The sequence below is a fragment of the Mogibacterium kristiansenii genome, from assembly GCF_029224645.1.
Lineage (GTDB): Bacteria > Bacillota > Clostridia > Peptostreptococcales > Anaerovoracaceae > Mogibacterium_A > Mogibacterium_A kristiansenii.
The window spans coordinates 1-57,671 of the sequence record NZ_JAQXUZ010000004.1; the positions used below are offsets into that span (position 1 = coordinate 1).

Below are 57,671 nucleotides of genomic sequence, written 5' to 3' on the forward strand. Positions count from 1 at the left end.
CAGTGATTGAACTTGGCGTCCGCTATTCTGTTATTGCGTTCGCTTTTACATTGATTATCATTGTTGGTGTTACATTCGAGAAACTATTCCAAGCTGTAGGAAACATGAAAACAACCATGATCAGCTTGATGTGTGGGTGTATAACAAACATTGTCTTAGACCCCGTTTTGATTTTTGGCTATGGTCCATTCCCTGAAATGGGAATCGAAGGCGCCGCACTGGCAACCGGCATCGGGCAGGCCTTGACGCTTGCGCTCTCATCTCTTTTGATTTCGGCGCTCAATGCTATTTTGGCGGCATATTCCGAAGTGTACATTCTGATTTTGGGAATCTACTACAAATTGCAGACATTCATCTATCTTCCGGCCAATGGCATTGTTCAGGGGATGCGCCCATTAATCGGCTATAACTACGGTGCGGGGGAGAACAAAAGAGTCAGCCAGATCTATAAAATCGTCTTGTGCATGAGCGGTATCATTATGGTGATTGGGACAGTGATATGTCTGCTAATCCCCGGCCAGCTTATTGGGCTGTTTACCCACTCAGAAGCGACAATCCAGACCGGGGAAACAGCCCTGCGTATCATCGGTGCCGGTTTTATCGTCTCGGCGGTTTCCGTTACATCTTCCGGCGCACTGGAGGGACTTGGAAAAGGCACGCCTTCATTACTGATTTCACTTTGCCGGTATGTTGTGGTTATCATCCCAACTGCGTTTTTACTCAGCAGGATTTTCGGAGCGGTTGGCGTCTGGAATGCGTTTTGGATCACGGAAGCGATTACAGCAATCATTTCTATTTGTGTTTACTACAAGGCAATAGCACAAAGCCGGCTGAGCCAGTCAACAGTAAAATGAACGTTGCTTTGCCCCGCACTATTATTCAGAGAGGGGGAATTTCCATGACCGAGATTGACGGCTATGTGAAGCAGCAACTAATCGCTGCACTGTTCAAGTTTCACTATGACCGTTGAGCATGGACTTCACATTGTAAATGTGATAAATTAGTTTTGATAAATTTCTGAACACATTGAGGCTTAAATATAAGTATTAATTTTAAGGAGAGTGCTTTTTGATCAAGTACAACACAATGGAGATTGTAGCGTAACCGGGAGGTTGCGGATACAGTCACACACAACCTCCCGCAGGAATAAAGAAGAATACCGAGAAGTAGAAAACCTAGTAAGAGAATCATTTTGGAATGTGTACCGCCCCGGTTGTCTGGAGTATTTTGTTCTGAATCAGTTGCGAAATAATCCGGACTGCAGAACTGGATTATGTGATGGAGCTTAATGGAAAGCTGATTGGACAGAACATTTTCATGAAAGCGGTAATCAAGGCTGATGCAAGGAGTTGATTCCGGGTTATTTAGATGGCATAACCGGAGAGTATGAAACACCTGCAGGATATTTTGTAGATGAAGCAAAAGCTGACGAATTTGATAAGGGTTTTCCATACAAAGAGAAACTTACGCAACTGGGACAACTTTTCTAAACGAAAGAGATTTATGATGGTGGGGAGATAAAATCTCCCTACCTGAAAAAAGAAGGTGAACGATAGTGAAATGTTTAAATTGCGGAAATGAAATAGCAAGCCATCGACAGTTTGGAGGACATATTGCATGAAAGTATTAGTAATAGATGCTCAGGGCGGCGGAATCGGAAAACAAGTAGTCGCCGCGATTAAGCACAAACAGCCGCATATAGAAATTACGGCAGTTGGAACAAACAGTACGGCCACAACGGCGATGCTGAAAGCCGGCGCCAATCATGCGGCGACCGGAGAAAATGCAGTTGTTGTTGGATGCCGGACCGCCGACGTAATTATTGGACCGATTGGTATTGTTATTGCCGATGCAATGTTTGGCGAAGTGACTCCAACGATGGCGGTAGCTGTTGGGCAAAGCAGAGCAAAACGGCTGTTGATTCCTGTGAATCATTGCGATAATACCATTGTCGGGGTTTCACACCTGTCTGTCGGAAATTTAATAGAAGAAGTTCTGAAGGAAATATAACAATATTCTAACCGCAGATTCTTGCGCTTCTTATTATACGGTGGTAAAATTACTATACACTCATACAGGAAGTTGAGTAGTGATGCAGAAGCGTCCGATGATAAAACATTCAAAACGAATAACAGATGACGATGATGTATACACAAGAAGGTATACGGTTCCTCTGAAGAGGGGCGGTACGCCTTCTTTTTTGTTTGGCGTAGAAACATCTGTGAAAATTAGGAGGTATAATTATGGCATGTTTTCTTGTTCCGGCTACGGAAGCTATTATCACTACTGTTGCTGCAAAGGTGATCCAGTCCAAGGAAAAAGAAAAATCGGTAAAGCTCACTCTTCCGGACGGCTCTGTTCAGGAAGCAACGAGAATTAAGTTTTCCACGAAGCTTGGCTGGCTGAACAAACTGCTCTGGGGCGGTTCTGCGTTGCTGGCGTTTGAACACCTGTGGCACGGCGAAGTGGTACCGTTTTTCCCGTTCCTAACGGCAGTTGAAAATGGCGAAACCGCGGATATGCTGGCAGAAATGGGTAGCGCAGGCGTTATGATGGCGGTACTGGTTACAGCTGTATGGTGCGGTATGCTTGCTGTTTCTTCTTTTATGGAAAAAAGAGCGATAAGGGATTGCAAGCTCGTAAAGGAGGGAATGTAGAGTATGACATTACTGACAACGGTTTTTGCAGCAATAATTGCTACGGTCGTCTGGTATAAGGGCGCTCCCCAAAGTGAAATGAAAGTTGGTACTCTTTGCTGGATGTACTGGGGGGCATCTCTGATGTGGCTGGTGGATGCCATTTTTGAGTATGCAGAACTTGGTGCGGAGTACTTTACTCCTGCTCCTGTGGATATGTTGAACGATTTTTATCTGGGTCTGTCGGTTGCAGCTCTTGGGCTCATCATCTGGCTGGTTATTCTGTTGGTGAAAGATCCGAAGGGCGTAGTAAAAGCAGCGTTGTTCAAGAAGAAATAAGTGATATGGCCGAGCGGTTCTGTTGCAATGCAGAACCGCTATTGTCGTATTTTGGGTTCAAACGGAAACGGAATGAACTTGAATCGTCATATTTTATTCACACAAGTTTGATTGACTTTTATGTCCTGAAACATTAAAGTTAAGGGAATATAGAAATTGACAAATCGGAATTTCAGGAGGTGTTTTTATGCCACAAATGAATAAGGGAGGAAAATTTATTTTCGGGAAATCACTCATTCGGACGGATGGAACATTGCGGATTCCACCGCAGGCAATGGAAGAATATCACATTACAGATGAAGGAAAAGTATATCTTTTTACCGGAAGTAAGATTACCGGTGGTTTCTGCGTCACCCGGAAAGGCCTTTTGCATCCGTCAAAACTTGGTCATATTTTGGACGATACTCCACCGTTGCTTGACTACTCAGCAGGTTCTGGCGAATTCATCAAATACAAGGGGCGTTCCTACTGCTGGGTAGAGATTTCACAGGAGGGGCAAATTCTTCTTACGAAGAAAATGATGGATTTTTTGAAGGTGAGACCTGGAATGGAGCTGCTCTCTATCCGCAGTAGCGACATTGCGTTTACGATGGGAGATAAAGGACCGCTATTGGAAAAAGCAGAAAACTATGATGGTGAAATTCCGCTTATTTAAGTGTAACAATTTCCAGTATATTAAAGAGGAAAACCATTAGAAAACATGTAAATAATGTTTTTTCTGAGGGGGAAGTCGATAAAGATAACAACGCGCAAAAAATGCGTGTTGTTGGTGTGAAGCAAAAGAATGTGAGAGTATCAAAGAAGGACGAAGAAGTAAATGAGAGTATTCATACAAGCAAAAAACGGAACCCCAACGGATCAGGACCACTTTAATGCGTACATTGGATTCCGGGAAATGGGTTTTGAAACAGTATTTTTTGAAACCTTTGAGGAATTGGCAGAAAGCAAAATGGACGATGTGGTGGTGGGATACATCGGTACCGTTGCTGCTCGTTTAAGAGATTTTAACAGAGAAATTGAGGATATGGATTATCCGGAGGTTTTGCGCAAATACCTCAAACGTCGCCTGTGGAAGAGTACGGCAAATACGGTAAACTCCAACCCGGATATGTGGCCTGTTTTTATGAAACCGATTCACAACAAAAAATTCAAAGGCCGAATTATTCGAGAGCCGGCGGATTTGATCGGATGCGGAAGTTACTATGAGGACTATCCGGTATACTGCAGCGAGGTAAAAGAAATTATTGCTGAATTCCGGGTGTTCGTTCTGTACGGAGAGATTATCGACGTACGAAGATACGGCGGCCGGTGGGATGTTGCGTGCGATGCGGATGTCGTGGAATCCTGTGTGAAGGATTTCGAGGGGGCACCGAAGGCATATGCACTGGATTTTGGCGTGACCAAAGATGGTGAAACCATTCTGGTGGAAGTGAACAATACCTGCTCAATCGGGAGCTATGGATTGGAACCGGTTCTCTATGCCCGATTCCTGTCCGCAAGGTGGGCGGAATTGACCGGAACGACGGATGAGTGCTTTTAACCGTGCGTTTAATACACTATTTGCATGTGCATATACATAAGCGGCAGGAGTCGGAGCAACAGCATTGCACATATTAGAATAATTCCCGCTAAGACGGTTTCCTTTGACTTGTCTATCGCTCCCACGATTGCTATTCCGGCTGACATCAATACCCCTGCCGTAGGCAGGAACGCATAGCATGCAGCACCGATTACGGAAAAAACGGTTAGGAACGCAGATATATTTTCGGCAAAAACATCGCCTTTAAGTGAGTACATTCCGTAGAAGATTGCCCAAATAATAAAATGCAAGATACAAATTCCAAATATTGTGCAGACGATGATTTTTAGTGTTTTAGAAATATCTTTGCGTTTCTTCACGTTGCCGCTATTATCTGGTGCTTCTTGCGTAAACGCATCCAAAGAAACATCGAAAAGTTCTGCCAAACATATTAGATTACCGGTGCTGGGTCTTGATATGCCGCTTTCCCACTTCGATACAGATTGTCTGCTCACACCGATTTGCTCAGCAACGTATTCTTGGCTGAGGTGACGCTCATTTCTAAGATTCTTAATTCGGTTCCCTAGATTCGTGTTCATCGTAAACCTCCTTCGTCGTCTGTATCAACAGATTACTACATCCGTCAATAACCTGCAACCAACTTTATGTCAACTATTGAGTGCATATTAAAAAGATTTCATATACTGTCTGATACTTGAATTTATACCTTTACAGCGATATATTGTTTTTATGAAAAGAGAACAGGAGGAAAACAGTATGAACAGTTTTATCTACGATATTCCGACAAAGGTGTACTTTGGCGAGAATCAGCTGGGTCATCTGGGGGAAGAACTGAGCAAGTACGGGAAAAAGGTACTGCTCACCTATGGAGGCGGTTCGATTAAAAAATCCGGACTCTACGACAAGGTAGTGGCGGAAATAAAAAAAGCGGGATTGGAGCTTTTTGAGTTGTCCGGCATCGAACCGAATCCGAAAGTCTCTTCGGTGAGGGCCGGTGCGAAGCTTTGCAAAAAAGAAGGCATCGAGGTGCTTCTGGCGGTGGGCGGCGGCTCCGTCATCGACTGCACAAAGTTCATCGGCGCAGCGACTTTCTATGATGGGGATGCATGGGATATTCTGGAAGAAAAAGCAGAGATTACCCGGTGCCTCCCGATTCTCGACGTCCTGACGCTTGCCGCTACCGGGTCCGAAATGGATTCCGTTGGGGTAATCAGTAATTCGGAGACAAAGGATAAAATCTGTCAGGGATCTCCCTCGATGCAGCCGAAGGTTTCATTCCTGGATCCAACGGTTACCTATACCGTCAGCCCTTACCAGACGGCTTGCGGTGCGGCGGACATGCTCAGTCATGTGATCGAAGTTTATTTTGATATGAACAAGGACCTCTACATGCTGGACACCGTGATGGAAGGTTTGATGAAGACGATTATCAAGTACGCTCCCGTTGCCATGGCGCAGCCGGATAATTACGAGGCAAGAGCGAATCTGATGTGGGTTTCGTCCTGGGCGATTAATGGTTTTGTGGAGGGCGGAAAACGTCAGTCTTGGAGCTGTCACCCGATGGAACACGAGCTGTCAGCCATTTACGACATCACCCACGGATTGGGACTGGCGATTCTGACGCCGAAGTGGTTGGAGTATTGCCTGAATGAAACCACTGTATCCAAATACTACCAATTCGGTTGCAGTGTATTCGGTCTGGATGCATCCCTCGAGCCAATGGAAGTTGCCAAGAAGAGCATTGCCCTTGTGGAAGAATTCCTGTTCCGGACCTTAGGTCTGAAGAGCCGCCTGTCGGAAATCGAAATCGATGACAGCAATTTCGAAGTGATGGCAGCGAAGGCAGTTCGGTTGGGCAATCTTGGGAATGCTTTTGTGCCGCTGGATAAAAATGACGTTATAAATATTTTCAAGATGTGCCTGTAAGATGCCCGAAAAAGAAAAACGCGGAGGGACAGAAGATGAAAGTAATCGACTTAACGCATACGATTCGTGAAAACATGCCGGTATACCCCGGGACGGAGCCGCCGAAGTTAAGTCCAACCAGCTCGTACGAGAGCGACGGGTTCAAAGAAACACTGATGCAGATGTACACCCACACGGGGACGCATATGGATCCTCCGGCACATATTTTTTCGGGGAGAACCACGCTGGATGAATTTCCGGTGGATCAGTTCATCGGGAAGGCGCTGGTCATCGACTGCAGAGAACTGAAAGAAGGTCAGGCCATTACCATGGATTGCATTCGCCGAGCCGGAGAGAAAGCCGAGCAGGCGGATTTTCTGCTGTTCAATCTGGGCTGGGACTGTCGATGGGGGACTGCAGGCTACTTTGGGGAGTATCCGTGCATTGATGAGGAGGTAATGGAATATATCCTGTCCGGAAATTACAAGGGAATAGGATTTGACGTAATCGGGTTGGATCCCATCTCGGATGAAAAATTGATTCGCCATCATCGACTTTTTGAAGAGAAGGATATTGTAAATATTGAGAACCTCAAGAACCTGAATCTGTGCGGAACGGATTTGTTTTGGTTCAGCTGCTTTCCGCTAAAGGTGGAGAACTGCGACGGTTCACCGATTCGCGCTGTTGCCTGGTTTGAGCAGTAATCGCTGAAAATCTCAAATATCAACCGCAGGTATGTGTGAATGGATTTCAGCTTGCGGTAGATTAAGAGCGGAAAGGAGGTTGCTCTCATGGATCAAGATAAAATCGGAAAGTTTATTGCAGAATGCCGAAAGGAGAAATCGTTCACTCAGGCGGCCTTAGCTGAGCAGCTGGGGATTACCGACCGAGCCGTGTCAAAGTGGGAACGGGGAAAGAACATGCCGGACCTTTCGATAATGCCAGACCTGTGCGAATTGCTGGGAATCAGTGTTAATGAATTGCTGACCGGAGAGCACATCGAGATGGAAGATTACAGAAACACAGCGGAACAGAACCTGTTGGAGCTGACAAAAAAGGAAATGCTGAACAACAAGAAGCTGCTTTCGTTGGAAAAGGTCATCGGATACACGAGCACCGTTTCCTTTATGCTGTTGATTTTCTCGGCATCCTTTGCGGTGGATGACGTAAAGTGGCGAGTGGGAATGATTCTGATGGGAAGCATCATCTTAGCGACAGGGATGGTATACTGCCTTCGAATTGAGCACGATGCCGGATACTATCAATGCCCGAACTGCGGATGGAAATACGTGCCGTCCATGAAAGAGGTGTTTTTGGCTCCTCATATGGGACTGAGCCGAAAAATGACCTGTCCCCATTGTGGAAAACGTGGATACCATAAGAAAGTTCTGACGAAATAATTTGACTGAATTACTCCTCTGCTTTTAGCATAGGCCTATATCAAAACAAAAACTGAATTGGTTTGCCGGCAGCTTCCGAGTTGCCGGTGTTTTTATGGAGAAACGGATTCCGAATATGAGCTATAACGAAATTTGATGGATAGTCGTGTATACTTTTCAATGCAATTGTGCTAGAATATAAAGAACGATGAAAGTTTATTGTTTGTGCCAACAATTTTCGAAGGAGGGAATGGAGTATCATGAATGGAGATCCATCCAACAAGAAAAATCAATTTATCTATACGCTGTTCTATTCGGTTCTGGTAGTGCTGACGGCACAGATTAATGTGCATCTGTTCACCCGGAACTTTGTTGCGTCAGCGGGTGTTATCGTGTTTGCATTGCTGATGCTGCTCTTAGATGAGTTTGCCGCAATGCCGGTGATGTTTCTGTCGGCCACCGGCGTGATGGTGACCCGTTCCATCGCCGGTGCGGGCAAGGTGCTCACCTCTGCGGAAATCTGGAAAACGGGAATGCCGGAGTTTGTATTCTACATTGTGTTCGGCGTAGTAATTTACCTTCTGTACAACTACGTATATTCGGAAGGGCGGAGCTGGACCCTGTTCATCGTCCTGTTTGTTCCGGATTTTGCGGCCAACCTGGCGGAGCTGTACATTCGAATCGGCAGCGAGATGGGGAACGCCTCCACGATATTCGCATTGCTGTTGATTGCGTTTGTGAGAACGGCAATTATATTGGCCATTTATCGGGTTATCTTGAGATACGGAATTCGAATCACGCGGATGCCTCGAAGCGGTGTGGAGGTTGTGGACGGAAAAGCCTATAAGGTGAATGCGAGCGCCGGCGAGGTAGATGAAAGCATGTCAGATGCGGCGGAAACCGCAAGGGCTCTGTATAACAAGCTTTCGGCAAGCAAGGCACCGTCAGAACTGACGGAAAGAGCGCAGGCTTTGGCAGAGGAACTTGAAAATATTTCCGTGAAGTAGAGTGTTGGTAAGGTTTTGGAGGAAATGAATGGTTACGATTATTTCTGGAATTGCACTGCTTTTGATTACATTAGCGGCTTTTTCCCTGTTTAGTTTGAAAATGCCCAAGGGGCAGGCCGCGATGTCCGGCATGGCAAACGCGGCAGTGGCAACCTTCTTGGTGGAAGCAATTATGAGTTATATTGCCGGCGATCTTTTCGGTATTTCGTTTTTTAAAGATGTGGGCTCCATTGCCGGCGGAATGGGCGGCGTAGCGGCAGCGGCCTTGGTGCCCATGGGTATGGGTGCCAGTCCGGTACTGTCCATGTGTGCCGGAGTTGCCGTGGGCGGATACGGAATTCTCCCGGGCTTTATTGCCGGCTACGTGGTGGGCCTAATCGGACCGGTCATCGAGAAAAAACTTCCGGAAGGGCTGGACGTCATTGTGGGCGCTCTGGCTGTTGCTTCGGTGGCAAGAGCCATTGCGGCATTCGTGAATCCGGGGGTGACGATGGTGCTTTCGATTATCGGAAAAACAATTACGGAGGCGACCCTCACATCCCCGATCATCATGGGATTCCTTCTGGGCGGAATTATCAAGATGATTTGCACCTCCCCACTGAGTTCCATGGCCCTTACCGCTATGTTGGGACTGACCGGACTTCCGATGGGAATTGCCGCCGTGGCTTGCTTCGGCGGATCCTTTACCAACGGAACGATTTTCAAAAGACTTCACTTTGGAAATAACGGAAACGTGATTGCGGTCATGCTGGAGCCGCTGACTCAGGCGGATATCGTCACCACCCATCCGATTCCAATCTACGGTTCCAACTTCTTCGGCGGCGGAATTGCCGGAGTGGGCGCCGCGATGCTGGGCATTGTGAACAACGCACCGGGCACCGCCTCCCCGATTCCGGGAATGCTGGCCCCATTTGCCTTTAATGCACCGGGCAAGGTGGTAATGGCGCTGGCCATCGCGGCAGTCGGTGGCGGAATTGCCGGATTTATCGGAAGCATCGTGTTCAAGAAATTTGATGAAGGCGCGAAATCGGTGAGAATCTAGATGTTGAAGTAGAACCGGAGCAGTCCCAGAATGAGCAGGTGCACCGGATAGAACAGGTAGTTCAGCAATTTGGACTGCTTTCCCCGCTCGCCGTTGTAGGTCAGGGTGAGACCGAGACCCAGCAGTGCCCAAGGTTCTTTTACCACGGAGAGGTATCCAAAGAGAATTCGCGGGAACGGATGGTTCCGGAATAGGTAAAAAAAGTAGGCCATCAGGATGCCGTTGTAATCGTAGTCCAGGCTGCAGAACATGGCCAGGAGGCACATGATGGCGACCACCGGAATGGAAATGAGGAACCACAGCCATTTCTTCTCGTCGCCGATTTTCTCGCGGATGACATCCACAATCCAAATGGTCACCAGCATGAAGGCCAGGGTGAACATCACGTTGTTCCAGCGCCAGTTCATGAGTTCCTTTGTGGTGAAGAGGTCGAACGGAACCTCGGAAATGACGCCAAACAGCAGGAGGTTTCCCAGGTAGTGCCAGCGACTGTGGGTGCGGTAGAATCCTTCCACCAGCATAAAAGCAAACAGCGGAAAGGCAATGCGTCCCAGGATGTCGAAGATGTTGCTGAGGTACAGCAGCTTTCCGCTGTCCAGATTCGGGTAGATCATGCTCTTGTTGAAATGGTCGATGAACATGGAAATAAATGCGATGTATTTCAGCTGCGCGTTGGACAGCTTTTTAATTCTTTCCAAGACCGGTCGCTGAGCAGGGGTTGTGCCTGCCGGCGGCATGTTGTTCTGAGTCATATTTTTTCTCCTTATACTTTTCTTTTTTCGTGTGAACGAAATTGAAAAATTTCACGTATGCAATAGTATATAGTATAAACGAAACTTTTGATGCCTCCGGGGTGTTGGGTATATGTTTTTTATTTGGAGTTTGCTTCCCGGAAGTGAAATGCTTCCGGATTGAAATTGTATGGGAGAAGAACTGTGAGAAAAACCACTGTGAGAAAAACAACGAAAAAGCGCAGGCGCCGGGCCGCGTTCCTGCTGATTCTTTTGATAACCGGGATTGCGGTCCTGAAGTCCGGCATTGTGACGAAGAGGATTCAGCGGGGAGAGACGAAGAAGGCGGTGGCAGCGGAAGTGGAGGCGCTTCACGAAAAAGCGAACCGGGACGGAATCGTGGAGGAAACACCGGATCCTTATTTTATCCGCAAACAGCCCGGCTATTCGTATCCGAAGCCGAAGCTGATTCAGTACGATTCCGGGATCACCCACACCTGCCGACACGCAATGGTCTTCCTCCCGGCGGACTACGATGCGGCGAAAACCTATCCGGTGCTGTACCTGCTCCATGGCTGGGGCGGAAGCCACCGGACCTGGGCGAACAAAAAAGCGAATATCATCCTGCAGAACCTGTATTACTTTGAGGACGTTCCGGAAATGATTGTGGTGTGTCCCAACAGCAACGTAAATGCGGCGGAAAGCGTGGAAGGGCTGTCCTTTACGGAAAGCCTGGAGCCTTTTGACACCACGCCGGAAGAGGTGGTGAAATATCTGAAGCCCTATATCGAACGTCATTTTTCGGTAAAAAAAGGTCGGAAGAGTACGGCGGTGGCCGGCAATTCTCTGGGGGGACGAAATGCGCTGGCGTTGGCGTACAAATATCCGAAGCAGTTCGGCTCGGTGGGCAGCTTTTCCCCTTCCGTTTCCGTGGAAGCGGCGAATGGCACCGGACTCAAAGCACCCCTGCGAGATTTAAATCTGCCGAAGAACAAGAATCGGCCCTTTGATGTGTTGATGGTGATGGTGGGACGTTCCGACAAGGTCTGCAGAAATGTTTCCTATGAACTGGACCGATATATGAAGGCGCAGAACATTTCCCACGATTTCTACGACACGGCGGGCGGCCACGAAACTACCGTGTGGCAGAACGGGCTGTACAATTTCGCCAAGAAATTGTATAGAAAATAGCAATAACGCGGGTGTTAATTTTCGGCGATAATCAATTGGAAGGGGCCCTCGGAACAGGATAACACTAACTTATATTTACGCTTATGAAAGGCACAAAGAAAAGGAGAAAAGGGAAAATGAAACAGTTACAGGCGAAGCTTTCCGCCGGAATTCTGACGGCGGTAATGATTCTCGGAATGGTGTTCACCATGGCACCGATGAAGGCAGACGCAGCTACTTATCCGGATCAACTGAATATAAAGGTTGTGGATTCGTCCGGCAATCCATTGGCGGATATGGAATTGGTGTTTGAAAAAGACGGTGAAATCTATGACTTCGATAAAACCGATGCAAATGGAGAAATCTCTAAATTTAGTATAATCAATGATACGGATATGCTTTTAGACGGAGGCTTTGGTGAATATCTGATAAAACCAGTGGGAGAAAGTGGTTACTGCGTTGAAGGGGAACCTTTCAAAGTGGACATTAAAGATGCTAATTTATCTAATCCAAAGCCGTATATCGCATCGGTGAACGGAAAGCCTTACGCCGGCGAAACGGTACAGCTGACCCTCAAGAGCGCAAGCAGTGAGAAACCGGAAGTTACCGTTACGGAGGTAACCGGCGGCGGTGCGGAAGTGGCAAGAACCGGTGGTACCGCAGCCATCCGCGTAAAGGGAACCAATCTGCCGGACAAATTCTATTATGTGATGAACCTCTATGACGAAAAGGGCAGAATCCTTGCCCAGTGCAGCGAAAAGGAAGCTGTCGCAGCCGGAACGGAAACGGAAAGGACCTTCGATGCAGCGTTCCCGTCGGTAGAAGACGAGAAGTATAAAGACGCCGCATACTGGGAAGTCGGTGTAGAAACGGTTTCCAATCCGGAAGACGGATATTACACCACAAAGAAAGAGAAAGGACAGCATATTCAGATTGCGAAGAAGTCTGAAACCGTAGAGCCGAACCCGGGCGAAAACCCGGGCGGGAATACGCCGGCCGTAGAGAAAAAGGTGAAGTCCGTCGCACTGACCAAGACATCTTACACTTACAACAAGAAGGCACACAAGCCGGGCGTTGTGGCAAAGGACGATCAGGGAAACAAGATTCCGGCTTCTGACTACACCGTGAAGTACAGCTCCGGCTGCAAGAACGTGGGCAAGTACGCAGTGACGGTAACCTTTAAGGGTGAGTACAAGGGAACCTATACCAGAACCTATAACGTAGTACCGCAGGGAACGAAGCTGAAATCCGTGAAAGCCGGAAAGAAGAGCTTCAAGGCAACCTGGAAGAAGCAGAAGACGCAGACCAGCGGATACCAGCTGGCATATTCTACCAGCAAGAAATTTGCCAAGAAGGTGAAGACCACCACCGTTTCCAAGAACGGAACCGTGAAGAAGACCGTAAAGAAGCTGAGCAAGAAGAAAACCTATTACGTTAAGGTTCGTACTTACAAGACCGTAAAGAGCGGCAAAAAAACCATCAAGCTGTATTCCGGCTGGTCCGCAGCGAAGAAGGTAAAGACCAAATAGATAGCGGCTTAAAAAACAAAAAACAATAATTCGATACGATTCTCCGATACACAAATTGTTTCGAATGTGGTATACTTAAGCGATATATTTAAACGCAGAAGATAACGAATACCGGGGAGGATTCATGAAGCGAATTCTGAAAACGAAACATAAGTTAATAGGCTTCATTGGTATCATGCTGGTGTTGGATTTGGTATTGGTCGGAGCACTGATGAAGCCGGTCAATGCGGATCGCAAGACGGAGGATTATGATGCGGCAGCGGAGATTTCCACGTCCTTGAATGTGGCGGCTATGCAAGCAAAGCTGACCGTGGAGGATGAGAGCAAGGCGGTTATCAAATCCGGAAAGGCGGAACGGACCAAGACCCAGGGAACCGAGAAGTGGCTGGATACTCTGGAGACTTTGGAAGGTCAGATTTTCGCCCACGGAATTACCTACAGCTGGTATCATCCGGCATCTTCATATGAATCCGCAGTAAACGGAAATCATCACGTGAACTGTGCGGCTTATATTTCATGGGGCCTTCAGAGAATGGGCCTTCTGCCTCACGGAACTACGTTCTACATTTCTGATACCCTTCACGGAAAGGGTGCTTCCTACATCAAGAACTCGGAGTATTTCACCGTGAAGTATAACTTGGGTCATCCGGGAAGTGCCGGACTGGAACCGGGGGACATCGTCGGATGGAAGACGCACACCTGCGTCTACGCCGGAAAGGATTCCAACGGAAACATGCTGTGGTACACCGCCGGCGGTTCGGATGTGAGCAGCAAGAACCTGGGACCGAGAACGAAGAAGTATGCCAACAAGAACATCACCGTGCTGATTCGGATTAACTATGATAAGGTTCCGATGAACTAGAACAGCCACGAGTGCGGTGGAGAGAATATCGAATTGCTGATACGAGGAGGAATCCGATGCGAAAGCGCCGGATTCCTCCTTTCGGGTGTAATCACTTGATTCTGCCGCATAAAAATATTAGAATATGTAAGTATTAACAACGAAAAGAGGAACATGTATGTCTTATTCATTTGTCATTCCCTGTTATTGCTCGTCTCACACCATCCGAGAAGTGGTGGAGAGCACCATACAGGAAATGGAACGAATCGATCGGAAACCCTACGAATTCATTCTGGTGGACGATCATTCACCGGACGAAGGGGCAACCCTTCAGGAGCTGAAGGCATTGGCCAATGAGTATTCCTGCGTAAAGGCCATCGAGCTGGCGAAGAATTCCGGTCAGCACAACGCGTCTATTGCGGGAATGAATTACGCCAAAGGAGATTACATCATCTCCATGGATGACGATCTGCAGACCCGTCCGTCCCAATTGCCGAAACTCTTTGAGGAAATTGAAAAAGGCTATGATGTGGTCTATGGATACTATCCGGAAAAGAAGCACAGTCGTTTTCGGAACTTCGGAAGCTGGGTTCACTTCGAATCGATTCGAATCCTGATTGGGAAACCGAAGGGGATGAAGACATCCAGCTTCTTTGTGATGAGAAAATTCGTTCGGGATTACATCATCCAGTACAAAGAGCCGTACACCCATCTGCAGGGGCTGGTGCTCCGCACCACCCGCAACATCTCCTGCATTCCGGTGGAGCATTTCGACCGAGCGTACGGGCAGTCCGGATATACTTTTAAGAAGCTAATCAAGCTTTGGTCCAATATTGTAGGATATTCTGTCGTTCCACTGCGCATGGCCACCTGCCTGGGAATGGTCTTTTCCATGCTGGGACTGATTGGCACCATCGTGGTGATTGTGCGGAAAATCATGAATCCGGCCATGATGATGGGCTGGGCATCCCTGATGGCAGCCATCTTCTTTTTCTCCGGATTGATTCTGTTTTCTTTGGGACTGATTGGGGAATACATCGGACGAATGTTCCTGGGAATGGGCAACAATCCGCAGTTCGTGGTGAGAGAAATTTATACTAAAGATTCGGACTCGTCCGTGAATTTCGAAGACCTGGGGAAACAGTAACCTTCCGGGCCGCTCGGGACAGTCTGAAAGAAGTTCGTATTTTTTTTATGGGATCTAGAATATGAAAGGGAGTAACTATGATACGATTCAATGTTCCACCTTATGTGGGAAAAGAAACCGAATACATGAAGGCGGCTATCGACAGCCATAAGATCTGTGGAGATGGGGAATTCACCAAGCGCTGCAACGCCTGGATTGAGGAGCATACCGGAACGGCAAAGGCCCTTCTGACCACCTCCGGCACACAGGCTTTGGAGATGGCGGCATTGCTCAGCGATATTCAGCCGGGGGATGAAGTGATTCTTCCGTCCTACACCTTTGTGTCCACCGCGAACGCGTTTGTGCTGCGCGGGGCAAAGCTGGTTTTTGTGGACATCCGTCCGGATACCATGAACATCGATGAGAAGCTGATTGAAGATGCCATCACGGACAAAACCAGAGCCATCGTCCCGGTGCACTATGCCGGCGTGGGCTGTGAAATGGACACCATCATGGATATTGCAAAGAGACACAACCTGGTGGTTGTGGAGGATGCGGCGCAGGGCGTGAACGCGTTCTACAAGGGCCGGGCGCTGGGCAGCATCGGCGATTACGGCTGTTTCAGTTTCCACGAGACGAAGAACTATAGCATGGGCGAAGGCGGTGCCATCCTGATCAACCGGCCGGAGCAGATTGAAGATGCGGAAATCATTCGGGAGAAGGGAACGGACCGGAGCCGGTTCTTCCGAGGTCAGGTGGATAAATACACCTGGGTGAACATCGGGTCTTCCTTCTTGCCAAGCGATATCAATGCGGCGTATTTGATGGCACAGCTGGAAATGGCGGATGAGATTAACGAGAATCGCCTTCAGAGCTGGACGCGCTACAACGAAGGCCTACAGGATCTGGCGCAGGAGGGTGTCATCGAGCTTCCGTACATTCCGGAAGAATGCACCCACAATGCCCACATGTTCTACATCAAGACAAAGGATATGGAAGAGCGGAAAGCCCTGATTTCCTACCTCAAGGAGCGGGACATCGCAGCGGTATTCCATTACGTGCCGCTTCACTCCGCACCGGCGGGCCTGCGGTTCGGACGGTTCCACGGAGAGGATCGATATACCACAAAAGAAAGTGAACGCCTGCTGAGACTGCCGATGTACTACAATCTGTCGGAAAGCGATCAGCAGAAGGTCATCGATGCGGTTCACGGTTTTTACCATAAATAGGTGACATATGCTTAAAAGAATTCGAAATCGTCTGGAGAAATCCGACAATATCGAGCGGAGCAGCTATCTGTGGAATATGATTAACGCCATGCTCAGTGCCGGGGAATCCCCGGTAATGACATTGGTGTTGACCCGGAGCCAGGGCGTCTACGATGCGGGCGTGTTCAGCATCGCCTATGCGGTGGCGGCCCTGATGCTGTATGTGGGACAGTACGGATTCCGGAAGTTCCAGTCCTCGGACATCCGGGAAAAGTATTCCTTCGCGGAGTACTACGGAATTCGGATTATCACCTGTGTGGTGATGATGCTGGCGGCGCTGGGATATTGCCTGTATGGCACCGTATGTCTGGGATATGACTTTCAGAAGTTCATCGTCATCCTTCTGGTAAATGCGCTGAAGTGCGTTCAGGCCTTTACGGATGTGGTTCACGGACGGATGCAGCAGATGGGAAGACTGGATGTAGCGACGAAGTCATCCTCCTTCCGGTATCTGATGGAGATGATATCCTTTTCCGCAACGTATTTGGTGACTCGGAATCTGGTGAGCGCCATTCTGATGTGCGTGATTGTATCCGTCGTAGTGGCCGGTTTCACCTCCATGAATGTGGCGACGGATTTCTGTGCCCTGCGGCCGGAGTTTAACATGCGGCGGATGTGGATGATGATGGAGGAAGGCTTTCCGCTGTTTCTCAGCCTGTTCCTGAACATGTATCTGAGCAACGCGCCGAAGTATGCCATCGATGCCTATCTCACGGAAGAAATCCAGGCCATGTATAACATCATTTTTATGCCGGCCTTCGTAGTACAGCTGGTGGTGCATTTCATCTTTAATCCGATTCTCACATCCTATGCGGAGATTTGGGCGAAAGGGGAAATCCAGCGGTTCAAGAAAGCTATCCGGAAGCAGATGGTTCTGGTGTTGGGACTTACGGTGCTGGGACTGGCGGTGGCGGCCACCATCGGAATACCGGTGCTGAGCTGGATCTTCGGAATGAACCTGGCCGGACATCGGAAGGAGCTGATCATCGTGATGCTGGGCGGCGGAATGCTGGCCTACTCCGTATTCTTCAATACGGTCATCACCATTGTGCGGATGCACCGGACGCTGATCTACAGCTACGGAGCCGCGGCGCTGGCTGCTTTTACCCTGTCGGGAGTATTTGTGCGAAACTACGGCATGTTGGGTGCGACGGTGCTGTACACCACAATTATGACGATATTAACCATTATATTAGGAATGATTCTGTTTATTAGAATCAGAAAAGAAAGTAGGAGAATTGTATGAAGGGAATTGTTTTAGCCGGGGGAAAGGGAACGAGACTCTATCCGATGACAAAGGCGGTATCGAAGCAGCTGCTGCCGATCTACGATAAGCCGCTGGTGTATTACCCGATTTCGGTGCTGCTTCTGGCGGGCATCCGGGACATCTTGATTATATCTTCGCCGGAGGCCATCGACGGTTATAAAGAGCTGCTGGGCGACGGAAGCAGCCTGGGCGTCCATTTCGAATACAAGGTGCAGGATCAGCCGAGAGGGCTGGCGGACGCATTTATTCTGGGTGAAGAATTTATCGGCGACGACAATGTTTGCCTGGTTCTGGGCGACAACATCTTCTACGGTCAGGACCTGAGCGGAATCCTCAAGAGAGCCATTTCCCATGAGACGGGAGCGACGGTGTTCGGATATCCGGTAAAGGATCCGACGGCGTTCGGCGTGGTGGAATTCGATTCGGAAAAAAACGTGGTTTCCATCGAGGAGAAACCGAAGCAGCCGAAGTCCAATTTCGCGGTGCCGGGATTGTATTTCTACGATAACGATGTCATTGAAATTGCCAAGAACGTGAAACCGTCGGCTCGCGGAGAGATTGAAATTACGGCAGTGAACAACGAATACCTGCGGAGAGGCACGCTGAAGGTGGAGCTGATGGGCAGAGGTATGGCATGGCTGGATACCGGTACGCCGGAGGGCATGCTGAACGCATCGGAATACGTATCCACCATTCAGGCCAGACAGGGATTCTACATCGCTTGCCTGGAGGAAATCGCTTGGAGAAAGGGTTTCATTGACGATGCGCAGCTTCGCGAGGTGGGTGAGTCCTTGAAGATGACCCAGTATGGACAGTACATTCTTTCCCTGCTCTAATCGGGATTGAAGAAGAAAAGGAGATTGAACGATGAAAATTCTAGTAACCGGTGCGGCCGGATTTATCGGAAGTAATTTTGTTTTTCATATGAGAAAGACCCATCCGGAGTACGATATTATCGCGCTGGATTCCCTGACCTATGCCGGAAACCTGGAGACCCTGGCGCCGGTGATGGAAGAGGATCATTTTACTTTTGTGCGCTGCGATATCACGGATCGAGAAGGGGTTCGCAAGGTATTTGAAGAGCATCATCCGGACGTAGTGGTGAATTTCGCAGCGGAATCCCACGTGGACCGTTCCATTGAGGATCCGGGCGTTTTCCTTCGCACCAACATTCTGGGCACTCAGGTGCTGATGGATGCGTGCCGGGAGTTCGGCATCCGGCGTTTCCACCAGGTGGGAACCGATGAAGTCTACGGAGATCTGCCGCTGGACCGGCCGGACCTGTTCTTTACGGAAGACCTGCCGCTGCAGGCGTCCAGCCCGTATTCCGCTTCCAAAGCATCTGCGGATCTGCTGACCATGGCGTATCACAGAACCTACGGCCTTCCGGTGACGATTTCCAGATGTTCCAATAATTACGGACCGTATCAGTTTCCGGAGAAGCTGATTCCGCTGATGATTGCCAATGCGCTGGCCGACAAACCGCTGCCGGTATACGGTACCGGTGAGAACGTGCGGGACTGGCTCTACGTGGAAGATCACTGCCGGGCCATCGACATGATTCTGGAGAACGGAAAGGTGGGCGAGGTCTACAACATCGGCGGACACAACGAGCGCTCCAATCTGGATGTGGTAAAAACAATTCTGAAGCAGCTGGGCAAACCAGAAAGCCTGATTACCTTTGTGGGAGACCGAAAGGGTCACGATCTTCGTTATGCCATCGATCCGTCCAAGATTCACGGCGAACTGGGCTGGATGCCGGAGACGAAGTTCGACGACGGAATTTGTCAGACCATCGACTGGTATTTGAACAACGAAAGCTGGTGGAAGAATATCATTTCCGGCGACTATATGGAATACTACGAGAAGATGTACGGAAATCGGTAGATTTTCGGTGAAGTAAGGAGAGTGAAATGAGAGGGACGTCCCGGCATTATGCAGAACCGGAACTGAGCAGAGAGTGGAACTGGAAGAAACAGTGGCTGGTGTACACCGGTCTGTTTGTCGTGACCGCACTTCTGGTCTTTGCGGCATTCTTCGTGTATCAGAAAACCCTCCTGAAGGGAAAAGGAAACGTCGACGGATTGATGCAGCATTATCCCTCCTACACCAAATTAAAGCGTGTTCTGGCGCAAGGCGGCGAAGGCTGGTCCTGGGACGTGGGACTGGGCGCAAGCTTCTTTGATACCTTCAAAGGAAAACTGACCAATCCGCTGACATACCTGCTGCTGGCGTTTCCTCAGAAATATTTAGATATGGCCTACGATTTCGTCACGATTCTTCGGCAGTATCTGGCCGGCGTGGCATTCCTGATTTTCGGTCGGGAAGTAAAGCTAACCACCGAACAGAACGTTCTGGGCGCATTTGCCTACGCCTTCTCCGGATGGGCGATTATCGCTACTCTGACCCAGGGAACCTTTAATAACTCCATGATGCTGTTCCCGATTCTCATTATGGGGGCGGAACGGATTCTGAAGGGGAAATCGCCGCTAGTGTTCATCGTGGCGGAAGTGCTGTTTCTGGCCTCCACCGTTCTGTGGGCATATATCGCCGGAATTTTCGTAATTCTGTACTTTATCGTGAGATATTTCCACTTCTACGGAAAGAACGGAGCCCTTCGTACCACCCTGCCGCCGGATCAGCCGGCGTGGAAGTCCTTTGCCGGGCACTTTGGTGGTTTTATCGGAGATGGGCTGATCGGACTGATGATTTCCGCAATTTTCGTGGAATCCATCATTTACACCACCACATCGGCGGTAATCAATTCCGATTACGACGCGAACCAGGGAGTGTTCTATTCCCTAAAAACATATTTCGCCATGCCGACGGCGCTGGTCTCGCTGAACGAGGTGCATGAGGCGTACAGCGCGGTTTTTGCCGGATTGCTGGTGACGGCACTGATGCCGATGATTATTTGGACCGTTCGAAAGAAGAAGAGCACTGCCGGAATCTTTGCGATTTTCTGCCTGATTATCGGATTGTTCCCGGTGACGGGAAAAATCCTGAACGGATTCAGCTATTCCGTGGGCAGATGGTATTTCGTCCTGACCTTTTTCCTGGTGTGGGCGGCCATGGAGTGCCTGGATCATGAAGTGCTGGGCAGCCGAAAGCGAATGATGGTGCTGCTGGGCTGGTGGTTCTTCCTTTGCGTCTGGGTGGTGCTGCTTTGCATTTTCTACCTGAAGATGCTGAAGCACAATATCGCCTGGGAATCCTTGCTTTCCCTGTGCATGATGTTCCCGCTGCTTGCTGCACTGGCCGTTCGGGAACTGCGGGTTCCGAAGTCGGGGCAGCGCAAAGCAAAGGTGTATCGAGGGATGACTGCCGTAATTACCGCAATACTGGTGGTAAATGTGGGACTCAATTCCTGGATTATGATGACGGGAGCCGGTGAAGGCGGATCCCAGCGGATTAAGACGTATATTGATAAAGGCGCAATGCCGGAATTGTATGACCAATACGTTCAGCGGGTGGTGCCGGACATTCAGGCGGAAGATACTTCTTTTTATCGCACAGATCAGTTGGATGACGGTTTTGAGAAATCCAATGTGAATATCGTGTTTGGCGGAAGATCTATCTATGAGTATTTCTCCTCCATCAGCAGCGACTGGTTGTATTTCAACAAAATGCTGGGAAATAACGCAGGGTATAACCGGCGGATTGTCAGCCTTTCCAACGACAACCGTCCGGGAATGGACTACCTGTTGGGCGTAAAGTATTTCCTTCGGGACAAGAACTACAAAGAGGCGGAAAAGCCGGGTTACGTGCCGTACGGATTCGAGTATCAGAAGACCATCGATGGGGTGGAGGTGTACCGAAACAAGCACTGCATGGGTATCGGAACCGGTTACTCGCAGTATATTACGGAATCGGAGCTGAAGAAATTCGCACCTCTTGAGCGGGAGCAGGTGATGCTTCAGGCGGCAGTGGTGCCGGACAGAGAAGCGACAAAGGTTTCCGGACTGAAGCACGCGAAAATTTCGGAACTGCATACAGATGTGCAGTCGCTGGAATGTTCCGTCACATCCCCATATAACGTGAAGCTGAAGGGCGTAAAGAAGGGGGAAATGACGGTTCAGAAGGGGGACGACAGTGAAGAGGACAATTACTTCAACATTCACGTTCCGAAGACCTGGAAGAACATGCAGATTGTGGTGTCCTTCCAGGGGCTGGACCGAGAACCGATTACCTGGGATCAGCATATTCATTTGAAGGATGAGACGGTGGCGGATCAGGGATACAATCGGCTGAAGGAATATCTGTACCGGAACGATTACACCGGAGGCACCAGTTTCATCATTACAGCTATGAAGGGAGACCGAAGCAAAACCGGAGAGTGTTACAAGTACGGAAACACCGGCCTCAACGATATCAGCGATTACAATATCAACCTGGGATATTACGACTCTTTTAGCGGGGATATCCGCATCCATTTCGATAAGGCGGGATTCTATAAATATGACGCCATCAAAGTGTACGGAATCCCGATGGAGAGCTACGACCAAGACGCATCTGTACTGGACGAAAACAGCTTAAAGGATGTTTCTTTCGATGACAAAACCGTTCGCGGAATGGTGAATAACGATTCGGATCGAATTATGTACTTCTCCATCATCGACAATGCGGGATGGACCGCATACGTGGATGGGGAGAAGGCGGATAAAATCAACCGGACGAATCTGGGCTTTACCGGCATCAAAGTGCCGGCGGGAAAGCATGAGATTACTCTTCGATATCGCTATCCGGGGCTGAGGGCCGGAATTGCGGTGACAATCATCGGTCTGGGACTGCTGGTTGTGGTTCTGCGCAAAGGGAAGAGAAAGAATCAATTAGAAGAATAAGGCAGAAATTGACCTGCACCGGGCAGCAATCGCTTGACAATGCTTTCCGGATGCAGGTTTTTTTCATCTCCCCGGTATCGACGCAATCGAATAGCAGAAAAAGTGAATTTAAATTTCAGGTTTACTGTTTTAATGCGGTGCCGAAAGGACAATAAAAAAGATGTGAAAAAATGTGCTGTATTTGTGACAGAAGAACGAATATTGGCGCGGTGAACTTGAAAAAAAAGTCATGACACGTTATAATTAAATGAATTTTTGTGTATATAATTATTCGAGGGACAGAATGGTAGAATTTTTTCAGAATGTATTTGTAGGATTTCGGTTAATTGATGTGCTGGATATCGTTATTGTGGCATATCTGGTCTATAAGATTCTGGGATTTATCCAAGAAACCCGTGCACAGCAATTGGTTCGTGGACTGGTAGTTTTGGGTATCGTTTTCTTTCTGTCCGATTTTCTGAAACTGTATCTGCTGAATTGGCTGCTTCGTAATTTCGTGACCATGGGATTCTTCGCCTTGATTGTCCTTTTCCAGCCGGAACTGCGTCGAGGACTGGAGCAACTGGGACGTCGGAACATCGTTTCCGGTCAGTTCCGAAGCCTGGACAAGGAAAATGCTATTGAAGTGGTAAAGGAAATTGTGGCAGCAGTGGATGATTTTTCGGCTACCCGGACCGGGGCACTGATTGTTTTTGAACGGGAAACCATGCTGAATGATATTATTGAAACCGGGACTATTGTGGATGCTCGGATTTCTGTGCGCCTTCTGGGAAATTTGTTTTACGAAGGATCGCCGCTGCATGACGGTGCCGTAATCATTCGCGGAGATCGGATTCATGCCGCCAGCTGCGTTCTCCCTCTTACGGAAAAAAAGAATATCGGCCGAAACCTGGGCACGCGGCATCGAGCGGGCCTGGGCGTGTCGGAGGTGTCCGATGCGCTGGTAATTGTTGTATCGGAGGAGACCGGCGTGATTTCTGTAGCGGAAAACGGAAACTTCCGTCGATTCATGGATTTGAAATCGGTAGAGAAAATACTCCTGGGGGTATATATGCCGCAGGAGGAGACTTTCCGGGAGCGGATGACTCGGACGCTGAAGCATCGTCGGAAGGAGGAAACGCGGGATGGAGAATAATCGGAAAATTAACATCATCCTTTCATTGATTATCGCTTTCTGTGGATGGCTCTATGTAATGTACAATGTGGATCCCACCACGACGCGAACCTTCCGAAACGTTTCCATTACCTATTCCAATGAGAAGGATTTGGAGGCGAAGGGAATTGCATTGAAGTCCGCCGACAAGAAGTCCGTCGAGATTGAAGTGGAAGGTCATCGAAGTGAATTGAACAAGATGGATGACAGCGATATTAAGGTGCGGGCGGATTTGTCCGATGCCGGTAAAGGAGAAAATACCCTTTCGCTTCACGTTCAGACTCCGCCTAAGGTCAGCATCGTATCCAAGAGCGACGAAACGGTTACGGTCAACACGGAGGCTATGGATACACGGTCGGTGCCGGGACGAGTGGAGTACCGAACGGAAAGCACTTCCGGCACAGAACCGATTGTAGAGGAACAGAGCAGCGACTATTTCTCTGTAACCGGTGCCAAGAGCAAGGTAAAAGAAGTGGAATATGTACGTATTCCGGTGGAAGAGCAGAAGCTTACGGGAAAGACACACACCTATAGTGTTTCCGTCATTCCGGTGAATCGCAGCGGGGACGAAATCACTCATGTAAAAGTAAATCCGGCCAAGGCGTCGGTGGCGGTGTTCAAGGGTTCAACGAAAAGCGTTCCGCTGAATATCGAGGTAAATAATCCGGTGAACGACGAGTACCTGCGCACCTATAGTGCTCCGAAAAAAATAGAAATTAAAGGGAAGAAGGAAGTCCTTGAAAAGGTGGAATCCATTTCCGCGGAACCGGCAGATTTGGAGAAGATGACGGAATCCGGACGACTTGCGTTAAATTATAAGTTGCCGGATGGCGTGTTTGTTGCCAACAGTTCTCTGAATCTTGGAATTACCGTAAACGTGACGGAATACCGGACGAAGGAAATCGAAATATCAACCAAAGACGTTACGGTGAAAAATCTTAACAGCAAATATAAGCCGACTTTTGAGAATAAAACCATTACGGTAGAGGTGACGGACACCGGCAGCATGTTGGAAAGTCTGACCGCTAAGGATTTCGATGTCAGCGTAGATGCAAGTGGGCTCCGAAGCGGGCCTCACTCTTTGAAAGGAACCGTGAATTCCACAAAGAAATTACATAAAGTGGAATTAGAAAGTGAAAATATTAATATATATCTAAGCAAGAAGGACTGATTAAATGGGTAGATTATTTGGAACAGATGGCGTTCGCGGAGTGGCGAACAAAGAACTAACCGCAACTTTGGCATATGAAATCGGCAGAGCCGCTTCTTATGTACTGGGAAATGGAAATCATCGTCCGGTGTTTCTGATTGGCAGGGACACTCGAATTTCCGGTGAATTGTTGGAAAACGCATTGGCGGCGGGCATCATGTCCGTTGGCGGAGACGTAATCAAGCTGGGCGTCCTGCCGACCCCGGCAGTGGCACGCCTGGTGCGGCACTACGAGGCAGATGCCGGAGTGGTAATCTCCGCATCGCATAATTCCTTTGAATACAACGGAATTAAGATTTTCAACGGAAAGGGTTTCAAGCTGGACGATCGAATCGAAGAAAAAATCGAAGACATCATCCTGGCCAAGGAATTCCAGCATCCGGAATACGTGGGCGAGCACGTGGGCCGCTGCAGACCGGTGGAAGATGCTTTTAGCTTATATAAGCAAGATTTGCTGAATACCATCGATACGCGTCTGGATGGAATGAAAATTGTACTGGACACCGCAAACGGCGCGTCCTATCAGATTGCACCGGCGGTGTACAAGGCGCTGGGTGCGGATGTGACCGTGCTTTCCAATACACCGGACGGAATCAATATCAACGAGCATTGCGGTTCCACCCATCCGGAAAACCTTCAGAAGAAGGTGGTAGAAGTGGGTGCCGATGTGGGATTTGCCTACGACGGTGACGCCGATCGTTTGATTGTTGTGGATGATAAGGGTCAGGTGTTGAACGGCGACCACGTTCTTTGCATCTGCGGAAAGATGCTGAAGTCGCAGGGTAAGTTATACGATAACAAGATTACGGCTACGGTAATGAGCAACCTGGGGGTTCACAAATACATGGAAAAACAGGGCATTTCCGTTGACGTGACCGGAGTGGGCGACCGATACGTGCTGGAATCCATGCTGAAGACCGGATCCGTTCTGGGAGGAGAACAGTCGGGACATATGATTTTCCTGGATTACACTACCACTGGTGACGGCGTGCTATCCTCTCTGCAGTTCATCAAAGCCATTCAGGCTTCCGGAAAGAAAGTCAGCGAGATGGGAGAGGAAATTGTCATCTATCCGCAGGCACTGGTAAATGCAAAAGTCAATCCGGAGTACAAGAAAGAAGCCATGGACGATTCGGACGTACAGGCACGGATTGCGGAAGTAGAAAAGAAACTGGAAGGCGTTGGCCGAGTTCTGATTCGCCCATCCGGAACAGAACCACTGATTCGCGTAATGCTGGAAGGGGAAAATACGGAAGAATTGAAAGCGGATGCGGAATACATCGCACAGCTGATTATAGAAAAATTTGGAGAGAAGTAGTACATGAACACAGTAGAATTAAGCAATCGTATTTATCCGGACATCACCCGGACGCCGGAAGATTATGAAGCAATGTATCCGAAGAGAAATCTGCCGGAAGGAGCGAAAGTTACCCGTCTGGGACCGAGTCCGACCGGTTTTATCCACCTGGGAAATCTGTACGGTGCCTTTGTGGATGAACGACTGGCCCATCAGAGCGAAGGCGTTTTCTACCTTCGTATTGAAGATACGGACGACAAGAGATATGTAGAGAATGCTGTGGAAACCATCATTTCCTCCTTGGCGTTCTTCGGAATTCAGTTTGATGAAGGGGTTACCGCGCATGGTGATATGGGCGATTACGGCGATTATACCCAGAGCCACAGAGGGGAAATCTATCGCTGCTACGCAAAGAAATTGATTGCGGAGGGAAAAGCATATCCGTGCTTCCTTTCCGAAGAGGAAATTTCCGAGATTCGGGAGAAACAGGAAGAGCTGAAAATCGCTCCGGGAATCTACGGCGAATGGTCCCGCTACAGAGATTGGGAGACCGATGAGGTGCTCCAAAAGGAAGTCGCTGAACGGCTGGAACGTGGCGATGACTTCGTCATCCGACTGAAATCCTCCGGCGTACCGAATGCTGCCGGCGATGACATTCGCAGAACCAAGGTGGTGGATGCTATCCGCGGTGAGCTGGACGTTCCGGAAAACTTCCAGGATATCGTAATCATCAAGACCACCGGCATTCCGACTTATCACTTTGCCCATGCGGTGGACGATCACCTGATGAGAACCACCCATGTGGTCCGGGGTGAGGAATGGCTTCCGTCCCTGCCGATTCACGTAGAGCTGTTTGACAAGCTGGGCTTCGAGCTCCCAACCTATTGTCACACCGCTCAGCTGATGAAAATCGGAGAAGACGGAAACAAGAGAAAGCTTTCTAAGAGAAAGGATCCAGAATTATCACTGGATTATTACCGCAGTCAGGGTTATCATCCGGCAGCAGTACGGGAATATCTGCTGACCATCCTGAACTCCAATTACGAGGAATGGAGAATGGCTAATCCGGATGCGGATATTGATGAGTTTGCTTTTACCACGGAAAAGATGAGCAACTCCGGCGCGTTGTTCGATTTGAATAAGCTGAACGATGTGAGCAAGGACACCTTGCTGCGCATCCCGGCGACGGAGCTGGCAGAGTGGCTGCATTCTTGGTCGCAGGAATTTGCGCCGGAATATGAATACGTGTTCCGTGATATGGATCTTCTGACACAGATTCTGGATCTGGGCAGAGAAGACCGGAAGCCGCGGAAGGATTTGATTTACGCTCGTCAGATTATGACGTTTATCGGATATTTCTTCGACGAATCTTTTGAGATTGAAGATGAGTATCCGGAAGAAGCGGCCGCCGATCGAAAGAATATTCTGCAGGCATATCTGGACAGTTACGATCACAACGACGATCAGGAAAACTGGTTCAACAAGATTCGTGAAATCGCCGTGGATCAGGGTTATGCAGCAAAACCGAAGGATTACAAGAAGAATCCGGAGGAATATAAAGGACATGTAGGACATGTTAGTACCGTTATTCGAATCGCGCTGATGGGACGTTCCCAGTCCCCGGATGTGTGGACGATACAGCAAATTATGGGGGAAAATAAGGTTCGCGCTCGAATCGAAGCAGAGCTGAACCGATAGCTGAAAGGAGAAGACATGCAACCGTTACTAGTTATTATGGCCGCCGGAATGGGAAGCCGGTACGGCGGCAGCAAACAAATTGACCCAATTAGCAAAGAAGGGGACATCATCATGGATTTTTCCCTGTTCGATGCGTATCGGGCCGGTTTCCGAAGAGTCGTATTTATTATTAAAGAGGATTTTGAAGAAGCATTTCGCCAACATGTGGGTGAACGGGCCGGAAAGGTGTACGAAACTCATTTTGTCCATCAAGAATTGACGGATTTGCCGGCAGGTTATGCCGTTCCGGAAGGACGGACCAAACCGTGGGGGACCGCACACGCGGTGCTGGCTGCGAGAGATGTCATCGATGCACCTTTTGCGGTGCTGAATGCTGACGATTACTACGGACCGGAAGCATTCCGCTTGATTTACAAGTATCTCACGTCGAAAGCAGATGCCACTCATCACTGCATGGTGGGTTTTTCCATCGAGAATACCTTATCTGATAACGGAACGGTTTCCCGTGGAATCTGCCGGGCGGCAGAAGGTATGCTGACCGACATCGAGGAGCATACAGAAGTGGGATACCGGGAAGATGGGAAAATTCACGGAAAAGACATCAGCGGAACGGATCGGGTGATTCCGGAAGGATCGCCGGTATCCATGAATCTGCTGGGATTTGGTACTGCGTTTGTACAGGTAATGAAGGAACGGTTTGCGGAATCGCTGGACCGGGTGCTGGAAGAAAACCCGATGAAGGGTGAAATCTATCTGCCGTCTATGCTAAACGACGAACTTCAGAACAACAGAGCTTCCATGCAGGTTCTCTATTCCGGAGATAAGTGGTATGGCGTAACCTACCGGGAAGACCGGGAGATCGTGGTAAATGCTCTTGCGGAAATGAAACAGCAGGGAATCTATCCGCAGGATTTATGGAATAAAGGAGAATAATATGTGTGGCATTGTAGGATATATCGGAACAAAAGAACCACAGGATATCATCATTAACGGCTTGAAGAAGCTGGAGTATCGTGGATACGATTCAGCCGGAATCGCGGTGGTGAATCATGGAAAGATTGAACTGAGAAAGCATGTAGGTGCCATCAGCAACCTGGAAAAACTGATTGGCGAGGAGCGTCTGGGCGGACATGTTGGAATCGGTCATACTCGCTGGGCAACTCACGGAGCACCGTCGGATTTGAACTCCCATCCGCACATGGATATGGACGGAACCATCGCTGTGGTTCACAACGGAACGGTAGAGAACTATGTAGAGCTGAAGGCGGAGCTGGAAAAAGAAGGTGTGGTTTTCCGCACGGAGACCGATACAGAAGTGGCAACCATGCTGATCAGCAAGTACTATCACCGGAATCACGACTTGAAAAAGGCGCTGGATCAGGCGATTTCGGAGATGAGGGGAACCTATGCCATTGCCGTAGTGGCAAAAGACCAGCCGGACCAGTTCGTGGCATATCGAAAGAATGCACCGTTGATTGTAGGCCTAGGAAACAATTGTAATTTTGTAGCATCGGACTTCTCTGCACTTCTGGCATATACCAAAGACGTATACCTTCTAGAAAATGGGGATACCGTTGTATTAACAAAGGATGCCGTTAACATCTATGATGAAGAAGATCGTTTGATTGAACGTCCGATGATGCATGTGGACTGGGATGTCAGTGCGGCTGAAAAGGGCGGATACGATCACTTCATGCTAAAAGAAATTTACGAGCAGCCGACGGCAATTCGAGAAACCCTGAGCCGGAACCTAGACGATAACGGCCGCGTGCACCTGCAGGAGACCGTACAGCTCACCAAGGAGGACTTCGAGAAGATTAATAAAATCGTAATCGTTGCCTGCGGAACCGCATACCATGCCGGTCTGGTGGGAAGATACGTAATCGAGAAGCTGGCTCGAATTCCGGTAGAAGTGGATATCGCTTCCGAATTCCGTTATCGGGATCCGTTCGTGGATGAACATACCCTGTTCATCGCTATCAGCCAGTCCGGAGAGACGGCTGACACTTTGGAAGCCATGAGAGAAGCGAAACGGAAAGGCGCTCGCGTGCTGTCCGTTGTCAATGTAGTGGGCAGCACCGTAGCAAGAGAAAGTGACGATGTGTTCTACACACAGGCCGGACCGGAGATTGCTGTAGCATCCACAAAGGCATACACGACACAGCTGGTGTGCATGTACCTGCTGGCACTGTTCTTTGCAGATTTGAACGTTGCCATTTCAGCGGAAGAATATGAGAATTTTGTACAGGATTTGGAGGCAATTTCTGGTAAGCTGGAAGATGTTCTGAAAATGGCACCGGAAATTGAGGCACTGGCAAATCGTCTGTATGATCGGGATCAGGTGTTCTACATCGGTCGTGGGGTGGATTCCAGTGTTGCTTATGAGGGCTCCCTCAAGTTGAAGGAGATTTCCTATATCAACTCCTTTGCGATTGCCGCAGGAGAGTTGAAGCACGGTACAATTGCCTTGATGGAACCTCGTACCATCGTATGGGCGTTGGCTACTCAGGAGAGATTGTTTGATAAGATGGTTTCCAATATTCAGGAAGTCAAAGCGAGAAACGCTCATATCATCTCTCTGGCGCAGGAAGGAAACAGCGAAATTGAAGCGCATTCCGATGAGGTATTCTATATTCCGAGAACGAAAGACGAGTTAACACCTCTTCTTAGCGTAGTGCCGCTGCAGTTGTACGCATATTACGTTGCCAAAGCGAAGGGTTGTGAAATTGACAAACCGAGAAATTTGGCGAAGAGCGTTACGGTAGAGTAAACAAAAAAATCACGCCTTAGAAAGGATGATACTATGGAAGAGAGCAGAGCAGTTCAGAAATACACCGCATGGATAAATGCGAAGAAGGTGGACCCGCTGATTCGCCGGGAACTACTGAATATTATAAGCTCGCCGGAAGATATTACGGAACGATTCAGTGAAAATCTTACTTTTGGTACGGCAGGCCTTCGCGCAGTGATGGGCGCCGGTACCAATCGAATCAACATCTACACCGTTGCGTCCGCCGCTAAAGGACTGGCGGCATGCCTTCAGGCTTCGGATGCTTCCGAAGAAGGGGTTATCGTGTGTTACGATTCACGGAATCATTCCAAAGATTTTGCTGAAATTACGGCCAGGGTGTTGGCGTGCGAAGGGATAAAAGTATACCTCTCCGATCGGCTGCGCCCGGTTCCGATGCTCTCTTTCGGAATCCGCCATTATCGCACCGCCGGCGGTGTAATGATCACCGCTTCCCACAATCCGCGGGAATACAATGGGTTCAAGGTGTATGGAAATGACGGCGGACAGTTGAGTCCGGCCGGAGCCAATGCGGTTCAGGAACGCATGCCGGAATTCGAGGATGTAGTGGATTATCTGGCGGAAATGCTGCCGCTGGAGGATTATGTTCAGAAGGAACAGGTAACATATCTTGGAAAGAATTGGGATGATGATTATATGGAGATGCTTCACGGTATGAAGATTTCCCAGAAATTATCTCAGGATTCCAAGGCACGTCTGCGAATTGTGTACACTCCGCTGAACGGTGCCGGTGCGAAACCGGTTCTTCGAGTGTTGAATGAAAACGGATTCCGACGCGTATTTATGGTGTCGGAGCAGGAAAAGCCGGACGGTAATTTTCCAACGCTTCAGGTGCCGAATCCGGAACGGGAGGACAGTTTTGCTCTCGCGAAGAAATATGCGAGAGCAGTGGCCGCAGATGTTATCATTGCAACGGATCCGGATTCCGATCGATTGGGTGTTGCGGTGCCGGATGATGACGGCGGGTATCAGATGCTCACCGGCAATCAAATCGGCCTTCTGCTTATGGAATACATTCTGGCGACGAAGAGTGCAAGAGGGGAGCTTTCGGAAAACGATTACTGCATTACTTCCGTAGTTTCTTCAAATCTGGCACGGGTGATTGCAGAGCGATACAATGTGAAATTGATTGAAACCTTAACGGGTTCCAGACATTTTGCAGAGTGCATTCGAAATCATGAAGCGGAGGAGACCGGAACATTCCGGTTTGGTTTTGAAGAAGGAAATGGCTTTATGTTCCATTCCGAAGTGAGAGATAAGGATGCGGTAGCAGCTTGCTTGGCCATTGCGGAGATGGCGGCGGTTTCCAAATCCTATGGTCTGTGCCTGATGGATCAGCTGAAGGCAATTTATCGTCTGTACGGATATGCGGCGGAGAAAAACGTTTCCATCGATTGTTCCGGGCCGGAAGGTACTGAGAAAATCCGTCGATGCATGGATCATTATCGCCTGCTCAACGGAAAGTTGGGGGCAATGGGGAAAGATCTCTATTACCGGGATGTAAAGACATTTATCGATCGGATGCCGGAGTCCAACCTGCTCATCTATGAGCTGAACGATATGGACTGGATTGCGATTCGTCCATCCGGTACGGAACCGAAACTGAAGGTTTATTTCGGTTTCTACGGCGAAAAAACAGCGGCGGAAAGTCGGCTGAATACGGTATCCGCGCAATTGATACAGGATATCCGAGAGATATTGGATCAGAAATAGAAACAGACAGCGAGGCATTTGCCTCGTTGTTTTTTTTGCGGTGAATTGAGAGTTAACCAATAATTATTTTGATTTTATCTTGAAACGGTTTACCGATAATGTTACAATGCTTTTATCGGTAAACTGACTAAGGCGGTATAATTATGAATAAGAGAAGACAATTGGGAAAAAGAATAGTAAGCCTGACTTTGGCAACAGTACTGCTCCTATTCACTGTTGTTCCGGCAAATGCAGCAACAACCGGAGCGCTGAACAGCGATGCAGCGGCCATCAACAGCGATGGAAACATTAACAGCGATGGGGCGATTAACAGTGACGGAAATGCCAGAATGCGGACTTTTTCGGTAAGAGGCCGTTCAATGATTGCATCGTCCAAAGCCAAGAACATGTCAAAGGGTTGGCATTCCATCGGCGGATATCGCTATTATTTCTATAAAACCGGAAAGTATTATAAGGATGAGATCAAATCCATTTCCGGAAAGAAATATTGCTTTGATAAAAGCGGACATCTGCTGTACGGAGTAAATAAATACGACGGAAGTCATTACTATTCCGACTCGAAGGGTGTGATTCGTGAGTCGGCCGGATTTGTGACCAGCGATGGATATCGATATTATGTTACAAAGGGTGGAAAGATTATGACCGGTCGAACCTTTAAGGTGTCCGGAAAGACCTATAAAGCTTACGGCAACGGAAAGCTGGGCACCGGTGTGTTCAAATACGGCACGGTGGCTCATTTCTATGCGGACAAAAACGGCGTGGTACGCACCAAGGCCGGATTTATTAGCTGGAACGGGTACCGTTACTACATTACAAAGAATGCGGGAAGACTGGAGTGCGGACGAACCTTTAAGGTAAAAGGAAAAACCTATAAGGCATATTCCACCGGAAAGCTGGGAACCGGTGTGTTTAAGTATGGAACCACCGCCCGTTTCTATGCGGATAAGTACGGCGTGGTAAAGACCACTGCCGGTTTCGTAGAGTGTTTGGGCAACCGTTACTATGTGCAGAAGGGCGGAAAAATTGAATTAGGACATACTTTTACCGTGAAGGGCAGAAAGTATAAAGCCTTCGCAGATGGTCGTCTGGGAACCGGAATCTTCAAGTATGGAAGCAAGTATTACTATGCAGATTCGGACGGAGCGATTGCATCCAAGGCGGGTGTGGTAAGCTTCAAGAAGAAGTACTATTACGTGAACAAGAATGGCAGCGTGGCGATGAACGGGCTGATTACCGCCGGATCAAAGAAATACATGGCAAATGCAGACGGGACTTTGAAAACCGGATTTTTTGAAGATTCCGGAACCAAGTACTATGCCGGCAAGAAGGGCGAAATCGTGACGAAGGAAGGTTTTCTGGTAGTAGATGGAGGCACCTACTACATCCAGAAGGGCGGAGCCATTTTCTGGGGACATACTTTCACGAAGAACGGCAAGACTTATAAAGCATATGCCAGCGGAAAGCTGGGCACCGGACTGTTTAAGTACGGTTCCTCATATTACTATGCTGACGGCACCGGAGCGGTGAAGACGACGGAGGGATTGATTACCGTAAGTGGCAAGAAGTATTATGTGAAGAAGGGCGGAAAAATCGCCGTTTCCACCACAATCACCACCGGGGGAACCACCTATAAGGCGGACAGCAAGGGCGTTCTGACGGCGCAGAAGTCCACTACCGGAACCGAGCTGATGAAGATTGCACAGAAGGAAGTGGGAACCAAGACCGGAAAGAAGTACTGGGAAGCGTATTTCGGCACGAAATTCCGGAATGGAGACTCTACTCCATGGTGCGGAACGTTCGTCACCTGGTGCTTCAAGAAGGCGGGCCTGTACAGCTTGATTAAGGATATTGAGGACTACGGCAATCTGGGTTATGTTCCTTCCTATTCTGCTTATGCGAACAAGAAGAAAATCTGGGTAAGTGCCAATAAGGCGAAAGCCGGAGATATCATCATATTCGGATCCAGTTCTCACGTGGGCTTGGTAAAATCCGTATCCGGAAATGTCATCACCACCATTGAGGGAAATACGGGCAGTACCCGGAACGGAGAGGTAAAGCAGAAAACCTATTCCTTGACAAACAGTTGGATTAAGGGCGTTATGCGCGTCATCCGATAATGGAAAAGTCAGCTGAAATAATAACGAATGGCTTCGGGGAACTTCCACAATTCCCGAAGCCATTTTCTGTTTTAGCAGCGGTGAGAACGGTCGCCTCTTGTATTTCATCGGAAAATTGTTATAATAATACAATAGAATAAAATTCTTTGAGTGAAAGCTGAATATGAATAAAAAAAATAAGATTAAAGATAACTCATATGTTAATGATGTGGTAGATAAGCTGGAGTGCATCGCGGAAATCGCCGTTCTATCGGTGATTTATTTCTATTTCTGGCGTTTCCAGTACGATGCGGCACTGTTTCCGCCACTGCAGCACCGGGGGAGATTTGTAATTGCCGGTGTATATGCACTTCTGTTGATTATCGGATTTGTGTGGACGGAAGGTTTTCGTTGGGGATATTTGAAGCGGCTGGACGTGGTCATTTCCCAAGGCGTTTCTATTTTCGTGGTCAATTTCATTTCGTATTGGCAGCTGTCGCTGATTGGAAACGGAATGATTCCGGTAATGCCGATGGTGATGCTGACAGGAGTGCAGCTGCTGACATCAATTCTCGCTTGTTTCTTATTTACGAAGATATATTTCCATCTTCATTCCAAGAAAAACATGGTGATGATTTACGGTACGGAAAACGCATTGAAGCTACAATTCAAGGCCAACAATCGGTTATCCCAGTATCATGTTTCCAAGGCGATATCGGCAGATACAGATTTCATCGATATCCTATCGGAGATTAATCGATATGATGGAGTCATCATCAACGATCTTCCGGGAAAGAAGAGAAATAATATCTTGAAATACTGCTATTTTAACGGGATTGACGCTTACGTGGTTCCGAAGATTTCCGATATTATCATTCGTGGAGCAGACGACTTTAACCTGTTGGATACACCAATCGTAATCACACACGGAAAGGGATTAACCTTAACTCAGAGGATGACAAAACGCACCATGGACGTGGTGCTTTGCCTTATTGCCATGGTTCCGGCATCGGTGATTATGCTGATTACAGCGATATTCATTAAGCTGGATGATGGCGGTCCGGTATTTTTCCGACAGGAACGGGTTACCCGCAACGGAAAGCATTTCAATGTAATCAAGTTCCGCAGCATGATTGTTGATGCGGAGAAATACAATAAGCCGATTCCTGCGGTGGATCAGGATCCGAGAATCACAAAGGTGGGAAGAATTATTCGTGCCACACGAATCGACGAGCTCCCACAGCTCTTTAACATTCTGAAGGGCGATATGAGCATTGTCGGACCTCGACCGGAACGGGTGGAACACGTGGAGAAGTACTCTCGTGAAATCCCGGAATTCATTTACCGCGAAAAGGTAAAGGGCGGATTGACCGGATACGCACAGATTTACGGCAGGTATAATACATCGGCTTACGATAAACTGCGATTGGACTTGATGTACATCGAAGATTATTCTTTGGTGCTGGATATCAAGATGATTTTCCGAACCATTCGAATTCTCTTCCAGAAGGACAGTACCGAAGGCTTTGACAAGGCGGAGGAACTGGAACAGCTGAAGGAAGATGAAGTGGAGAAGATTCGTAAGGCGTTGGATGATGACGAGTAGTGCAGGTTATATTTGCAATAAAAGCAAGCCTGTTATATAATAAACGGTAGTTTTTGATTATTCAGACTTCTGAGAGGAGATTTTATGGCAAAGAAGTTAAGTCCAAGAGCGCGCAGAAGGAGACGTGGAAGACGAATCATCAATACCCTGTTGATTGTTCTGATTATTGCGTTGATTGGCGCAATCGCTGCTGTAATGGCCGGTACAAAGATTCTGAATACCGTAAATCGTGCAGATTTAAAGAGTTCCGCAGATCTTTACCGACATGAAGTAGATGGATATACCAATATTTTGCTTTTGGGTGTAGATACCCGTGATTTGAGTGAAGTAAAGAATTCTCGTACGGATATGATTATGATTGCATCCATTAACAATTCTACAGATGAAATTACGTTAACATCGGTGTATCGTGATACCTATCTTCAGATGGGAGATACTTCTACATACGACAAGATTACTCATGCTCACTATTACGGAAGCACCGAGATGTCCATCGCATCCCTGAACCGGGCGATGGATTTGGACATCGATCAGTATGCGCTGGTGAACTTCAAGGGCGTTGCCGATGCGGTAGATGAGATGGGTGGTCTGGAGATTAACGTAGAAGACTACGAAATCGATGAATTGAATAAATATACCAAGGAAACGGCGAAGATTGTCGGAAAGAAATCCTACACAATCGTAAAGAAACCGGGCAAGCAGGTTTTGGATGGCTGTGCATCGGTTTCCTATGGCCGAATTCGAAAGGGTGTGGGAGACGACTACAAACGTACCGACCGTATGAGAATCGTATTTAAGAAGATTCTGTCCAAGGCAAAGAGCATGGACGTAAAGACCCTGTATCAGGTGGCCGGTGCAATTCTGCCGGAGATTCAGACGAACCTGTCCAACAAGGATATGATGAGTCTGGCGTTGAAACTGAAGAAACTGAATGTGGGCGACAGCAAGGGCTTCCCGTATAGTAAGACGGCCGGAATGGTGGATGGCGTGTCCTACGTGCAGGCGACGGATTTGGCGAGCGATGTAAAGAAATTCCATCAGAAGGTATTCAATGAACCGGACTACGAACCGAGCGCTACCGTGCAGGAAATTAGCCGAATTGCCAGCAGATATTAGCGAAGCGGCGGGAAAAAAAGAATAGCATGAAGGACAGGACATCCGCAGTGAATTGCTGTGGGTGTCCGTTTTGTATTCTGAAGGGAACGGAGCAAATCGAATCCGTGCTATCTATTGAAGGCTTCATATGGTATAATAATATGAATTATTCTGTGAAGGAAAAAAGAGTATGACGGTGCTGAAATATTTATTTGCGGTTCTGGTGACCTTACCGATTCTATTTTTAGGAGTGTTATTAATGAAAAGATACTCCATAGAACTTCGCAAAACAAATCAAAATGTTGAGAGAAAAGCGGAAGCAAATCGGAAAGGAAACAGGAAATAATCATGAGCAGAGGAATTTTTATCACATTGGAAGGCCCGGACGGCGCCGGAAAAACAACGCAGATTCAGATGATGAAGGAATACTTGGAAAGTCTGGGGAAAACCGTTCTTCTTACGAGAGAACCCGGCGGAACCGGTATATCCGAAAAGCTTCGCGAAATTCTTTTAGACAAAGAAAATGCGGAAATGTCCGATACCACCGAGATGATGATTTACGCAGCGGCCAGAGCGCAGCACGTGGCGGAGCGGATTCGCCCGGCACTGGAGCGTGGCGAGGTGGTGATTTGCGATCGTTTCGTGGATTCCAGCGTAGCGTATCAGGGATACGGAAGAGGCCTGGGCGATGCGGTTCAGGAAGTGAATCGGTATGCCACGGCTGGGCTGGAACCGGACAGAACCTTTTTCATGGATTTGGATCCGGCAATAGGGCGCGGGCGAATCGGGAAAGGTGTGCAGGATCGTATGGAGCGGGAGAAGTTGGATTTTCACTACAGAGTCTATGAAGGATATCTGAAAATCTGGCAGGCCAATCCCCATCGCGTGATTCGTCTGGATGCATCCCGAAGCATTGATACCATACAGTCTGAAATTCGAAAACACTTGCAGCAGATGCTGGATGAGGAGGAACAGTAGCGGATGAATGTCCTGGGGGAAATTAAGAAGAGTCTGTGGAACGGCCGAATGGCGCACGCATACATACTGGAGGCGCCGGCGGGAGAAACTCGGGATCGGCTGATGACCAACATTCTTCAGGAAATTCTGTGCCGGAATCCCAATTTGGAGCAACGTCCATGCGGTCTCTGTGAGGCCTGCAGAAGGGTAGCTGCCGGAAGCCACGAGGATGTCATCTACATGAAGAAATCCAAACTGGAAGAGGGAAAAACAAAAACAAACAAAGTAACCTATGTGATGAGGGATACCGAACCATTCATGGATCGGCTACGACTGAATCCGTATGGAGAACGAAATATCGGTGTAATTCCGGATGCGGATGACTTGAAGGAAGACGTTCAGAATAAGATTCTGAAGACTTTGGAGGAACCCTATCCGGGCACGGTGTTTTTCCTCGTGGCCGAAAACCGGAATAACCTGCTCCCAACAATTCAGTCCCGCTGCGTGCTGCTTCGGGAAACAGAAGAACCGGATGTGGCGGAAACCTCGGCATTGGAAGAAATATGGAATCAAAATTATTTTTTTCAATACCGGAAGATGGTGGACAAAAAAATAAAGACTGCGGACGATGCATTGAAATTCTTGGATGTGATTGAAAGGGAGGCTCATAAAGAGCATCGCTTGGAAACGGTTCTGCGAATCGAAGAGACGCGGAAGGATATTCTGGGAGAATTTCATATGGGGGGTATGAACTGGAAATATGCACTGAAAAGACTCTTTCTGGAAGTAAGGGAATAGAGAATAGAAACGGAGGAATGAAATAGATGACAGAAATTGTCGGCGTGGGTTTTGTGAAAGCGAGCAAGACCTACTATTTTGACCCGGAAGGGAAAGAATACAAAATGGGAGAGCTGGTTATCGTGGAGACCGCTCGCGGCCTGGAGATGGGTCATATTTCCATTGAAAACCGGAAAGTGGAGGACAGCGAAATCGTCGCACCTCTTAAAAAAATCGAACGTCATGCCACAAAGGCCGACTTGGCAAAGTATCGGGAGAATTTGAACAAGCGGGAATCCGCCATGAAGGTCTGTGAAGAGAAAATTCGCAACCATAAGCTGGAGATGAAATTGGTGGATGCGGAATATACCATTGACGGAAGCAAGGTGATATTCTATTTTTCTGCAGAAGGCAGAATTGATTTCCGAGAATTGGTAAAGGATTTGGCGGCACATTTCCGGATGCGGATTGAGCTACGCCAGATCGGCGTGAGAGATGAAGCACGCATGCTGGGCGGAATCGGCATTTGCGGAAGACCGTTCTGCTGCAGCAGATGGCTTCATGATTTTCAGCCTGTGTCCATCAAGATGGCAAAGCAGCAGAATTTATCTCTGAATCCATCCAAAATCTCCGGATCTTGCGGACGCCTGATGTGTTGCCTGAATTTCGAAAACAAGACCTATCAGGAGCTGCGGAAGGGCATGCCGAATGAAGGCGAACAGGTGGTAACGCCGGACGGCCCGGGAAAGGTGACGGCAGTCAACCTTTTTGAAGGCAGCGTCAATGTACGTCTGTTCGAAAAATCCAAGGACAAGGATGCTAAGGAAACACCGCTTTCTCAGGAAGTACGCACTTACTTCAAACAGGAAGTGCGCAGAACGGATAAAAAGTCCCACAAGAAGTCCCGGAACGAACAGAACAACGTGGATCCGGAGACCATGAAGGAACTGGAAAAACTAACAAGAGATTAATGAATAAAGAATTGGAAACGATGGATTCCATCGGCTTCGGTGGAATGAAATTGATACAGGGAAACGGGTTTCGCTACGGAGTAGATGCGGTTCTTTTGGTCGGCTTTACGGCGGGGGAAACCGGCGGCCGAGGAATGAAGCGGCGAAGAGCGCCTCGTATTCTGGAATTGGGATGCGGAAACGGGATCGTTTCGTTGATTCTATCCCATAAGATTCCCGAAAGCACCATGCTGGGGATGGAAATCCAGACAAAGGAAGCGGAGCGGGCGCGCCGCAATGCGAGGATCAATCATCTGGAAGAGCGAATCCAAATTCGAGCAGCCGATGTAGCATCCATAGGTGAAACCGCCCTTCCCGAGAAATTCAATGCGGTGGTGACGAATCCGCCGTACTTCAGACGGGGCGGAGCTATTCCCAACGATGCTTCCGCAAAGTACATTGCAAGGCATGAAACCAGTGCGGATTTGGATGATTTTATTCGAGCCGCAGCGACACAGCTGGACCGAGAAGGGGAATTCTTCATGGTGCACCGGCCGGACCGATTGGTGGACATCTGCTGTTCCATGCGGGCCCAAGGCATGGAACCCAAAGAGCTTCAGTTGGTGATGCCATTTCCCGAGACAAAGCCGAATATCCTGCTGATACACGGGGTAAAAGGAGCAAATTCGGAGCTTCGGGTTCTTCCGCCAATTCACGTTCGAGAAAAAGATGGAAGGTATTCAGATTTGATTCAACGGATTTACGAAAGAAATCGTGAAGACGAAGGGGAATCCAACTAATGATATAATTCAAAAGGAGGAATGTGGAATGAATGTTTCGCTGAATCTCACAGATGCACTGATTATCGGATTGATCGTGATGACCATTATTCTGGTAATCTATCTAATCGTTTTGGCGGCAAGGCTGAAGGAAACGCTTCGAAAGGTGGATGATATTCTGGATGATGCCAACCGGATTTCGAAGATTGCCGCAGAGAAGACGGAAGTCATTGATGGCGTTATCGATAATGCAGCGGATACCATGATGGGAATTGTGGAAACGGTGCACGAGAATTCATCGCTGATCGGAAAGGTGGCCAGTGTGGGTACCGGAGCGGCAGCCATTCGGTCTCATCGAGCGAAAAAACGCTCCCGAAAGGAAGAAGCGGCATTCAGCCGCGCAAATGCTCGGAAGTCCCGAAAAAGATAGATTTTACGGGACATTGTAGCGATACGAATAAACAATTTTGTAAATATTATTTTTATAAATAAATCATTTTATATTAAAAATAAGGAGAAGAAATGGCAAAAATTCTTGTGAATGAAAGCGGTCCACTTCATGGAACGGTGCAAATCAGTGGTGCGAAGAATGCGGTTCTTCCGTTAATGGCGGCAACCCTTTTGACCGGCGATACCTGCCGGATTGAGGATGTTCCGGATTTGGCGGATGTAAAAGTAATGCGGGAGATGCTCAAGAGCTTCGGCGCAGAAGTAGAGGAGCTGTCTCCTGGCGTGATTTCCGTTACGGCAAAGGAGATTAAGACCACGGTGGGAGACTCAGAACTGGTAAGTGAAATGCGTGCTTCTACCATGGTGATGGGGCCGCTGCTGGCTCGCTGCGGCAAATGCGTCATGCCGATGCCGGGCGGATGCTCCATCGGAAAACGTCCGATCGATCTCCACCTAAAGGGATTCCGTGCGCTGGGCGCAACGGTGGAATTCGATGAGGATAAAGAACATGTAATTCTTACCGCAGGACCGGACGGCTTGGTGGGAGATGCCATTTACCTGGACTTTCCAAGCGTAGGAGCGACGGAAAATATCCTGATGGCGGCAACCCTGGCGAAGAATGTGACGATTATTGAGAATGCGGCAAAAGAGCCGGAAATCGTCGATTTGGCCAATCAGCTGAACAAGATGGGTGCGAAGATTAAAGGCGCCGGAACGGATACCATCCGAATCACCGGCGTGGAATCTCTGTCCGGATCGATTCATACCGTTATTCCGGACCGGATTGAGACTGGAACTTTTATGCTGGCGGCAGCGATTACCCGCGGCGACGTGCTGGTGCAGAATGGGATACCGGGGCACGTGCGTCCGATTATTGCAAAGCTGAAAGAATGCGGTGTAAAAGTAGAAGTTCAGGATGATGGAATTTACGTAGATGCCAGAGAAGGGGAATTGGTGGCTACAGACATCAAGACACTTCCGTATCCGGGCTTCCCGACGGATATCCAGTCTCCGTTCATGACATTCCTCACCACGGTACACGGACAGAGTATCGTGCGGGAGACGGTATTTGAGAACCGTTTCATGCATGTGGTGGAATTGAACCGAATGGGAGCGGATATTACTACGGAAAGCCGGGAGGCATTTGTGCCGGGCGGAAAGAAGCTTCATGGGGCAAAAGTTCGTGCAACCGATTTGAGAGCAGGGGCGGCTATGGTTTTGGCCGGATTGGTTGCGACGGGAACCACAGAGGTAAGCGAAATCTACCATATCGAAAGAGGATATGAAAATTTTGTGCAGAAGTTTAAGGGTATTGGCGGAGATCTCATGCGTGTGGAGGAAGATTAATTTTTCTTCAATAGAAGTAGTGGAGGTTTAGATGACAGATAGTAAATACCTGCAGATGCTGGCAGAAAAATATCCGAACCATCGTTCGGTGAAGGCGGAAATAATCAATCTGAGAGCCATTCTGGCCCTTCCAAAGGGTACAGAATACTTCCTCAGCGACTTGCACGGAGAGTACGATGCGTTTCAATACTTTGTTCGAAGTGCTTCCGGTACCATCAAGATGAAAATCGACGAGCACTTCTCCGGAATGCTCAGCGAAGCGGAACGGGAGTCCCTGGCGGCGTTAATCTACGATCCGGTTGCAGAAATCAAACGGAGAAAAAAATCTGAGAAGGATTTCGATGCCTGGTGCAAATCCGCAATTTATCGGCTGGTCATTATCTGCCGATCCGTATCCAGTAAATACACCCGGTCAAAAGTACGTCGGATTCTGCCGGACAACTCCGGATACGCTATGGACGAACTTCTTTTTGCGGACGATGACGAGAATCGAACCCATTATTACAATGAAATTATCGATTCCATCGTAGAATACCGCTCGGCCGAAACCATGATTGTGGAATTTGCCCGCACCATCAGTTCTTTGGCGGTGGATCATCTCCATATCATCGGCGATATTTTCGACCGTGGACCGAAGCCTCACCTGATTATGGATTTTCTGATGACTCACCGAAATGTGGATATCCAGTGGGGAAATCACGATGTGGTTTGGATGGGTGCTGCTTGCGGAAACTGGGCGTGCATTGCGAACATCATTCGGATGAATGTAAGCTACAACAACTTTGATATGCTGGAGTACGGTTACGGCATCAATCTGCGGCCGTTGGCAACCCTGGCGGAAAAAATTTACAAAGACGACGAATGCAAGGCATTTTGGCCGCACGTATTGGATAAAAACAGATTCGATCCGATTCCGGAAGACTTGGCGGCGAAGATGCACAAAATGATTGCCATCTGTCAGTTCAAAATTGAAGGTCAGATTATTCAGGCGCACCCGGAGATGCATCTGGAAAAGCGTCTGCTTCTGGATAAAATTGATTTTGAGAACGGCACCGTGGAAGTGGAGGGAACCGTATATCCGCTGAAGGATGCCAATCTGCCGACCATCGATCCGGCAGATCCGTACCGACTGAGTCCGGAAGAGGAAGAAGTTATGATTGCCCTGGAGGCATCGATTCTCCGTTCGGACAAGCTGCAGGAGCACATCCAGTTCCTGTACAGCCACGGTGCACTGTACAAAACTCTGAACGGAAACCTGATGTTCCACGGATGTATTCCTTTTACTGAGGATGGCGAATTCCGGGATGTAACCATCAACGGAATTACCCAACACGGGGCGAAGTTGATGGAGTACCTGGATAAGGAGCTTCGGGATGCGTATTTCAATCCGCCGAAGGGAAAGACTCGGGCGGAAGCGGCGAACCTCATGTGGTATCTGTGGCTGGGACCGGATTCTCCGCTGTTCGGCAAGGATAAAATGACTACCTTCGAGCGCTTGTTCATTGCGGACAAAGCGACCCACAAAGAGCATGTCGTACCGTACTATCGCTTAATCAACCAGAAGGACATCTGTGTGAAGATGATTCGGGACTTCGGCCTGGACGCTTCCCATGGAAAAATATTGAACGGTCACGTTCCGGTAAAAATCAAGGACGGCGAAAGCCCAATCAAGGGCGGCGGAATGCTGTACGTCATCGATGGCGGCATTTCCAAGGCGTACCAGAAGACCACCGGAATTGCGGGATACACGTTTATCTTCAATTCTCGTTTCATGGCTCTGTCGGAACACCAGCCGTATCAGCCGCTGCGTCCGGACGGCACTCAAGAATTCAACAATCCGGTTATTCAGACCGTATATACCCTTCCGCAGCGCATGCTGATTGTGGACACGGATAACGGAAAGGCGATTCGGGAGCAGATTGACGATTTGGAACAGTTGTTGCAAGCTTATCGGAAAGGCAGTATTAAAGAAGTGTATCCGAAAAAAGGCAAGTATTATTCAAAGAATTAGAGGTGAGCGAAATGAGTAAATTGACAACAATACTGGGTGGAGCACTTTTCGCAATGTGCATTTATTATTTTATGCTTTTGTACAAGAACAACAGAAATAAGCTGTAAATCAATCTGCCGAATAACGACTTTCAAGGCGGATAATCCGGAAACATTCGAGAGATACAAAACAAAACTGGTTGTTCAAGATAGAGTGATAGTTAAGGGGGTGGAGTAAATGACACCGGAACAAAAGCGAAGAGACGACATTCAATTTATTATATTTGTTATAATATGCATTTTGATATTTCCAATCGCCCTTTGTTGGGGATTGATGAAGGATCAATGCAAAAACAGAAGATGAATACATGTTAGCCGGGAATTAATCCCGGCTTTTTAATTGGTTCTTCACTTTTTTCTCGGGGATTTTAACAAAAGAGCAAACCTGCATCCGGAAAGCAATCTCATCGTCAAGCTGAGATTGCTTTCCGGATGCAGGTTCTTTCATTCTTGGGCACCGGCGGGCCGGGAAAATCCTGAGCATGTTGGCGTGTCCCGTCGGAGCTCCAAGGGTTTGCGGGCATGCCCACGCCAAAATTTGCGCCGGATACCTGCTAATGAGATTCAATTGTTGGCGTGCCCCGACGGAGCTCCAAGGGTTTGCGGGTATGTCCACGCCAAAATTTGCGCCGGATACCTGCTAATGAGATTCAATTGTTGGCGTGCCCCGACGGAGCTCCAAGGGTTTGCGGGCATGCCCACGCCAACAAAGACGTCGGCGGGCCGGAAAAATCCTGAGCATGTTGGCGTGCTCTGACGGAGGATAAAGGCTTTGCGGGCATGTCCACGCCAACACGCTCATGTCCATCATTAAGAAAAGAATGTTTACCTTATATAAAAGGCAATCCCCGAGAAAAAAGTGAAGAACCTTTTAATTGCTTTGTTTTCCGCTACTGTACATAGTTCACATAATTAAATAGTTGTTGATTGTTGCCGTCTTCATTCCGTCCGGTTCGTTGGACTCAAATAACAAAAAAATAAAAAAAGCCGAGACATCTGTCTCGACTTGGTGCGCCCACAGGGACTTGAACCCCGAACCTTCACATTCGTAGTGTGCTACTCTATCCAATTGAGCTATGGGCGCTCAACCGACTCATTTAGTATATCGCAGTATTGGTAATATGTCAACATAAAAATCAGAAAAATATTAAAAATCACATTTTGTTTAAAGAAAACCTATATCATTACTTATTGTGATAGATTTTTTCAATGTAACGAAGTGCTCCATGTGTGCTACTATATAACCGTAAGATAGAAAAATGAATGGAGGGTTTTTATTATGTCTATTACAGCAGAAACCGCAGCAGCGCACAAGAACGATCCGGCAGTACTGTGCTGCAGAGCAGAAGCAGGAACTAAATTGGAACCGGCAAACTTTGAAGATCCGGCAATCTTCCCGGACCTGATTGATACCGGTCTTCTGAACGTAGATGGCGCTCTGAAACTTGGACAGGTTCTGAATGGTTCCACACTGACCAAGACTGTTGATTCTCTGACACCGATTACACCGGATATCATTGATAAGTACGATGAGGTTGCAGATGAGGCAGAAGAGGAAGCAGAAGAAGAGGAAAGCACAGAAGTTGCTGCACCGGCTGTTGCTGGTTCTGTAAGCGGTGTAACAATGAAAGCTGCAGGCGGCGTTCTGAAGCTTTATATTGGAGAAGGTAAAGACATCGCAATTGAGTTCCCACTGTAAGGGGGGGATTATTCGGGGTAATAACAAATGCGATACAACTCCTTAGGGCCGGCTGTGTGATTGCAGCCGGTTTTGCTTGCATGAGAAATATAATTTTATCGATAATCGTTGCAAAAGAAATCGGTCAGACTCGATGAGTCTGACCGATTTTGTTACGGTTTAAAAATGTCGTTTACTGAGGAACAACGAAGCCCTTGGTCATTGGATCGTCCGGATCGCAGAACCAAGTTGCCTGACCGCAGAGGTAAGCAGCACCCTTAACAGTCGGGATAACAGCGTCATAATCACCAACCTTGGTTTCTTTCAGGATTCTGCCGATGAACTTGGTGCTGATGAAGGATTCATAAGTGAATGGAACATCTACGTCCAGTTCGCCCAGGGAGTGCAGGAGAGCCTGCTTTGCAGAAGTACCGGTTCCGCATGGGGAACGATCCAGCTGAGGATCCTTAGGATCTCCGAATACTACCAGGTTTCTCAGGGTCAGCATATCCGGTTCCGGATTATCAACGGTGGAGTAGTTCTCAACCAGGTCTGCAGTTGTGATGTCCAGTTCAGGGTGCTGAATTTCAACAGTCTTGTTAACTTCCTGAAGAGCATAGCTGGAGAAGTCCTTGAGGAACTTTGCAGTGTCCGGACCAACCTTGATGCCGAAGTTCTTCTCGGTGTCAACCATGATGAAGAAGGATCCGCCGAAGGACAGGTCATAAGTTACTTCCTTGCCCTGGTATTCCAGCTTCAGGTCTTTCTTGTATACGAAAGCAGGTACGTTCGTCAGGGTTACGCCGGTAACCTTGCCGTCTTTGCAGTCTGCAACCAGAGTGATTACTCCGGCAGGAGCATCCAACTTAACGGTTGTCTGTGGCTCCTTCATTTCCATGAGTCCGGCTTCCAGAATAACGGTTGCCGCACCGATGGAGCAGTGACCGCACATGTTCAGCCAGCCGCCTGCATCCAGGAAGAAGATACCGAAGTCTGCTTCTTCGTGAATTGGCTCGCACAGAATAGCACCGAACATATCGTGATGTCCACGAGGCTCGTGCATCAGCATGGTTCTGAAATCATCGTGGTGCTTCTCCAGATAGTGCTTCTTTTCAATCATTGTGTTTCCCTTCGTTTCAGGGCAATCAAGAGCAACTCTGCAGTACTCACCGGATGTGTGTGCTTCGATTGTTCTAACATGATCGGTATACAGATCGATGTTTACCTTAGGTTCAAATGCCATAGCTAAATACCTCCTTAGATTAGGTCGCTTGTAAATGATGTAGGTTAAATAATCTACAATTTATAATCTCATTATAGACGAGAATTTCACAATGTCAATATCACAATTTATAATGTCGGCATAACAATAACAAATGCGTATCATGATAAAACTTCATGACACGAATCATAGGGATTATCTAACAGTTATTTAACAAACAAGAATAAAAAAATGGTAAAAGCGTCCGAGGATACCGTCGGAAACCCCTTAAAATAAAGGAATAGAAAAGTAAAATGAGAAATAATGAATTATAGAGTTTTTCAATGCTGGGATTTATTATATCGTTGATTTGAATAGAATTCTGTGATAATATTCATTATGTAAAAGGGCGATAATTTGTAATGAGATTCAAGTAATTGCCAATTCAGGAAATAATTTAAGGAGAGATTGTGTCATGGAAAATTTACAAATTCTGTTAAGACAACATGTTGGTAAGCCTTGTGCACCGGTTGTCAAGAAGGGTGACAAAGTCAGAAGAGGTACTCTGATCGCTGAGCCAACAGGTCTTGGAGCAAACATTTTCTCCAGCGCTGACGGTGTTGTTGAAGATGTATTAGAAGACAGAATCATCATCAAACCAGATGAAGAGCAGAGTGAAGATTATGAGAAGATTCCGGAAGGAACACCGCTGGAAATGGTTAAGGCAGCCGGTGTTGTCGGAATGGGAGGAGCAGGATTCCCGACCGGAATTAAGCTGGACACTCACTTCGATGGAGATGGATACATTCTGGTTAACGCTTCCGAGTGTGAACCGGGACTGGCTCACAACATTGAGCAGCTTGACAGAGAGCCTGAGAAGGTAATCAAGGGTATCAAGTATGCAATGGAGATCTCCGGAGCAGACAAAGCAATCATCGCTATTAAGAAGAAACATCACGATACTATTGTAAAGCTGGACGAGCTTCTTGCAGATGAACCGGCAATCTCGAGACATCTGCTTCCGGACATTTATCCGATGGGTGAAGAAAGAGCCGTTGTAAGAGAATGTCTCGGTATCGAACTGGAGCCAAGCCAGCTCCCAAGCGCAGCAAAAGCCGTTGTAATCAACAGTGAGACCTGCGCAAGAGTGGCAGAAGCAATCGACGAAAGAAAGCCATCATTCCTGAAGAACCTGACCGTAAGAGGCAAGCTGAACGGCGGTCACGATGCTCACGTATTCGTAGACGTACCGGTTGGTACCAGCGTAGGTTCTCTGATTGAAAGAGCCGGCGGCATCGATGGCGACTACGGTGAAATCATCATGGGTGGTGCATTCACCGGAAGAGCTTGCACCGTTGACGAACCGATTTGCAAGAATACCGGAGCAATTCTGGTATCCATGCCATTCATGGATCTCCACGGAGCAAACCTGGGAATTCTGGTATGTGCATGTGGCGGAAACCTGGAAAGAATGCGTGATTTGGCAAAGAAGTACAATGCAAAAGAAGTATCTCTGTGCTACTGCAAGCAGGCTCAGGAACAGCCGAACGGATCCAGAAAGTGCGAGAGACCGGGTAACTGCCCGGGCCAGGTTGCAAACAACCTGCAGTTCAAGAAGGATAAGTGCGAATACATCATCATCGGAAACTGCTCTGACTGCTCCAACACAGTTATGGCATCCGGTCCGAAGATGGGCCTGAAGGTTCTGCACATGACTGACCATGTTATGAGAGCGGTAGATCACCCGCTGTACAGAACTCTGAGAGTATCCAAGCACGTGGATCAGGATCTCAACGTTGTAGATAACGTAGAGAACAACTAATTTCTGAATAATTAGGGCAGTGTGAATGCTGCATTGCCCTAGTTATATATAAAAGTAGATATTTATTTTCCTTTGCTGTACCGGCAGACCCCGATTGTCGGTGCGGCGGAGTGGATAAATATATATTTGCAAATGCAAGGCAAAACATTTTAAGGAGGAAGATCGATATGTCAATCACAGCTGAAACAGCTAAACAACATGCGAACGACCCAGCAGTACTGTGCTGCAGAGCAGAAGAAGGCACAGTTCTGGAGCCTGCGAACTTTGAGGATCCGGCAATTTTCCCAGACCTCATCGATTCCGGACTTCTGAACACAGATGGCGCTCTTAAGCTTTGCCAGGTTCTGAATGGATCGAAATTAACTAAGACTGTAGATTCCCTGACACCAATCACTCCGGACATCGTTGATAAGTACGATGCAGCAGAGGAAGAGGCAGCAGAGGAAGAAGCTCCTGCAGAAGAAGCAGCAGCTCCGGTTGCAGCAGCTCCGGTTGCAGCAGCAGGTGGCACAATCAAACTCCACATCGGAGAAGGTAAGAACATCGACATCGAAATCCCGGCAGGCGTTGGTGCAGGCGCAGCAGCTCCGGCAGCAGCAGTAGCACCGGCAGCAGTAGCAGCTCCGGCAGCAGCAGCAGCTGAAGAGGAAGAAGTTGTCGTAAGAGAGATGACCAGAAAGCACTACAAGATCGACAAGGTTGTTCTTGGTGACGAGACAAAGATTGAGGGTACTACCCTGTACGTTCGTGAAGCAGCAGCTACCGAAGGTGCAGATGCTCAGGCTCTGGTTCAGAGCATGAAGGTTGAAATCATCAACCCGGATCAGTATCACACATACTCTCAGACCGTAATGGACATTCAGCCAATCGCTTGTAAGGCAGATACCGACATGGAGCTGGGCGAAGGTGAGACCATGGTTCTGGACGGCGTAGTTACCGTTGTAACCGGTGTTACCGAAGAAGGCGTTCAGGTTGGTGAGTTCGGTTCTTCCGAGGGTTACCTCGACGAGAACATGCAGTGGGGCCGTCCGGGTGCTGTAGATAAGGGCGAAATCATGATTAAGTATGAAGCCGTTATCGACAGAAAGAAGAACATGGAGAGACCGGGACCTATCGCAATCCATACTGCAGTTGACCACGTAACTTCTGAAATCAGAGAAGCTATGAGAAGAGACCTGACCGATGAGCAGGTTGTTGATACTCAGGTTCTGCAGCAGACCAGACACCCTGGTAAGAAGAAGATTGTAGTAGTTAAGGAAATCATGGGTCAGGGTGCAATGCACGATAACTTCCTGTTCCCAACTGAGCCGGTTGGCGTTCTGGGCGCTAAGCCAAACGTAGACCTGGGTAACGTTCCTGTAGCTGCTAACCCACTGGAAGTACTGGATGGTTGTATCCACGCTCTGACATGCATCGGACCGGCTTCCAAGGAAATGTCCAGACACTACTGGAGAGAGCCGCTGGTACTGGGCGCTGTACACGATGAAGACGTTGACTGCGTAGGCGTTATCTTCGTTGGTTCCCCACAGGCTAACACCGATAAGTTCTATGTATCCAGAAGACTGGGACAGATGGTTGAATCCATGAACGTTGACGGTGCTTTCGTTACAACCGAAGGATTCGGAAATAACCACGTTGACTTCACTTCCCACATCGAGCAGATTGGTAAGAGAGGAATTCCGGTTGTTGGATTCTCCTTCTGCGCTGTACAGGGTGCACTGGTAACCGGCAACAAGTACTGCGATGCAATGGTAGACAACAACAAGTCCATGTCCGGTATCGAGAACGAAGTACTGGCTTGCAACACTCTTTGCGAAGAGGATGCTATCCGTGGACTGGCTATGCTGAAGGCTAAGATGGCCGGCGAGGAAATCAAGGCTCCGGAAAGACACTACAACGCAAACGTTAAGCAGAACAATGTCGAGCTGATTGAGAAGGCTACCGGCGAGAAGATCGAACTGGTTGAGAACGAGCAGAGCCTGCCAATGAGTGAGAAGAGAAAGGCTAAATACGACTAATCTATAGTAAGGAGATATACAGATGAAGTACGGCGATAAGATAATCAAGATGGAAGGAATAATCGTGGAGGTTCACGACGAGGGTGTTGGAATCGACCTCAAAGGACGACTTGGATACCTGCTGGTTCCGATGAGAATGATTATCTCCGATACGGAATTGAAGGTTGGTCAGACGGTGGCTTGGAATATGAGCTTCATTGAGCAGGAAGGACCGGAAATCAACGAGAAGTATATCAGCAATATAGATGCGCGTAGAAGACGTCAATATGATTTGGCGCCAACAGAAAATATCGAGGAGGAATAATACAAATGAGTATGACAGTTGTAAAAGGTTTACAATCTGAAATCTTTGTACCTATTACACCGAAGTCGGTATGGGCTCCAGTAACAAAGCCACTCAACGAGATGGTAATTGCTCTGGCTACAGCTGCAGGTGTACATAGAACAGACCAGGAAAGATTCAATCTTGCTGGTGACTTCACTTTCAGAGAAATTCCAGATGACACACCGGAAGAAGAGCTGATGGTAACTCACGGTGGTTACGATAACTCTGACGTAAATAAGGACATCAACTGCATGTATCCAATCTCCAGACTGCATGAGCTGGCTGCAGAAGGATTCATCAAGGGAACTGCTCCTTACCACTATGGATTCATGGGTGGTGGTGGAAACATCGAAAGATTCACCAACTACACAGGTCCGGAAATTGCAAAGAGACTTAAGGATGAGAACGTTGATGCAGTTATGATGACTGCTGGATGAGGAACTTGCCACCGCTCTGCAACAATCGTGCAGAGAGCAATTGAGTCCATCGGCATCCCGACTGTAATCATCGCAGCACTGCCTCCTGTTGTAAGACAGGCTGGTACACCTCGTGCCGTAGCTCCTATGGTACCGATGGGTGCAAACGCTGGTGAACCACACAACGTTGAGATGCAGACTGGTATCGTAAAGGCAACTCTGGAACAGCTGGAGAAGATTCAGACTCCGGGAAAGATTGTTCCGCTGCCATTCGAATATCACGCAGTAATCTAGTCCAACTTAATAGGACATCGGAAACGAAGATGGGGCAGAATGTTTATTCTGCCCCATTTATCCTAAGATGAGGTATTGTTATGGCTGTTAAAGAAATTGATTTGAGAAGATTGGTGATTAAAGCATTCCATATGAATGAAGTGGAATTTGGAGATGCTTGCACAATGACGATGGACGGTAAGTTTACCGTTTCGAAAGATATGATTCCGGATTTGGTGAAAAAGTATGACACCATTAATAAGATTGATATCCAGATTATCAAGCCGGGAGATCATGATCGTTGGACGAACACGATTATGGACATCGTTCCGATTTCAACGAAGGTACTGGGCAAATGCGGAGATGGAATCACCCATACTGTTACCGGCGTCTATGTGATGCTTACCGGTGTGGATGTGAACGGAAAGCAGACCCATGAATTCGGATCTTCGGAAGGAAACCTTAAGGAGAAGTTGGTTCTTGGCAGAGCCGGAACTCCGGATGAAAATGACTATATCATTTCTTTTGATGTTACTTTTGAGGCTGCAATGGGTCAGGAACGGAAAGGTGCGTTCCAGGGACACGCAGCGTGTGATGATTTTATTCAGGTATACAGAGACATTCTTAAGAAATTTAACGGAAATAAATGCACCGAGCGTCATGAATACCATGACACGGTTCGCCCGGGTCAGAAGCGTGTACTGATTATCCGTCAGGTTGCCGGGCAGGGTGCGATGTACGATACTCACCTGTTCCCGAATGAACCTTCGGGCGTGGAAGGCGGAAAATCAATTATTGAAATGGGCAATATGCCGGTAATGCTGACACCGAACGAGTACCGGGACGGCATTATTAGATCCATGCAGTAGGAGGTGCGATTATGGGAATTGGACCATCAACAAAAGAAACAAGTTTACATCATTTCAGAGATCCTTTGGTAGACATCGTTGGTTCTGATGAAGGTATTGATTTGATGGGTGTACTGCTGTTCGGAACGGCGGATGATAACGTAGATAAGATTCGCAACAGTACACGTGCGGCAATCGTGGCAGAGTGCATGCGTGCCGATGGCGTTATCGTCAGCTCCGATGGCTGGGGAAACAGCGATGTGGACTATGTAAACTGCGTGAAAGAGCTGGGAGAACGGGATATTCCACTTTCCGGCTTGAACTTCAGCGGAAGCATGGCTACTTTCGTAGTAGACGACCCGAATCTGAAGAATATCGTAGATATTTGCAAGAATCCGGAGGGCATCGAGTCGGATATCGTCGGTGAGAACAATATGACGGCGGAAGACGTTAAGAAGGCACTCATGATTCTGAAGATTCGAATGAAAGAGAAAGAAATGCGCAGCAAGAAATAATTGACAGATGTAATCTTTCCTTTTTAAACAGGAGTGTCGGATGGTTCGAAACCGTCCGACACTCTTGTTCTATTCCGAGGAAGGATTGCACTTACCTTTTCTTCTATTGTATAATAATACTGATAGGCGTCTCTGGACAAAGAGAAAGGCAGGGCCTTTATGAAATGGATAAAGACTCGAAATTGGATAAAGAAGAGAATCGTTGTAATTCTGGTAATGGAGCTGATTCTGCTGACGGTGTTTTGCTATGCCATCGGAACGGAGACTACCGCATATAATCGGAAAATCGCCTTTGACGCAAAGAAAGTTGCTTTTACGATGAAGGATGCGGTCGTGCCGGTAAAGGACACTGTGAAGGAAACGAAGGCCGTTATAGAGGCACAAGAAGATCAATCATTAACCGAAGGAGAGACAATTGTCTTTGCGGATCGATATCTTGGAAATCCATATGTTCTCGGAGGTCGAGATATTGAAACAGGCGTGGATTGCGCCGGATTTGTAAATTATGTTTTTACCCATGGACCGGCGGGAAAGCATTGGAAAAGCATGAATGTGGGCGGATTGTATCACGAAATCGGCGGGAAATCCGTCAGCGTTGACAAGATGAAGCCGGGAGATATCATTTTCTTTGGTTCCGGATTGTCCCACGTGGCGATTTATGCGGGAAATGGACAGATCGTGCATGCAATGGATGAAGCGAATGGCATCTGCCGTACAAAGTTGTTCCGTTCCAATGGAAGTACATACAGCGGAAAGAAAATTGTGGATGTACGCCGGGTTTTGTAAGAGAGGATAAATAAGCGAATGAAGAATTTAAATCGAAAGGCGGAGGCCCGGAGGGCGGCTGCCGGAATGGAAAGTCGGGCAGATACTTTGGTGATTGTGGAAAGCAAACACGGCAGTGCACTGAAGTATGGAGAATGGATCAGCAATACGCTTCATAGCGACATGATTCCGGCTACCCGTAAGTATCTGGGGTATGCTTCTCTGTATCGAAATGTAATTTATATCGGTTGGATTAAGGACGGGCGGATTGAGAAGCTGAACCTTCTTCAGCAGAACTATGTGAATTTCAATATGGACGGAAAGCACATCGCAGTAATCGGGGTCGGCATAGGAAATCCGACGGACTCTTATCTGAAGCGAATTATTGCCTACAATGCGTTGGATCAGTTCGGGGACAGCTTCCATTATCTGCCGGGAGCGGTGGATGAGAAGAAGCGGAAGGCAGGAGATATGAACAATATTCAGCACTGTCTGAAGAATCTTGGAAAGTTGTACGAGAAAGAGGATGCAGAACTGATTGGAGAGCGCTTGGTACAAGGATACGATGGGATATCTAGGAATAAGATTGAGTCTATAGTAGATGAGATTACGGCGGTACGAAACAATACCTATCGGAAGGATGAGCCGGAGGAAGACGGCGAGGATGAATAGACGAAGTAAAAGGCGGGAAGCATCCCGCCTTTTGTAGTGCATTGTGTGGAAACATCCCATCGATTGGAGTGGAGAATGAGTCTTCTGCATTGAATGCATATTAAAAAGAGAGTGGCGATTGCCACTCTCTTTTGGAATCTTTTGTAACTGAATGTTCTGTAGTCTATGCTGCAGATCCCTTCTTGATAGCATCGTGCAGGAACATTGCTGCTGTTACGTATACTACACATACTACGATGATGGTCAGAATCTTCAGCGGGATGGAGCTTACGAACTTGTAAGCAATGAATACACCGATTGCTCCGCCGAATGCCTGCATCCAGGATGCTGCCATGTCGTATCTTCCTTCTTTGATGAATTTAGGGCCGTTACCGAATGCCATCAGGAATGCACAGGATCCCATCATTACCGGGAATGCGGCTCCAACGTTCAGTCCCAGCAGGGAGCAGAGAGCCATACAAGGAGCGTACAGTCCTACGCCTACGCTCATCAGAGCGCCCAGAACGAAGTTTACAACAACTGCGATAATCAGCTTAACGCCGGTCAGCTTCAAAGCGGTACCGATAGTACCGAAAGGTCCGATTGCCAGTACTTTGCACAGCATTACGGAACCGAGAAGGAACAATCCTATGAACATTGCGATACGTACGTGCTTTCTGTCCAGCTTGGATACTACGCCTGCCATCAGGATGGAGCCGAGTACGGATGCAACAATCATGGAAACCAGAGTGAGGGTATCCAAGTCTACGAATCCGAAGAACAGGAATGCCTCGAACAGTACCGGGACGGTGTCACCTACGTTCAGCGTTCCAGGAACGTTGATATCGTCTACGGACTTACCAATCTTGAATGCTGCGGAAGATCCGGCGAAGGATCCGATACCCAGGGTATCACCGAAGTTCATGATAACTCCTACAATGAAGTTATATACGTTATGTTTTTTCTGCTGCTGCCAGAGTTCTTCACCGGTGAGTCCGAATACCGGATCTGGTTCAGTTACTGCACGCATTTCTTTCATCTTTCTGTACATCAGGAACAGGTTCAAAACGATGCCGACTATGCATAGTCCTTTCAGAATGTAAAGAGACATAACTACCTCCCTTTGAATTAATAATTCTAGTGATAATATAATAATATAATTGCTCTATCAGCGAGGCTAACCCCGACGTAACCTTGCTGATACTGTGATTATATCAGCACGATTTGAAATGTCAAATTGTTGACAAGCGAAAAATGACGTTCATGTGAGAAAAACCGTCAATCTACTTCACACAGTATTCACATTCAAATGAATTCTTGTTTTCAATTGCGACAAAAATTAAGGGAAAATTAAAGATTTTTCTAAGCTTTGAAAAAGAAATCTCGTGAGTCGTGTGATTATCCGTGTGAGATTGTACTAATTCAAAAACAATTTTAAAAGTGAAAGGTTATCATTGAAAACCGAATGGTTCGCATTTGTCACGGATATTTTTTAGACTACAGAAAAATATCCGTGCAATGTGTGATATAATAAATTCTGTATACATATAAACGGAAAAAAGGGAAGAGCCCCTTTTTGATCGACAGAAACAGAATGGAGTGACCACATTGGCTTTTACGCATCTTCACGTACATACTGAATACAGCCTTTTGGACGGATTATCTCGAATTCGGGAACTCCCCGCCTACGCCAAGGAATTGGGAATGAATTCTCTGGCCATTACGGATCACGGGGCCATGTTCGGGATTATCGACTTCTACAAGGAATGCAAAAAGCAGGATATCAAGCCCATTATCGGGTGTGAGGTGTACACTGCGGCCCGCACGATAAATGACCGAGATCCGGAGAAAGACCGGATGAGCGGTCATCTGATTTTATTGGCGGAGAACCAGAAGGGGTATGGGAACCTGGTAAAAATAGTATCCGCAGGGTATGTGGATGGTTTCTATTTCAAACCAAGAGTGGACAAAAACGTGCTCCGGGAGCACAGCGAAGGAATCATCTGCCTTTCCGGCTGTCTGGCGGGAAATGTGCAGCGAATGCTGATGCGAAACGATTACGATGGAGCGCGGCGGGAAGCCATGGAATTGGAGCAGATTTTTGGAAAGGGTAATTTCTTTCTGGAGATTCAGAACCATTTTCTGACGGAGGACCGTCCGGTGATTGCCGGATTGGAACGTCTTTCTCAGGATTTGAATATTCCGCTGGCGGCCACCAACGATGCCCACTATATAAGAAAAGAAGATGCGAAGGCACAGGATGTGCTGATGTGCATTCAAACCGGTTCGAAGGTGAACGACGCGAACCGGATGAAATTCGAAAACGACGAATTCTATCTGAAATCCGAAGCGGAAATGCAGGAGCTTTTTCCGGGACACCCGGAATACCTGGAAGTCACCCAGGAGATCGCGGACCGGTGCAAGGTGGAATTTACTTTTGGGGAATATCACCTGCCGGAATTTGTTCCACCGGAGGGTTTGACCAACGATCGGTACCTGAGAAAGCTCTGTTACGAAGGGCTGCGGGAGCGATACGGCGATGCGGCCATGGA

At 48.0% G+C, this 57,671-nt stretch carries 51 protein-coding genes and 1 tRNA gene (1 of these 52 running past the window's edge); 47 read left to right on the top strand and 5 right to left on the bottom strand.

Annotated features, from left to right (window positions below; all coding sequences use genetic code 11):
- From PUE40_RS01325 to PUE40_RS01355, 6 genes are all read left to right on the top strand, one after another.
- On the top strand, positions 1-854 hold an 854-nt coding region (locus tag PUE40_RS01325; protein ID WP_277671661.1), incomplete at its 5' end, for an MATE family efflux transporter.
- A gap of 763 nt (positions 855-1,617) precedes the next feature.
- Positions 1,618-2,010 (top strand): DUF3842 family protein, encoded by a 393-nt coding sequence (locus PUE40_RS01335; RefSeq protein WP_277671662.1) that lies wholly within the window; start codon positions 1,618-1,620, stop codon positions 2,008-2,010.
- A 233-nt stretch (positions 2,011-2,243) separates the two neighbouring features.
- Positions 2,244-2,657 (top strand): hypothetical protein, encoded by a 414-nt coding sequence (locus PUE40_RS01340; RefSeq protein ID WP_277671663.1) that lies wholly within the window; start codon positions 2,244-2,246, stop codon positions 2,655-2,657.
- Between the two features lie 3 nt (positions 2,658-2,660).
- Positions 2,661-2,975, top strand: a complete 315-nt coding sequence (locus PUE40_RS01345; RefSeq protein ID WP_277671664.1) for a hypothetical protein — start codon at positions 2,661-2,663, stop codon at positions 2,973-2,975.
- Positions 2,976-3,162: 187 nt separating this feature from the next.
- Entirely contained in the window at positions 3,163-3,630 is a 468-nt protein-coding gene (locus PUE40_RS01350; protein ID WP_277671665.1) for a hypothetical protein, read from the top strand.
- Positions 3,631-3,792: 162 nt separating this feature from the next.
- Positions 3,793-4,515, top strand: a complete 723-nt coding sequence (locus PUE40_RS01355) for an ATP-grasp domain-containing protein (protein WP_277671666.1) — start codon at positions 3,793-3,795, stop codon at positions 4,513-4,515.
- An 8-nt stretch (positions 4,516-4,523) separates the two neighbouring features.
- Here the strand turns inward: PUE40_RS01355 and PUE40_RS01360 are convergent, their stop codons facing one another.
- Positions 4,524-5,093, bottom strand: coding sequence for a helix-turn-helix domain-containing protein (locus PUE40_RS01360; protein WP_277671667.1), 570 nt, complete (start codon positions 5,091-5,093; stop codon positions 4,524-4,526).
- Between the two features lie 178 nt (positions 5,094-5,271).
- Between PUE40_RS01360 and PUE40_RS01365 the strand changes: the two genes are divergently transcribed.
- From PUE40_RS01365 to PUE40_RS01385, 5 genes are all read left to right on the top strand, one after another.
- Positions 5,272-6,441, top strand: coding sequence for an iron-containing alcohol dehydrogenase (locus PUE40_RS01365; protein ID WP_277671668.1), 1,170 nt, complete (start codon positions 5,272-5,274; stop codon positions 6,439-6,441).
- A 35-nt stretch (positions 6,442-6,476) separates the two neighbouring features.
- On the top strand, positions 6,477-7,124 hold the full coding sequence (locus PUE40_RS01370) for a cyclase family protein (protein ID WP_277671669.1): 648 nt from the start codon (positions 6,477-6,479) through the stop codon (positions 7,122-7,124).
- Positions 7,125-7,211: 87 nt separating this feature from the next.
- On the top strand, positions 7,212-7,820 hold the full coding sequence (locus tag PUE40_RS01375) for a helix-turn-helix domain-containing protein (protein WP_277671670.1): 609 nt from the start codon (positions 7,212-7,214) through the stop codon (positions 7,818-7,820).
- Between the two features lie 239 nt (positions 7,821-8,059).
- Positions 8,060-8,806: a hypothetical protein gene (locus PUE40_RS01380; protein WP_277671671.1), complete on the top strand. Its 747-nt coding sequence runs from the start codon at positions 8,060-8,062 to the stop codon at positions 8,804-8,806.
- Positions 8,807-8,834: 28 nt separating this feature from the next.
- The gene (locus tag PUE40_RS01385; RefSeq protein WP_154553365.1) at positions 8,835-9,848 is read left to right on the top strand and encodes a PTS sugar transporter subunit IIC; all 1,014 of its coding nucleotides are present in this window, start codon (positions 8,835-8,837) and stop codon (positions 9,846-9,848) included.
- On the opposite strand, the gene PUE40_RS01390 is transcribed toward PUE40_RS01385, so the two are convergent.
- Positions 9,845-10,600, bottom strand: a complete 756-nt coding sequence (locus tag PUE40_RS01390; RefSeq protein ID WP_277671672.1) for a TraX family protein — start codon at positions 10,598-10,600, stop codon at positions 9,845-9,847. The two genes, PUE40_RS01385 and PUE40_RS01390, sit on opposite strands and share 4 nt — an antisense overlap.
- A 183-nt stretch (positions 10,601-10,783) precedes the next feature.
- Here PUE40_RS01390 and PUE40_RS01395 point away from each other — a divergent pair, with 183 nt between their 5' ends.
- The 26 genes from PUE40_RS01395 to PUE40_RS01520 all read left to right on the top strand — a co-directional run bounded on the left by PUE40_RS01395 (position 10,784) and on the right by PUE40_RS01520 (position 44,569).
- Positions 10,784-11,770, top strand: a complete 987-nt coding sequence (locus tag PUE40_RS01395) for an alpha/beta hydrolase (protein WP_277671673.1) — start codon at positions 10,784-10,786, stop codon at positions 11,768-11,770.
- Between the two features lie 116 nt (positions 11,771-11,886).
- On the top strand, positions 11,887-13,278 hold the full coding sequence (locus PUE40_RS01400) for a bacterial Ig-like domain-containing protein (RefSeq protein WP_277671674.1): 1,392 nt from the start codon (positions 11,887-11,889) through the stop codon (positions 13,276-13,278).
- Between the two features lie 124 nt (positions 13,279-13,402).
- On the top strand, positions 13,403-14,140 hold the full coding sequence (locus PUE40_RS01405; protein WP_277671675.1) for a hypothetical protein: 738 nt from the start codon (positions 13,403-13,405) through the stop codon (positions 14,138-14,140).
- Between the two features lie 157 nt (positions 14,141-14,297).
- Entirely contained in the window at positions 14,298-15,266 is a 969-nt protein-coding gene (locus PUE40_RS01410) for a glycosyltransferase family 2 protein (protein ID WP_154553370.1), read from the top strand.
- A 77-nt stretch (positions 15,267-15,343) separates the two neighbouring features.
- The gene (gene rffA / locus PUE40_RS01415) at positions 15,344-16,474 is read left to right on the top strand and encodes a dTDP-4-amino-4,6-dideoxygalactose transaminase (protein WP_154553371.1); all 1,131 of its coding nucleotides are present in this window, start codon (positions 15,344-15,346) and stop codon (positions 16,472-16,474) included.
- A 7-nt stretch (positions 16,475-16,481) separates the two neighbouring features.
- A complete protein-coding gene (locus PUE40_RS01420; protein ID WP_277671676.1) occupies positions 16,482-17,759 on the top strand; it encodes a lipopolysaccharide biosynthesis protein in 1,278 nt (425 codons plus the stop codon).
- Complete coding sequence (rfbA, locus tag PUE40_RS01425; RefSeq protein ID WP_277671677.1) at positions 17,756-18,616, top strand: glucose-1-phosphate thymidylyltransferase RfbA; 861 nt, start codon at positions 17,756-17,758, stop codon at positions 18,614-18,616. The genes PUE40_RS01420 and rfbA overlap by 4 nt, the downstream gene beginning before the upstream one ends.
- A 31-nt stretch (positions 18,617-18,647) precedes the next feature.
- Complete coding sequence (gene rfbB / locus PUE40_RS01430; RefSeq protein ID WP_277671678.1) at positions 18,648-19,667, top strand: dTDP-glucose 4,6-dehydratase; 1,020 nt, start codon at positions 18,648-18,650, stop codon at positions 19,665-19,667.
- Between the two features lie 26 nt (positions 19,668-19,693).
- Positions 19,694-22,621, top strand: coding sequence for a YfhO family protein (locus tag PUE40_RS01435; RefSeq protein ID WP_277671679.1), 2,928 nt, complete (start codon positions 19,694-19,696; stop codon positions 22,619-22,621).
- Positions 22,622-22,904: 283 nt separating this feature from the next.
- Positions 22,905-23,756, top strand: coding sequence for a diadenylate cyclase CdaA (cdaA, locus tag PUE40_RS01440; RefSeq protein ID WP_277671680.1), 852 nt, complete (start codon positions 22,905-22,907; stop codon positions 23,754-23,756).
- On the top strand, positions 23,746-24,945 hold the full coding sequence (locus PUE40_RS01445; protein WP_154553377.1) for a CdaR family protein: 1,200 nt from the start codon (positions 23,746-23,748) through the stop codon (positions 24,943-24,945). The genes cdaA and PUE40_RS01445 overlap by 11 nt, the downstream gene beginning before the upstream one ends.
- Positions 24,946-24,949: 4 nt before the next feature.
- Positions 24,950-26,302: a phosphoglucosamine mutase gene (gene glmM, locus PUE40_RS01450; protein WP_154553378.1), complete on the top strand. Its 1,353-nt coding sequence runs from the start codon at positions 24,950-24,952 to the stop codon at positions 26,300-26,302.
- 3 nt (positions 26,303-26,305) lie between these two features.
- Positions 26,306-27,979, top strand: coding sequence for a glutamate--tRNA ligase (locus PUE40_RS01455; protein WP_277671681.1), 1,674 nt, complete (start codon positions 26,306-26,308; stop codon positions 27,977-27,979).
- Positions 27,980-27,994: 15 nt separating this feature from the next.
- Entirely contained in the window at positions 27,995-28,912 is a 918-nt protein-coding gene (locus tag PUE40_RS01460) for a sugar phosphate nucleotidyltransferase (RefSeq protein ID WP_154553380.1), read from the top strand.
- 1 nt (position 28,913) lies between these two features.
- Positions 28,914-30,749, top strand: a complete 1,836-nt coding sequence (glmS, locus tag PUE40_RS01465) for a glutamine--fructose-6-phosphate transaminase (isomerizing) (RefSeq protein ID WP_277671682.1) — start codon at positions 28,914-28,916, stop codon at positions 30,747-30,749.
- A gap of 33 nt (positions 30,750-30,782) precedes the next feature.
- On the top strand, positions 30,783-32,501 hold the full coding sequence (locus PUE40_RS01470; protein WP_154553382.1) for a phospho-sugar mutase: 1,719 nt from the start codon (positions 30,783-30,785) through the stop codon (positions 32,499-32,501).
- A gap of 143 nt (positions 32,502-32,644) precedes the next feature.
- Positions 32,645-34,618, top strand: coding sequence for a CHAP domain-containing protein (locus PUE40_RS01475; RefSeq protein WP_154553383.1), 1,974 nt, complete (start codon positions 32,645-32,647; stop codon positions 34,616-34,618).
- A 163-nt stretch (positions 34,619-34,781) separates the two neighbouring features.
- Positions 34,782-36,203 (top strand): sugar transferase, encoded by a 1,422-nt coding sequence (locus PUE40_RS01480; protein WP_154553385.1) that lies wholly within the window; start codon positions 34,782-34,784, stop codon positions 36,201-36,203.
- Between the two features lie 84 nt (positions 36,204-36,287).
- Positions 36,288-37,319: an LCP family protein gene (locus PUE40_RS01485; protein ID WP_277671683.1), complete on the top strand. Its 1,032-nt coding sequence runs from the start codon at positions 36,288-36,290 to the stop codon at positions 37,317-37,319.
- A 327-nt stretch (positions 37,320-37,646) separates the two neighbouring features.
- A complete protein-coding gene (tmk, locus tag PUE40_RS01490; protein ID WP_154553388.1) occupies positions 37,647-38,276 on the top strand; it encodes a dTMP kinase in 630 nt (209 codons plus the stop codon).
- Positions 38,277-38,279: 3 nt separating this feature from the next.
- Positions 38,280-39,053, top strand: coding sequence for a hypothetical protein (locus PUE40_RS01495; RefSeq protein WP_154553389.1), 774 nt, complete (start codon positions 38,280-38,282; stop codon positions 39,051-39,053).
- Positions 39,054-39,079: 26 nt separating this feature from the next.
- Positions 39,080-40,003 carry a PSP1 domain-containing protein gene (locus tag PUE40_RS01500; RefSeq protein ID WP_154553390.1) on the top strand — a complete coding sequence of 308 codons (924 nt, stop codon included), beginning with the start codon at positions 39,080-39,082 and terminating at the stop codon, positions 40,001-40,003.
- Positions 40,003-40,782 carry a tRNA1(Val) (adenine(37)-N6)-methyltransferase gene (locus PUE40_RS01505; RefSeq protein WP_154553391.1) on the top strand — a complete coding sequence of 260 codons (780 nt, stop codon included), beginning with the start codon at positions 40,003-40,005 and terminating at the stop codon, positions 40,780-40,782. Before PUE40_RS01500 ends, PUE40_RS01505 begins: the two co-directional genes overlap by 1 nt.
- A 28-nt stretch (positions 40,783-40,810) precedes the next feature.
- The gene (locus PUE40_RS01510) at positions 40,811-41,191 is read left to right on the top strand and encodes a hypothetical protein (RefSeq protein WP_154553392.1); all 381 of its coding nucleotides are present in this window, start codon (positions 40,811-40,813) and stop codon (positions 41,189-41,191) included.
- A gap of 92 nt (positions 41,192-41,283) precedes the next feature.
- Positions 41,284-42,558, top strand: a complete 1,275-nt coding sequence (gene murA / locus PUE40_RS01515) for a UDP-N-acetylglucosamine 1-carboxyvinyltransferase (RefSeq protein ID WP_154553393.1) — start codon at positions 41,284-41,286, stop codon at positions 42,556-42,558.
- Between the two features lie 31 nt (positions 42,559-42,589).
- Positions 42,590-44,569: a fructose-1,6-bisphosphatase gene (locus PUE40_RS01520; RefSeq protein WP_154553394.1), complete on the top strand. Its 1,980-nt coding sequence runs from the start codon at positions 42,590-42,592 to the stop codon at positions 44,567-44,569.
- Positions 44,570-45,614: 1,045 nt separating this feature from the next.
- Here the strand turns inward: PUE40_RS01520 and PUE40_RS01525 are convergent.
- Positions 45,615-45,691: transfer RNA gene (locus tag PUE40_RS01525), tRNA-Arg, on the bottom strand.
- 195 nt (positions 45,692-45,886) lie between these two features.
- Here PUE40_RS01525 and PUE40_RS01530 point away from each other — a divergent pair.
- Entirely contained in the window at positions 45,887-46,306 is a 420-nt protein-coding gene (locus tag PUE40_RS01530; RefSeq protein ID WP_154553396.1) for a sugar transporter, read from the top strand.
- A 172-nt stretch (positions 46,307-46,478) separates the two neighbouring features.
- On the opposite strand, the gene PUE40_RS01535 is transcribed toward PUE40_RS01530, so the two are convergent.
- The gene (locus tag PUE40_RS01535) at positions 46,479-47,528 is read right to left on the bottom strand and encodes a proline racemase family protein (protein ID WP_154553397.1); all 1,050 of its coding nucleotides are present in this window, start codon (positions 47,526-47,528) and stop codon (positions 46,479-46,481) included.
- Positions 47,529-47,961: 433 nt separating this feature from the next.
- Here PUE40_RS01535 and prdC point away from each other — a divergent pair, with 433 nt between their 5' ends.
- The 8 genes from prdC to PUE40_RS01575 all read left to right on the top strand — a co-directional run bounded on the left by prdC (position 47,962) and on the right by PUE40_RS01575 (position 55,140).
- Positions 47,962-49,308: a proline reductase-associated electron transfer protein PrdC gene (prdC, locus tag PUE40_RS01540; protein ID WP_154553398.1), complete on the top strand. Its 1,347-nt coding sequence runs from the start codon at positions 47,962-47,964 to the stop codon at positions 49,306-49,308.
- A gap of 167 nt (positions 49,309-49,475) precedes the next feature.
- Positions 49,476-51,326 (top strand): D-proline reductase (dithiol) proprotein PrdA, encoded by a 1,851-nt coding sequence (gene prdA / locus PUE40_RS01545; protein WP_277671684.1) that lies wholly within the window; start codon positions 49,476-49,478, stop codon positions 51,324-51,326.
- A gap of 22 nt (positions 51,327-51,348) precedes the next feature.
- The gene (locus tag PUE40_RS01550) at positions 51,349-51,630 is read left to right on the top strand and encodes a CBO2463/CBO2479 domain-containing protein (protein ID WP_154553400.1); all 282 of its coding nucleotides are present in this window, start codon (positions 51,349-51,351) and stop codon (positions 51,628-51,630) included.
- A gap of 5 nt (positions 51,631-51,635) precedes the next feature.
- Entirely contained in the window at positions 51,636-52,361 is a 726-nt protein-coding gene (gene prdB, locus PUE40_RS01555; protein ID WP_154553401.1) for a D-proline reductase (dithiol) protein PrdB, read from the top strand.
- An 80-nt stretch (positions 52,362-52,441) separates the two neighbouring features.
- On the top strand, positions 52,442-53,209 hold the full coding sequence (prdD, locus tag PUE40_RS01560; RefSeq protein ID WP_154553402.1) for a proline reductase cluster protein PrdD: 768 nt from the start codon (positions 52,442-52,444) through the stop codon (positions 53,207-53,209).
- Between the two features lie 11 nt (positions 53,210-53,220).
- Positions 53,221-53,703: a glycine/sarcosine/betaine reductase component B subunit gene (locus PUE40_RS01565; RefSeq protein WP_154553403.1), complete on the top strand. Its 483-nt coding sequence runs from the start codon at positions 53,221-53,223 to the stop codon at positions 53,701-53,703.
- 159 nt (positions 53,704-53,862) lie between these two features.
- On the top strand, positions 53,863-54,489 hold the full coding sequence (locus tag PUE40_RS01570) for a C40 family peptidase (protein ID WP_154553404.1): 627 nt from the start codon (positions 53,863-53,865) through the stop codon (positions 54,487-54,489).
- A gap of 18 nt (positions 54,490-54,507) precedes the next feature.
- Entirely contained in the window at positions 54,508-55,140 is a 633-nt protein-coding gene (locus PUE40_RS01575) for a hypothetical protein (protein WP_154553405.1), read from the top strand.
- A 163-nt stretch (positions 55,141-55,303) separates the two neighbouring features.
- On the opposite strand, the gene PUE40_RS01580 is transcribed toward PUE40_RS01575, so the two are convergent.
- Entirely contained in the window at positions 55,304-56,230 is a 927-nt protein-coding gene (locus tag PUE40_RS01580) for a permease (RefSeq protein ID WP_154553406.1), read from the bottom strand.
- A gap of 488 nt (positions 56,231-56,718) precedes the next feature.
- Here PUE40_RS01580 and PUE40_RS01585 point away from each other — a divergent pair, with 488 nt between their 5' ends.
- Positions 56,719-57,671, top strand: partial view of a DNA polymerase III subunit alpha gene (locus PUE40_RS01585; protein ID WP_418888094.1) — the beginning only. 2,668 nt of this gene lie beyond the right edge of the window; the window shows 953 of its 3,621 coding nt (coding positions 1-953); it begins with the start codon at positions 56,719-56,721; its stop codon lies beyond the right edge, outside the window.

What these genes read in the sequence shown, in the direction of transcription:
- PUE40_RS01335 (WP_277671662.1), top strand. Translation starts at nt 1,618, where the DNA reads ATGAAAGTATTAGTAATAGATGCTCAGGGCGGCGGAATCGGAAAACAA.
- PUE40_RS01340 (WP_277671663.1), top strand. Translation starts at nt 2,244, where the DNA reads ATGGCATGTTTTCTTGTTCCGGCTACGGAAGCTATTATCACTACTGTT.
- PUE40_RS01345 (WP_277671664.1), top strand. Translation starts at nt 2,661, where the DNA reads ATGACATTACTGACAACGGTTTTTGCAGCAATAATTGCTACGGTCGTC.
- PUE40_RS01350 (WP_277671665.1), top strand. Translation starts at nt 3,163, where the DNA reads ATGCCACAAATGAATAAGGGAGGAAAATTTATTTTCGGGAAATCACTC.
- PUE40_RS01355 (WP_277671666.1), top strand. Translation starts at nt 3,793, where the DNA reads ATGAGAGTATTCATACAAGCAAAAAACGGAACCCCAACGGATCAGGAC.
- PUE40_RS01360 (WP_277671667.1), bottom strand. Translation starts at nt 5,093, where the DNA reads ATGAACACGAATCTAGGGAACCGAATTAAGAATCTTAGAAATGAGCGT.
- PUE40_RS01365 (WP_277671668.1), top strand. Translation starts at nt 5,272, where the DNA reads ATGAACAGTTTTATCTACGATATTCCGACAAAGGTGTACTTTGGCGAG.
- PUE40_RS01370 (WP_277671669.1), top strand. Translation starts at nt 6,477, where the DNA reads ATGAAAGTAATCGACTTAACGCATACGATTCGTGAAAACATGCCGGTA.
- PUE40_RS01375 (WP_277671670.1), top strand. Translation starts at nt 7,212, where the DNA reads ATGGATCAAGATAAAATCGGAAAGTTTATTGCAGAATGCCGAAAGGAG.
- PUE40_RS01380 (WP_277671671.1), top strand. Translation starts at nt 8,060, where the DNA reads ATGAATGGAGATCCATCCAACAAGAAAAATCAATTTATCTATACGCTG.
- PUE40_RS01385 (WP_154553365.1), top strand. Translation starts at nt 8,835, where the DNA reads ATGGTTACGATTATTTCTGGAATTGCACTGCTTTTGATTACATTAGCG.
- PUE40_RS01390 (WP_277671672.1), bottom strand. Translation starts at nt 10,600, where the DNA reads ATGACTCAGAACAACATGCCGCCGGCAGGCACAACCCCTGCTCAGCGA.
- PUE40_RS01400 (WP_277671674.1), top strand. Translation starts at nt 11,887, where the DNA reads ATGAAACAGTTACAGGCGAAGCTTTCCGCCGGAATTCTGACGGCGGTA.
- PUE40_RS01405 (WP_277671675.1), top strand. Translation starts at nt 13,403, where the DNA reads ATGAAGCGAATTCTGAAAACGAAACATAAGTTAATAGGCTTCATTGGT.
- PUE40_RS01410 (WP_154553370.1), top strand. Translation starts at nt 14,298, where the DNA reads ATGTCTTATTCATTTGTCATTCCCTGTTATTGCTCGTCTCACACCATC.
- rffA (WP_154553371.1), top strand. Translation starts at nt 15,344, where the DNA reads ATGATACGATTCAATGTTCCACCTTATGTGGGAAAAGAAACCGAATAC.
- PUE40_RS01420 (WP_277671676.1), top strand. Translation starts at nt 16,482, where the DNA reads ATGCTTAAAAGAATTCGAAATCGTCTGGAGAAATCCGACAATATCGAG.
- rfbA (WP_277671677.1), top strand. Translation starts at nt 17,756, where the DNA reads ATGAAGGGAATTGTTTTAGCCGGGGGAAAGGGAACGAGACTCTATCCG.
- rfbB (WP_277671678.1), top strand. Translation starts at nt 18,648, where the DNA reads ATGAAAATTCTAGTAACCGGTGCGGCCGGATTTATCGGAAGTAATTTT.
- PUE40_RS01435 (WP_277671679.1), top strand. Translation starts at nt 19,694, where the DNA reads ATGAGAGGGACGTCCCGGCATTATGCAGAACCGGAACTGAGCAGAGAG.
- cdaA (WP_277671680.1), top strand. Translation starts at nt 22,905, where the DNA reads ATGGTAGAATTTTTTCAGAATGTATTTGTAGGATTTCGGTTAATTGAT.
- PUE40_RS01445 (WP_154553377.1), top strand. Translation starts at nt 23,746, where the DNA reads ATGGAGAATAATCGGAAAATTAACATCATCCTTTCATTGATTATCGCT.
- glmM (WP_154553378.1), top strand. Translation starts at nt 24,950, where the DNA reads ATGGGTAGATTATTTGGAACAGATGGCGTTCGCGGAGTGGCGAACAAA.
- PUE40_RS01455 (WP_277671681.1), top strand. Translation starts at nt 26,306, where the DNA reads ATGAACACAGTAGAATTAAGCAATCGTATTTATCCGGACATCACCCGG.
- PUE40_RS01460 (WP_154553380.1), top strand. Translation starts at nt 27,995, where the DNA reads ATGCAACCGTTACTAGTTATTATGGCCGCCGGAATGGGAAGCCGGTAC.
- glmS (WP_277671682.1), top strand. Translation starts at nt 28,914, where the DNA reads ATGTGTGGCATTGTAGGATATATCGGAACAAAAGAACCACAGGATATC.
- PUE40_RS01470 (WP_154553382.1), top strand. Translation starts at nt 30,783, where the DNA reads ATGGAAGAGAGCAGAGCAGTTCAGAAATACACCGCATGGATAAATGCG.
- PUE40_RS01475 (WP_154553383.1), top strand. Translation starts at nt 32,645, where the DNA reads ATGAATAAGAGAAGACAATTGGGAAAAAGAATAGTAAGCCTGACTTTG.
- PUE40_RS01480 (WP_154553385.1), top strand. Translation starts at nt 34,782, where the DNA reads ATGAATAAAAAAAATAAGATTAAAGATAACTCATATGTTAATGATGTG.
- PUE40_RS01485 (WP_277671683.1), top strand. Translation starts at nt 36,288, where the DNA reads ATGGCAAAGAAGTTAAGTCCAAGAGCGCGCAGAAGGAGACGTGGAAGA.
- tmk (WP_154553388.1), top strand. Translation starts at nt 37,647, where the DNA reads ATGAGCAGAGGAATTTTTATCACATTGGAAGGCCCGGACGGCGCCGGA.
- PUE40_RS01495 (WP_154553389.1), top strand. Translation starts at nt 38,280, where the DNA reads ATGAATGTCCTGGGGGAAATTAAGAAGAGTCTGTGGAACGGCCGAATG.
- PUE40_RS01500 (WP_154553390.1), top strand. Translation starts at nt 39,080, where the DNA reads ATGACAGAAATTGTCGGCGTGGGTTTTGTGAAAGCGAGCAAGACCTAC.
- PUE40_RS01505 (WP_154553391.1), top strand. Translation starts at nt 40,003, where the DNA reads ATGAATAAAGAATTGGAAACGATGGATTCCATCGGCTTCGGTGGAATG.
- PUE40_RS01510 (WP_154553392.1), top strand. Translation starts at nt 40,811, where the DNA reads ATGAATGTTTCGCTGAATCTCACAGATGCACTGATTATCGGATTGATC.
- murA (WP_154553393.1), top strand. Translation starts at nt 41,284, where the DNA reads ATGGCAAAAATTCTTGTGAATGAAAGCGGTCCACTTCATGGAACGGTG.
- PUE40_RS01520 (WP_154553394.1), top strand. Translation starts at nt 42,590, where the DNA reads ATGACAGATAGTAAATACCTGCAGATGCTGGCAGAAAAATATCCGAAC.
- PUE40_RS01530 (WP_154553396.1), top strand. Translation starts at nt 45,887, where the DNA reads ATGTCTATTACAGCAGAAACCGCAGCAGCGCACAAGAACGATCCGGCA.
- PUE40_RS01535 (WP_154553397.1), bottom strand. Translation starts at nt 47,528, where the DNA reads ATGGCATTTGAACCTAAGGTAAACATCGATCTGTATACCGATCATGTT.
- prdC (WP_154553398.1), top strand. Translation starts at nt 47,962, where the DNA reads ATGGAAAATTTACAAATTCTGTTAAGACAACATGTTGGTAAGCCTTGT.
- prdA (WP_277671684.1), top strand. Translation starts at nt 49,476, where the DNA reads ATGTCAATCACAGCTGAAACAGCTAAACAACATGCGAACGACCCAGCA.
- PUE40_RS01550 (WP_154553400.1), top strand. Translation starts at nt 51,349, where the DNA reads ATGAAGTACGGCGATAAGATAATCAAGATGGAAGGAATAATCGTGGAG.
- prdD (WP_154553402.1), top strand. Translation starts at nt 52,442, where the DNA reads ATGGCTGTTAAAGAAATTGATTTGAGAAGATTGGTGATTAAAGCATTC.
- PUE40_RS01565 (WP_154553403.1), top strand. Translation starts at nt 53,221, where the DNA reads ATGGGAATTGGACCATCAACAAAAGAAACAAGTTTACATCATTTCAGA.
- PUE40_RS01570 (WP_154553404.1), top strand. Translation starts at nt 53,863, where the DNA reads ATGAAATGGATAAAGACTCGAAATTGGATAAAGAAGAGAATCGTTGTA.
- PUE40_RS01575 (WP_154553405.1), top strand. Translation starts at nt 54,508, where the DNA reads ATGAAGAATTTAAATCGAAAGGCGGAGGCCCGGAGGGCGGCTGCCGGA.
- PUE40_RS01580 (WP_154553406.1), bottom strand. Translation starts at nt 56,230, where the DNA reads ATGTCTCTTTACATTCTGAAAGGACTATGCATAGTCGGCATCGTTTTG.